This window comes from Catenulispora yoronensis, assembly GCF_039531695.1.
Classification (GTDB): domain Bacteria; phylum Actinomycetota; class Actinomycetes; order Streptomycetales; family Catenulisporaceae; genus Catenulispora; species Catenulispora yoronensis.
Window position 1 is genome coordinate 55677 of record NZ_BAAAQN010000039.1, and the last position, 56659, is coordinate 112335.

The following is a 56659-nucleotide window of genomic DNA, read 5'->3' on the forward strand; positions in this document are numbered from 1 at the left end:
GTGTGCCGCTGGGCTCGCTGCTGCTGGTCATCGCCGCGGGCGCCTCGTGGGCGCTGGGCTCCATCAGCAATCGTAAGGCCGGCGCGGCGAACGGCTTCGCGCTCATGGTGTGGGCCAGCCTCTACGCCGCTCCCCCGCTGGCGCTGGCCTCGCTGCTGATCGACGGCCCGCACCGGATCGGCGAGAGCCTGACCCACCTGCGGCTCGGCCCGGTGCTGAGCCTGCTGTACGTGGTCGGCCTGTCGACGTTCGTCGGGCTGGGCGCCTGGGTGGCCCTGATGAGCAAGTACCCCGCCTCCACGGTCGCGCCGTACACCCTCGGCGTCCCGCCGATCGGCATGGTGGCCGCCGCGGTCGTGAACGGCGAGCGCATGAACGGCCTGGAGCTGGCCGGCGCCGCGGTGGTGCTGCTCGGCCTGGTGGCCATCGTCTGGCCGCGCCGTGCGCCCTCGCCGACGGCGTCGGCTCCCACCGCTAAAGTCGAGGAGAACATCGCAGCCGCTGTCTGAGCACCGTGAGGAGGTCGCCTTGGACTCGCCGACCGAGTCGTTCGTGCCTGGCCTCGCGGTCCTGGAAGGCGTCCTTGAGCGCATCACTTTCGCCAACGAGGAGACCGGCTACACCGTGGCCCGCGTCGACACCGGCCGCGGCTCCGGGGACTTGCTCACCGTGGTCGGCGCGCTGCTCGGCGCCCAGCCCGGCGAGTCGCTGCGCATGCGCGGCCGCTGGGGCTCGCACCCCCAGTACGGTCGCCAGTTCACGGTCGACAACTACACGACGGTACTGCCGGCGACCGTCGCCGGGATCCAGAAGTACCTCGGCTCCGGGCTCATCAAGGGCATCGGGCCGAAGATCGCCGAGAAGATCGTGGAGCACTTCGGCGTCGACACCCTGACCGTGATCGAGGAGTCCCCGGCCCGGCTGGTCGAGGTCCCGGGCCTGGGGCCCAAGCGCACCAAGCTCATCGGCGCGGCCTGGATCGAGCAGAAGGCCATCAAGGAGGTCATGGTCTTCCTGCAATCCGTCGGCGTGACCACCTCGATCTCGGTCCGCATCTACAAGGAGTACGGCGACGCGTCCATCGACGTCGTCAAGCAGGAGCCTTACAAGCTCGCCTCCGACGTCTGGGGCATCGGCTTCAAGACCGCCGACGCGATCGCCGTCGCGGTCGGCATCCCGCACGACTCCCCCGAGCGGGTCAAGGCCGGGATCCAGTACGCGCTGTCCCAGAGCTCTGATGCCGGCCACTGCTATCTGCCGCGCGAGAAGCTGATCGAGGAATCGGTCAAGATCCTCTCGGTCGCCCTGACCCTGGTCTCCGACTGCCTGGACGAACTCGTCGTCGCCGAGGGTGTCGTGGCCGAGGACCTGCCGAACCCGGACGGCTACGACCCGGACGAGCCGATCAAGGCCATCTATCTGGTGCCCTTCCACCGCGCCGAGGTCTCGCTGGCCGCGCAGCTGCGGCGGCTGCTGGAGGCGCCCGACGACCGGCTGGGCTCGTTCGCCGCCGTCGACTGGGACAAGGCGTTCGGCTGGCTGCGGGAGCGCACCGGCGTCGGTCTGGCCCCGGAGCAGATCGAGGCGGTGAAGCAGGCGCTGACCGCCAAAGTCAGTGTCCTGACCGGCGGTCCCGGCTGCGGCAAGTCGTTCACGGTGCGCTCGATCGTGGAGCTGGCCCAGGCCAAGCGGGCCCGCGTGGTGCTGGCCGCCCCGACCGGCAAGGCCGCGAAGCGCCTCACCGAGCTCACCGGCGCCGAGGCCATGACCGTGCACCGGCTGCTGGAGCTCAAGCCGGGCGGCGACGCGGCCTACGACCGGGAGCGGCCGCTGGAGGCCGACCTCGTCGTCGTCGACGAGGCCTCGATGCTGGACGTGCTGCTGGCGAACAAGCTCGTCAAGGCCGTGGCGCCCGGCGCGCACCTGCTCCTGGTCGGCGACGTCGACCAGCTGCCGTCGGTCGGCGCCGGCGAGGTGCTGCGCGACCTGCTCGCCGCGCCGAGGGTGCCGCGAGTCCGTCTGACCCAGGTCTTCCGGCAGGCGCAGCAGTCGGGGGTGGTCGTCAACGCGCACCGCATCAACTCCGGCAAACCGTTGGAGCTGGACGGGTTCACCGACTTCTTCCTCTTCGTGGAGGACGAGACCGAGGACGCGGCACGCGTCGCGGTCGAGCTCGCCACCACGCGGATCCCGCGCCGGTTCGGCTTCGACCCCCGCCGCGACATCCAGGTCCTGACGCCGATGCACCGGGGTCCGGCCGGCGCCGGCACGCTGAACGGAGCGCTCCAGGAAGCGCTGACGCCGTCCGAGCCGTCCCGTCCGGAGAAGCGGTTCGGCGGCCGCACGTTCCGCGTCGGCGACAAGGTCACGCAGATCCGCAACAACTATGACAAGGGCAAGAACGGCGTCTTCAACGGCACCGGCGGGGTCATCACGGCGATGCTGCCGGAGGAGCAGACGCTCACGGTGCGCACCGACGAGGACGAGGAGGTGTCCTACGACTTCGCCGAACTCGACGAGCTCCAGCACGCCTACGCCATGACCGTGCACCGCTCGCAGGGCTCCGAGTACCCGGTGGTCGTGGTGCCGGTGACGATGAGCGCGTGGATGATGCTGCAACGGAACCTGCTCTACACCGCCGTCACCCGCGCGAAGAAGCTGGTCGTCCTCGTCGGCTCCAAACGGGCGCTGGCCCAGGCGATCCGCACGATGTCGGCCGGCAAGCGCTGCACCGGATTGGACCACCGTCTCCGATGACCACACCCGAACTGATCCTGCGCTTCGACAGCAACAAGCCGCGCAAGCTCAAGTACAACCTGGCTGCGGCCCGCGAGGAAGGCGCCTCGACCCTGCTCACCTTCGGCGGCGCCTACTCCAACCACATCCGCGCGGTCGCCGCGGCCGGAAAGACCGAGGGCTTCAAGACCATCGGCATCATCCGGGGCGAGGAGCACCTGCCGCTGAACGACTCGCTCGCGTTCGCGGTGTCGCAGGGCATGGATCTGCACTACATGGACCGGCAGACCTACCGCACCAAGCGGGCCGACGCGATGCGCCGCCACCTGGAAGACCTGTTCGGCAGCTTCTTCCTCATCCCGGAGGGCGGCAGCAATCCCCACGCGGTCCGGGGCTGTGCCGAGCTGCCCGGCGAGATCGCAGAGCCCTTCGACGTCATCTGCTGCCCGGTGGGCACCGGGGGCACCCTCGCCGGGATCGCCGCCGGGCTCGGGCCCGAGCAGCGGGCGATCGGTTTCGCGTCGATGCGGGGCGGCCACCTCCGGCACGAGGTCGCGACGCTCCAGAACCAGACCTACGGCAAGGTCTTCGACAACTGGCACGTCGAGAACGACTTCCATTGCGGCGGCTACGCGAAGGTCCCCAAGGAACTCGACGATTTCGCCGCGCAGTTCGGCGCGGACCATGGGTTCGACGTGGAGCGGATCTACGTCGCGAAGATGCTCTACGGCATCACCGCGATGAGCAAGGCCGGGAAGTTCGCTCCCGGCACCCGCATCGTCGCGGTGATCACCACCGGCTGAACCGGCCGAACCGGATGAGCCTGCTGATTCAGCCGGCCCAGCCGGTCCGGCCGACCCGGCCGACCAGGCCGACCCGGCGGCTCCAGAGGCTCAGCCGCTGGCACCGCCCGTGAAGTTCCATCCCGCCAGCCGCAACGCCGGCGCCATCGCCGACTGCACGCCGTACTTGGACGCGAACGCCGGCGCGTGACTGCCGATCCCCAGGACCCGCCCGGGCGCCAGCGCCTCCGGATAGGACTGCGTGAACCGCAGGTTCTTCACCGGCCGCGTGATCTCGCCGTTCTCGATCAGCCAGACCCCGTTGCGGGTCAGCCCGGTCATCACCAGACGCCGCGGGTCCAGGCACCGCGTATACCAGTGGTCTGTCACCAACAGCCCGCGCCGCACGCCCTCGACCAGCGCGAGCACCGAGGAGTCCGCCGCCGGGCCGTCGACCTCGGTCGGGGCCGCGCCCGCGCCGGGTTCGAGCCGCAGGTTGATCGGCTCGGCGCCGTGGACGGCGCTCCCGGCGTCGGCGTGCCCGGTGCTGGCGACGCCGGCCTCGCGCGCGGAGCGCCGGTCGTGCACGACGGCCCGCGTCACGCCGTCGCGCACCAGCGTCAGCGCGCCGCGCGGAGTGCCCTCGGCGTCGAACAGCGCCCCGGCGGCCGGGCCGGACAGCGGGTCGTCGACCAACGTCACCGCCAGGTCGAACTGCGCCTCGCCGAGCTGCACGAAGGAGGTGCCCTCGATGAACTCCTTGCCGTTGAACCCGTAGCCGCCGAGGACCCACAGCACGTCGCTGACGGCCGTCGGCTCCAGCACGACCTCGTACTCCCCCGGCTCGATCTCGATCGGGTCCTGCGACGCCAGCGCCTTGGCCGCGGCGCGGGCACCGAGCGCGGCGCCGTCCAGGTCGCCCATGAACCGGGACGCCTGCCGGGAGGCGCCGTCGGACGTCGGCGTCTTGGCGATGCCGTCGATCGCCGCCTCGACGACCGTGCCGCGCGCCGTCTGACCCTCGGAGTTCGCGTATTCGGTCACGACCATGCGGTTGCGGAAGAACCCGGCCGCGGTGAGCCCGCCGATCGCCTCGATATAGGCCTTCACGTGGTCGGCCCGCAGGTCCGGGTCCGCCTCGCCGGTCGCCAGGTCCGGGGCGGCCGCCTCGGGCAGCGGCGCCGGGCCCGCCAGGCCGGCCCAGCCCGGGTCGGCCGGGGACAGCCGCACCGCGGCGGCGGTGCGCTCGACCAGCGCCGTGAGTCCGGCGTCGTCGGTGACGGTGGTGGAGTTCACCGCCGTGCGGCCGTCGACGTGGATCCGCAGGGTCACGGTGTCGGTGTCGCTGGCGACGTTCTGGTGGATGTAGGAGTTGGCGAACCGGGTCAGCGCCTCGTGCTCGTGCACGACGTTGACGTCGACGTCGGCCGAACCGCCGACGGCTTCTCGGGCGGTCTGCAACACCCGCTCGGCGATGCTCATCCGCGCACCCCCACTCGCACGTTCTGGAACCGGGCCGGCGCCGCCGGGTGTCCGGTGTGGCCGACCTGCCCGGGCTGGCCCTTGCCGCAGTTGGGGGTGCCCCAGGCGACGATCTCGCTGGAGAGCATGTCCATGCTCTGCCAGAACGTCGGTCCGATGCCGGTGTAGGTGGGATTCTTCAGCATCCGGCCGAGTTTGCCGTTCTTGATCTCATAACCGACTTCACACCCGAATTGGAAATTCAGTCGCTTATCGTCGATGCTCCACGAGCGGTTCATATCCATGAACACGCCGTCGTCGGTCGCGGCGACGATCTCGTCGAGTGTGTGCGGGCCCGGCTCCAGGCCGACATTCGTCATCCGCACGATCGGCAGCCGCGACCAGTCCATCGAGCGGACGCTGCCCGCGTAGTCGAGCCCTGCGACCGCCGCGCACTCCCGGCCGGAGAGCACCCCGGTCCAGATGCCGTCGCGAACCGCGTCGTGCTTGCCGGCCTTGGTGCCCTCGTCGTCATAGCCGAAGGAGCCCAGGGCGCCGGGGTAGGTGGCGTCGATGACGATGTTCATCAGCTCACTGCCATAGCGGAGCCGGCCGAGTTCGGCGAGGTCCAGCCAGGAGGTGCCGGCGTAGGCGGCCTCCCAGCCCAGGATGCGGTCCAGCTCGATGGCGTGGCCGACCGATTCGTGGATCTGCAGCGCCAGCTGCTCGCCGCCGAGGATCAGCGTGGTCTCCCCGGACGGGCACTGCGGGGCCCGCAGCAGCGCCTGGGCCTCGTCCGCGACCCGCGCGGCGTGCGCGCCCAGGTCGAGCTCGTCGACCAGCTCCCAGCCCCGGGTGCCGTACTGGCCGCGCCGGGAGGGGTAGGAGCGGACCTGGGTCTCGCGCTCGCCCACGGCGATGGCCGAGATGCCGCCGCCGCACTCCCGGATGTGCTGGTCGATGCGGTGCCCCTCGGAGGAGACGAACCACTTGCGGGTGTCCCACACCTGGTAGAGGCCGGTGGCGATATCAGCGCCCTGCTTGCTCATCTCGGCGGTGGCGGCGGTGAGCAGGTCGCCCTTGTCCGACAGCGGCACCGCCAGCGGATCGACCTCGCACGCGCTGGCCCAGCTCCCGACCTCGGGCTCGGCCGGGATCATCGCCGCCGGGCCCGGCACCCGCGCCGAGGCCCGCGCGATCTCCGTCGCGCGGCGGCCTGCGGCCCGGGCCGAGACCGGGTCCAGATGCGGGGTGGCGAAGAAGCCCCAGCTGGAGCCGACCAGCGCCCGGACCCCCACCCCGACCGTCTCGCCCTGGTCCAGCGCCTCGATCGCGCCGTTGCGGGCGGACATGGACTCGGTGCGGCGGTGCATGACCCGGGCGTCGGCGTACCGGGCCCCCTGCGCGAGCGCGTGCTCCACGGCCGCGTCGGCCGCGTCGAGATAGCTGCTCATGGTCTTGACCCTATCCCGGCCGTTACGGCCGCGTCGCGGTGATCTGCTCCCAGTGGTCGATCAGCGTGTCGGTGGCGGCGCGGCCCCGGACCGCGACCCGCAGCCAGTCCGGGCCCAGGCCGGGGAAGGTGTCGCCGCGGCGCACCGCGATGCCCGCGGCCCGCAGCCGCTCGCGCAGCACGGCCGCGCCGGGGGTGTGGACCAGCACGAACGGGGCCCGGGAGGCGGCCGGGACGGTGACGCCGGGCAGCGCGGCCAGCCGGGCCAGCAGGTGGGCGCGGTCCCGGTCGGCCTGGTCGGCCAGGACCCCGGCCTCGGCGACGGCGGCCGGCTCGCAGACCGCCTGCACCGCGATCAGGCCGAGCGAGGACACCGACCACAGCGGCTGCGCCTGGCTCAGGGCCCTGATGAGCTCGGCCGGCCCCAGGACGTAGCCGACCCGCAGGCCGGCCAGGCCCCAGGTCTTGGTCAGGCTCCTGACGACCACGGCCTCCGGGTGCCCGGCCAGGCTCTCCGGCTCGCCGGGGACGGCGTCCATGAACGCCTCGTCGACCACGACCGTGCGGCCGGGCCGCAGCAGCCGGGCGAGGGCGGCGGCCGGGTGCAGGACCGAGGTCGGGTTGGTCGGGTTGCCGACGACGACCAGGTCGGCGTCGGCGGGCACGGCGTCCGGGTCGAGGACGAAGCCGCCGCCGAGCAGGTGCCGGTCGACGGGGTGGCCGGCGGCGAGCAGGGCGGCCTCGGGCTCGGTGAACTGGGGATGCACGACGACCGCGCGCCGCGGTCGCAGCACCCTGGCGAGCAGCACGAAGGCCTCGGCCGCGCCGGAGGTCAGCAGCACCTCGTCGGGCGCACGGCCGTGGCGGGCGGCGATTGTCGCGGTCGCGGCGCGGGCGTCGGGGTAGGCGGCGAGCCGGTCCAGGCCCGCGACCAGGCGGTCGCGCAGCCAGCGCGGGGGCTCGGAAACGCGGACGTTGACCGCGAAGTCGTGGCGGACCGGCACGGCGACGTCGCGCAGTTCGGCGTCGCCGTGGTGACGGAGGTCGGGTGGCGGCTCAGCCATGGGCGGGCGCGCGATCGGAATCGTGGCTGGAGCTGAGGGCTGGGTCAGGACCCTGGCCGGGGTCGGGGTCGTGGTTGGAGCCGGGGTCGTGGCTGTGGCTGGGACCGTGGTGCTCGCAGTGGTGGTGGTCGTGATCGTGGTCGGCGCCGTGATCGTGGTCGTGATCAGCACCGTGTCCGTTGCCGTGGCTGTGACCATGGTCGTGGCCGTGGCCGTCCTCATCAGGATGGTGGTGCGGCGCCTGCGCCGCTCCCACCTTGTCTTCGAACCCTGGCATGGCTATGCGGTAGACACAGGTGTCGCAGTTCATGCGGATGTCTCCGGCGACCGCTTCGGCGTAGCGTTCCAGCACCAGATCGGCGAGCTCGTCGCAGTCCCCGATGACCGGCGCGACGTCGTAACCGGCCGACTGCTCCACGATCCGGTCCGGCAGCACACCGCGGAACAGGAAGTACGGCAGCACCACGATGCGCTTCGCGCCCAGGCGCCGGCAGCGTTCCAGGCCCTCGGCGACCGACGGATGCGCGAGCGAGACGAACGCGGTCTCGACCATCCCGATCCCGCGGCCTTCCCACAGCAGCCGGGCGGCGCGGTAGACCTCCGCGTTCGCGTCCGGGTCGGTGGAGCCGCGGCCGACCAGCAGGACAGCGGCGTCGGCCCGCTCCGCACGCGGCAGCACGGCGTCCAGGCGCGCCTCCAGCAGCGCCAGGATCGTCGGGTGGACGCCGAGCGGACGGCCGTAGGAGAACGACAGCCCCGGGTGCCGGAGTCGCTCCCGGTTCAGCGAGCCCGGGATGTCGCCCTTGGCGTGGCCGGCCGCGACCAGCACCAGCGGCACCGCCGCCAGGCGCCGCTGTCCGGCCTCGACGAGCCGGGTCACGGCCTCACCGACGGGCGGCGCGGACAGCTCGATGAAGCCGCCGTCGACGGGATTCGGCGCGCGGCGAGCCACGCGCTCCACGAAGGCCCGGAAGTCGGCCGCGCCCTCCGGGTCGCGGGTGCCGTGGCCGACGATCAGCAGGGCGGTCATCGCGAATTGCCTTCCTTCACCGAAGCTTCGGACACCAGGTCCTCGTAAAGCAGAGCATTGAGCGCGGCCGCCGCGACCGCCGATCCGCCCTTGCCGGAGACGTTCGACACGGCCGGCAATCCGGACTCGCGCAGCGCCGCCTTCGACTCCGCGGCGCCGACGAAGCCCACCGGAAGGCCGATCACCAAAGCGGGCCGGACCTCGGCGGCGACGTCGATGAGCTCGAACAGCGCGGTCGGCGCGCAGCCGATGACGTAAACGGCGTCAGGTCCGGCCTGCTCGGCGGCGAGGACCAGCCCGGCGGCAGAGCGAGTGATACCGCGCTCGGCCGCCAACGCCGGCGCGGCCGGGTCCCTGATCCCGCAGAACGGCTTCCTGCGAGTGATGCCGGCGGCGACCATCTCGACGTCGGCCACGATCGGGGCACCGGCCGCCAGCGCGGCGGCAGCGCGGGCCAGTACTGCTTCGTCGGCGAGCACCAGATCGGAGGCGTAGTCGAAGTCGGCGCTGGCGTGGATGACGCGTTCGGTGACAGCCCTCGTATAAGGCGGAAGGCTCGCGGTGTCGTACTGGGAGCGCAGGATGCGGTAGGACTCGGCCTCGATGGGATGGACAGTGCGCGCGGTCATTCCGATTCCACCGGCTCTCCGAGGGTGATGGCGTCCACCGGGCACACCTCGACACACTCCCCGCAGCCGCTGCACCGATCGGCCCGGACCGACAGGGTGCCGCCGTGGGGACGGATGGCATGCTCGGGACAGGTCAACAGGCACGCGCCACAGCCCTGGCAGGCGCCGATCTCGGCGATCAGAGTGCTCATGAAGTCTGGCTCCAGGTGTAGCCGCGCGGAGTGACCATGCGGCTGGCCGCGATGCGGGTGTGCGAGCTGCCCACCAGGACCACCGTGTACATGTCGACCTCGGCCGGGTCGAACTCGCTCAGGGTACTGATCCATGCCTGCTGGCCGGGACGGGACGCGTCGCGGACGCAGCCGACGGGAGTGGTCAACGGCCGGTGCCGCTTGAGGATGTCCAGCGCGTGCCCGAGCTGCCAGTCCCGGCCCCGGCTGCGCGGGTTGTAGAAGACGGTGACGAAGTCGCCCTCGGCGGCGGCCGCGACCCGGCGCTCGATGGCCGGCCAGGGCGTGTGCAGGTCGGACAGGGAGATGATCGCGTGATCGTGGCCGAGCGGCGCGCCGAGGATATTGGCGGCGGCCAGCGAGGCGGTGATGCCTGGCACGCCGACGACGTCGACGTCGTCGAGCTCTGCAAAGAGATCCAGGGCCGGACTGGCCATGGCGTAGACCCCGGCGTCGCCCGAGCCGATCAGCGCGACGGCCCGACCGGTGCGGGCGGTCTCGACGGCGTCCTTGGCCCGCGCCTCCTCGCTGCCCAGGCCGGTGGCGCGGACCTCGGTGCCGGGGCGAAGGAGGTCGCGGATCTGGTCCAGGTATTGGTCGAGTCCGATGACCACCGACGCGCGCCGCAGTTCGGCGACGGCCCGCGGCGGGAGCAGGTCGCGGGCTCCGGGGCCGAGGCCGATCAGGGCCAGGCGGCCGCGCGGGGCGAGGCGGGCGACGGCGGCGGTCGCCATCGGTGCCCGGTCGTCGTCCGGCGCGCTCTTGGTCTTGGGCACGATCAGGTCGGCGAGCGGCCGGTTCGGGCCGTCGTGGCGGGCGGCGGCTTCGGCGACCGAGGGCGTGCCGACCCCGGCGAGTACGACAGGGCTCGGATTCGGGACGTCGACCGCGGCGAGTTCGGCGGCCGGGTGGAAGACCACGGGCCAGCCCCGGCGCCGGGCGGCTTCGAGGATTCCGGCTTCGTCGGCCTTGGCGTCGACCGATGCCAGGCGGGTCACCGAGGCGGCGGACAGTCCTCCGGCGGCGAGCGCTCGGTCGACGGCGTTCAGGACCTCGTCGGCGGTGACGCCGCGGGAGGCTCCGACGCCGACCACCAATGACGGCGGTCGGTAGACGAGAGTTTCGGTCTCGGCGGCTTCAGTAGTAGCGGCAACGTCAGTGACCGTGATCCGGGCCTCGGCCGGGCCCTGATGGCCGTCACCGACGTGCAGCGCGGGCAGCGGCCACTCCTCGGCACCGCTGAGGTCGACGGACGCGCCCGACAGCAGCTTCGCGCCGACCGGCGCCAGCAGCTCGGGATTCTCGATCCGGAAGCCGAGGTCGGCGCCGTAGCCGTCGAGCGCCTGCGCGCCGGCCGCGTCGGAGGCGGTCGTGATCACCGGGGTGCAGCCGAGGACCGCCGAGACCCGCTCGGCCAGGTCGTTGGCGCCGTGATGGCCGCCGAGGACCGCGACCGCGTGCCGCAGGGCCTCGTCGACGCAGACCACGGCGGCGTCAGTGTTCTTATGGCCGAGGACGGGCGCCAGCGATCGCACGGCCGCGCCGACCGCCAGGAAGGCCACCACGGCGTCGCAGTCCTCGAACGCCGTGCGCAGCTCCCCCGCGCCGCCGTAGAGCCGTGCCTGCTCCGGCCACGCCGCGGCCAGCACGGCGGCGGCGTGGCGCCCGGCGGCGGTCGCGGCGACCACGCCGATCTTCTGGTTCACGGTCGTTCTCCCCACAGCAGGAACACGGGATTGGCGGCGGCGAAGCGGTGGGTGTCACCGGGCAGCGCGGACAGGCGGGAGGACTGGAGCAGCACGCCGTCGACGGCGCGGCCGGACTTCATCAGCAGGTTGATCGTCTCCGGGACGCGTTCGATCGCGGCCAGCGCGACGACGACCGTCGCGGCCGGGGTCTCGGCGCAGGCGGCGATCACGTCGGAGCCGCCGCCGCCGACGAACACCGCGTCCGGGCGTGGCAGCCGGTCCAGGGCGCCCAGCGCGTCTTCGACGACGACGTCGACGGCCACGGCGTGCGCGGCGGCGTTGGCCCGGATCCGTTCGCCGGACTCGGCGTCGCGTTCGACGGCCACCACCGCGGCGCCGAAGCGCGCGCATTCGATGCCGACCGACCCGGAGCCGGCGCCGATGTCCCACACCAGCCGGCCGGGGCGCGGTCCGAGCCGGGCCAGGGCCTGGGCCCGCACCTCGGCCTTGGTGATCATCGAGTCGCGGTGGGCGAACGCGGTCTCGGCCAGCGCCCACGGGCCCGGCACGCCCTGGAACCCGGCGAGCCAGCCGCGCTCGGAGGACAGGCGCGATTCGTCCAGGCACAGCAGCACGTAGGGGTCCTCGAACTCGGAGTGCACGGCGGCGTGCGAGCTTAGGATCTCAATACTCTGATCGGCGTGGCCGAGCCGCTGGGCGACCACGAACGTCCGGTCCGGGAGTTCGGCGCCCAGTTCGCGGGCTCCGGCGCCGGGGCCGGTCAGCACCGCCACCTTGGGGAAGGCTCGGCAGACATGGGCGACCGGGCGCAGGTCGCGGCCGTGCGCGCTGACCACCATCGCGTCGTCCCAGGCCATGCCGATCGCGGCGAAGGCGGCGGCGACCGAGGACGCCGCCGGGACGACGTCGAGGTCGAGGCCGCGTTCCCGCAGCGCCCGGACGATCCCGAAGAATCCGGGGTCGCCGCTGGCCAGGACGCAGACGCGGTCGTGGCCGGGAATCCGGTCGAACATCTCGTCCAGGCGGACGAGATGGTGGCGTCGCGCGGTAGGCGGGACGCCGACCTCATCCAGGAGGCGCGCGGTGCCGACGACCAGATCGGCGCCGTCGACGGCGGCGCGGGCGCGTTCGGGCAGCGGGGTGCCGTCGTAGCCGATGACGGTGATCACGACCGGGCCACCACTTCCTTGCCGCTGAAGTCGACCATGACCACCTCGGCGCTGATCGCCCCGCCGCATTCGGCGAGAGCGAAGCGTTCCAGCACGGAGGCGACACGGCGGCACAGCTCGCTTCCAGCGACGTCGAGTAGTCCGGCGGCGTCCCAGAGCTCGTATCCATGGCGTGCGGTATTGGCCGCGCCGACCTCGGCCGCGAGGTCCGCGGAGCCGCCGACGGCGAGGGTGATGTCGCCGAGCAGCGAGCAGTCGACCTTCGAGCGGGTGTAGTGCGTCATCAGGACTCCGGCGCCGAGCTTGGTGAGCTTGCCGGCCATGCCGACGAACGCCACGCGCCGCACGCCGTGCTCGACGCAGCGCCGGAGCGCGGCGCCGGTGAAGTCGCCGACCTCGACGAAGCTCACCTCCGGCAGCTCCGGATACAGCGCCATCGCGCCCTTCTCGGTGCGCCCGCCGGTGCAGAGCACCAGGACAGGGTCCTGCGACGCTCCGGCGGCCTGGGCTGCGAGCACCGACACCGCCTGTTCGACGCTGGCCCGCCACGCGGCCGTGGAGAACGGCCGGACGATGCCGGTGGTGCCGAGGATGGAGATCCCGCCGAGGATGCCCAGGCGCGCGTTGGTGGTCTTGCGGGCCATGACCTCGCCTTCGGGCACTGAGATGACCACGCTGAGCCCGCGCGCGCCGGCGTCCGGGGCCAGGGCGAGCGCCTCGGCCACCGACGCCTCGATCATGCCGCGCGGCACCGGGTTGATGGCCGGGCCACCGACCTCCAGGCCGAGGCCGGGCTTGGTGACGACGCCGACACCGACGCCGCCGTCGAGCCGCAGGCCGGTGCCGGGCGCGAGCCAGGAGACGGTGGCGGTGAGGTGCGCGCCGTGGGTGACGTCGGGGTCGTCGCCGGCGTCTTTGACCACGACCGCCTCCGCGCGGCCGGGTCGAGGCAGCTCGCAGCGCTCGGTGGCGAAGGTGACGCGGCGGCCGGAGGGCAGCGCGATCTCGGTCCAGGTCTGGGGTTCTCCGGTGACCAGCGCGACGGTCGCGGCCTTCGCGGCGGCCGCGGCGCAGGCGCCGGTGGTCCAGCCGGGGCGCAGGGCCTTCGGCCGGACTTTCATGGTGCGGGGCAGATCGGGTTCCCGGAGGTCGGGTTCCCGATGGCCCGGGGCGCTCGGATCAGACATCTGCGACGGGCTCCGCGATCTGCGACGCGGTGGCCGAGGTGGCCTGCGACGCGGCGGCGGTGACGGCGGCCGTGGCGGTGGTGCCTGCTTTAGCTGTGGTGGCCGCTGTAGCTGTGGTGGCATCGGCGGCGAGCAGCACCTTCCGCGCGGCCTTGTCCGCGCGGCGGAAGCCGTGGAAATGGCCCGGGTGGTAGAGGTGCGAGCGGGTGCCGTGCGCGGCGAGCGCCGGGCCGACGAGGAAGAGGGTGTGCTTCCAGAGCTTGCGCGCCTTCACCGTCTCTTCGAGGTCTGCGATGGTGCAGTAGGCGAGTTCCTCGTCCTCCCAGGTGGCGCGGTAGGCGACGACGACCGGCGTGTCGGCGTCGTAGCCGCCTTCCAGCAGCTCGGCCACGAGCTGACCGGAGCGCGCGGCGGAGAGGAACACCGCCATGGTGGTGCCGTGCCGGGCGAACTCGCGGATGGATTCCTTCTCGGGCATGGGCGTCTTGCCGCCGCCGAGCCTGGTGAGGATCACCGATTGGGCGACCTCGGGGATCGTCAGCTCGCGCTGCGCGATGGCCGCGACCGCCGAGAAGGCCGAGACGCCGGGGACGATCTCGGTGACCAGGCCGAGCTCGCGGCAGCGGTCCAGCTGTTCCTGGACCGCGCCCCACAGCGACGGGTCGCCGGAGTGGATCCGCGCGATCCGTAAGTCCTCGGCGAGCGCGCGTTCGTAGATCGCGACGACGCCTTCCATCGGCAGGGCCGCGGAGTCCACGATCTCGGCGTCGGGCCGCGCGTGCTCCAGAACGGCTTCCTGCACCAGGCTGGAGGCCCAGATCACGACGTCCGCCTCGGCGATCGCCCGCGCCCCGCGCAGCGTGATCAGGTCGGCGGCGCCGGGCCCGGCTCCGATGAAGGTCACTTTCGCGGTCACAGCGCTCCCCCTCGTTCGCGCCGCCGCGCGGTGGTGATGACAGTGGACAGATACGGTGCTTCCGCGACGGTCTCCGGGGTCAGGTCCCCGACCGCGCCGACGACTTCCTCCGGCAGGCCCAGGGCGGCGCCGAAGACGGTCTGACCGGTGCGGTCGGCCTTGTCGACGGCCGCGAGCATCTCCGGCAGGAACCGGCCGCCCTTGTAGGCGACGACGGTGTCGAAGGAGGCCAGCGCCTGCTCGTAGGCGTCGAGCCCGGCGGTCATCGGGAACAGGGCCAGCACTTCGCGGCCCTCGGCGAGCACGGTTCCGGAGCGGGCGGCGAGGTCCTGCATCGCGGTGATCCCCGGGACGGTCTCCACGTCGACCGACGGCATCAGAGCTCGAACTGTCTGAGCGAGATAGCTGAAGGTCGAGTAGATGTTCGGGTCGCCGATGGTGGCGAACGCGATGCGGGCGGCACCGTCTTCGAAGGCTGCGACCACCGCTTGGGCGGCCTCGTCCCACGCGCTCAGCCGCTCCGCGGTGCGGCCGCCCCGGTCGGAAAGGGCGAAGCGCACCGCGCGGATCGTGGCGCCGTCGAGGTGGGCCCGCACGGTGGCCTCGGCGCGCCCGGGGCCCTCGGGCCCGTCGGCGAGTACGGGCACGAACACGACGTCGGCCTCGCGCAGCACGCGCACGGCCTTGACCGTCACCAGCTCCGGATCGCCCGGGCCGACGCCGACCCCGGTCAGCAGCCTCACCGCAGCACCCCGCAGCTCTCGACCAGGCGCCGGGCCACCGACGGTGTGCCGGCCCAGTGCAGGTGCAGGTAGGAGGCGTGGATCCGGGACCCGGCGAAGCCCTCGGTGACCGGGCCGTTGTCCCGCCGCCAGTGCCAGGCCGGGGGCGAGCCGGCCGACGGGCTGACGGCGGTGCGGTGGAATTCGTGCCCTGACACCCGCGTACCGGCGGCGGCCAGCACCGACTCGGCGGCGGCCACGGCGTGCCGGTAGCCGAGGGTGAGCCGGTCGGTCATCACCGCCTCGGCGTCGACGATCCCGCACATCGGCAGCCCGTCCAGGCTCTTGCCGAGGTAGAGCAGCCCGGCGCACTCGGCGGCGATGGCGCCGCCGTAGCGGGCGAACTGGAACACCGCCTCGCGCAGCGCCTCGTTCGCGGCCAGCTCGGGGGCATGGACCTCGGGGAAGCCGCCGCCGATGACGACGCCGCCGACGCGCTCGGGGAGCCGCTCGTCGCGCAGCGGATCGAACGGCAGCAGCTCGGCGCCGGCGGCGGTGAGCAGCTCGGCGTTCTCCGCGTAGGAGAAGGTGAAAGCGGGCCCGGACGCGATCGCGATCCGGGCCTTGGCACCGCGCCGGGGACCGACTTCGGCGGCTGGATCCCACGGCGCGACGCGCAGCGCGGGCGCGGTGCGGGCCAGGGCGTAAACCTGGTCCAGGCGCACGCCGGCGTCGACGAGCGCGCCGAGCGCGGCGACCGCGTCCAGCGCCTCGGCACGGCGCTCGGCCACTGGGACCAGGCCGAGGTGGCGGGAGGGCGCGGCCACCTTGGCGTCGCGGACGAGCGCGCCGAGCACCGGCACGCCGAGGTCGTCCAGCGCCTCGGTCAGGATCCTGAGATGGGTCTCGGAGCCGACCCGGTTCAGGATGACGCCGGCCAGCCGGACCGCGGGGTCGAAGGACCGGAAGCCGTGCACCAGCGCGGCCACCGAGCGGCCCTGCGCGGCGGCGTCGACGACGAACACCACCGGGGCGTCGAGCAGCTTGGCGACCTGCGCGGTGGAGGCGAACTCGCCTTCGCCGGTGGCGCCGTCGTACAGACCCATGACGCCCTCGACGACCGCCAGATCGGCGCCTGCCGCGCCGTGGGCGAACAGCGGCGCGACGCGGTCGGTGCCGACCAGGTAGGGATCGAGGTTGCGGCCGGTGCGGCCGGCGGCCAGGGCGTGGTAGCCGGGGTCGATGTAGTCGGGGCCGACCTTGAAGGGGGCCACGGTGAAGCCGCGGTCGGTCAGGGCTTTGACGATGCCGGTGGCGACGGTCGTTTTGCCGTGGCCGGAGGCGGGGGCCGCGATGACGATGCGGGGAATGGTGAGGGAGAGCGGCTGGGACGGTGTCGAGGTGGTGGGGGCGGGAGTCGGCGGGGAGGACGCGCCGATCGCCGGCGGGCCGGGCGGTGCGGCTGTGCCGGACCTGGCGGGTGTCGGGGCGGTGGCGGGCGTCGCGACCGCCACAGTCGCCGCAGCCGTCGCGGCCGAGGAGTTGGGGGTCGCGGAGTTCGAGGTCGCGGAGTTGGGGGTCGCGGAGTTGGGGGTCGCGGAGTTGGGGGTCGCGGAGTTGGGGGTCGAAGAGTTCGAGGCCGGAGATTTCGGGGGCTGAGAGTTCGGGTTCGAGGCGTTCGGTTTCGCGGAGTTCGGGTTCGAGGCGTTCGCGGCGGCCGGAATGCCGTGCGGAGCGCCGCTCACCACTCGATACCCTTCTGGCCCTTCTGGGCCGCGTCCATCGGATGCTTCACCTTGGTCATCTCCGTGACCAGGTCGGCGGCCTCGAGCAGCTGCGGGGCGGCGTCGCGGCCGGTGATGACGACGTGCTGGGTCCCGGGCCGGTCGGCCAGGGTCTTCACGACCTCGTCGACGTCGACCCAGCCCCACTTCATCGGGTAGGTGAACTCGTCGAGGATGTAGAGGCGGTAGGTCTCGGCCGCCAGGTCCTGCTTGATGCGCTCCCAGCCGGCGCGGGCGTTGTCGGCCTGGAGCTCCGGGTCGGAGTGCAGGTCCCGCTGGATCCAGGACCAGCCCTCGCCCATCTTGTGCCAGTCGACCGGGCCGCCCTGGCCGGTGGCGCGGTGCAGGTCGCCGAGCGCCTTCAGCGCGTTCTCCTCGCCGATGCGCCACTTCGCCGACTTCACGAACTGGAACACCCCGACCGGCCAGCCCTGGTTCCAGCCGCGCAGCGCCAGCCCGAAGGCGGCTGTCGACTTTCCTTTGCCGGGACCGGTGTGCACGATCGTCAGCGGCCGGTTGCGGCGCTGGCGGGTGGTGAGGCCGTCGTCGGGGATGTGAGCGGGTTGGCCCTGAGGCATCAGGCAGCCCTCCGGTCGGGTCGGGGACGGTTGGTCCGGACAGCGGCGGTGAGGGTGGCGGCGGCGAGATCGGCAAGCTGGAGGCCGGCGGCCCCGAGATCGCCGGCGAGGCGGGCGGCCAGGCCGAGACGGACCGGGCCGGATTCGCAGTCCACGACGATGGCGGTGCCGTCGACGGCGGCGATAGTGGCGGCGAGGTGGACGGCGGCGCGGCGGGAGTCGGCGAGAGAGGCCTGGGTGCGGGAGGCCTGGGTGCGCGAGACCTGGGTGCGGGAAGCCGACGACTTCGGAGCGGCTTTCGCAGGGCCCGAAGACCGCGACGGCTCGGTCGCCCGGCCGTCGGTCACCACGACCACCAGCGGCCGCCGCTGCGGATCCCGCATGCGCTCGACCCGCAGGACGTCGGCGGCCTGGAGGAGTCCGGCCGCCAGCGGCGTGCGGCCGCCGGTGGGAAGCGTGGTGAGCCGGGCGGCGCCGGCCTCGACCGACCAGGTCGGCGGCAGCGCGACCTCGGCGTCGCGGCCGCGGAAGGTCACGAGGCCGACTTTGTCACGGCGCTGATACGCGTCGAGCAGCAGCGAGAGGATCGCGCCCTTGACGGCGGACATGCGCTGACGAGCGGCCATGGAGCCGGAGGCGTCGACGACGAAGAGGACCAGGTTGCCCTCGCGGCCTTCGCGGAGCGGCTCCCGCAGATCCGTCGACCGCAGACGCAGCGCGCCTTCGGTACGGCCGCGCGAGACCTGTTCGGGCGCGGCGGCCCGGACAGTCGCGACGAGGTGGAGACCGTGAGTCCCCGGACGGGCGCCGATCGCGCGCCCGGTGCTGGTGCGCGCGCGGGAACGGCGGCCCTCGGCCCCGCCGCCCACGCCCTCGACCTGGAACAGCCGGGCCTTGAACGGCTCGCCGGGTGTCGCAGAGCCCTGTTCGCGCTGGGCGCCGCCGCGAGCGGATCGGTCGTCGGACTCGGTGTCGCGGTCCCGATCGCGGTCCTGGTCCCGACCGGCTTTCGGCTCCAGTCGGCCGTTGGCCTCCTGGTCGCGATCCGCCTCGCCGACCAGTTCGGGCTCGGGCGCCACGCCTGATCCGCCGGGTGGTTCGGGCCGGGCGTCGGCGTTCGCCGACGTGTTGGGGTCCGACCGGTCGTGGTCAGCGCCGGCGTCGGGGCCGTCGGGGCCTCCGGAACCGGGGCCCGAGCCGCCCGGACCCGGATCAGGGTCCTCATCCCCGTCCTGCATCGCCTCGTCGAGCTGGTTCTCGTCCAGTCCGGGCGCGTCGAACGGATGCCGCCGCCGGCGGTGCGGGAGCGCCAGCGTGGCCGCCCGGCGCACGTCCTCGGCGATCACGACGGTCCGGCCCGCCCAGGCGGCGAGCGCCGTCGCCGCGCGGGCCGTGACGAGGTCCGCGCGCATGCCGTCGACCTCGAAGGCCGCGCAGATGCGGGTGATGCGGAGCAGTTCGGCGTCCGGCAGCGTCACGGAGGGCAGGAGCGCGCGGGCGGCGGCGATGCGGGCGGCGGTGTCCTTGTCGGCGGCTTCCCAGGCGGCGGCGAAGGCCTCGGGGTCGGCTTCGTAGGCGAGGCGGCGACGGACGACTTCGGCGCGTTCGGCCGGGTCGCGGCTGGCGCGGACCTCGACGGTCAGTCCGAAGCGGTCCAGGAGCTGGGGGCGCAGTTCGCCCTCTTCGGGGTTCATCGTGCCGACGAGCAGGAAGCGGGCGGAGTGCCGCACGGAGACGCCTTCGCGCTCGACATGCGCGACGCCCATGGCGGCGGCGTCCAGGAGGAGGTCGACGAGGTGGTCGTGCAGGAGGTTGACCTCGTCGACGTAGAGCAGGCCGCGGTGCGCGGCGGCGAGCAGGCCGGGCTCGTAGGCGGCGACGCCGGAGGCCAGCACCTTCTCCAGGTCCAGGGAGCCGACCAGCCGGTCCTCGGTGGCGCCGACCGGCAGCTCGACGAGGCGCGCGGGGCGGGAGTCGGCGACGGCGAGGCTGCTGGCGCGGTTCGGACCGTCGGAGTGCGGCCCGTCGGGGTGCGAACTGACGGAGCGGGAACTGTCGGAGTGCGGTCCGTCGGGACATTCGGCGTCCGGGACCCGCGGGTCGCAGGAGAAGCGGCAGCCCGGAACGACGTCGAGCGCGGGGAGCACAGCGGCCAGCGCCCGCACGATCGTGGACTTGGCGGTGCCCTTCTCGCCGCGGACCAGGACGCCGCCGACGGCCGGCGAGACGGCGTTGAGCAGGAGGGCCAACCGCAGGTCGTCGAGTCCGACCACGGCGGCGAAGGGGTACGGCGGCACGCCGAATCAGCTCCTCACGGGTGTCCACGCCCGACAGGTCCAATAGCACAGACACGCCGCGGGGGCGGCGTGCCGGAGGCGGTCGGAGTCTCCTGACTCTCAGATCGCAGCACCTTTTCCTGCCTTCCCAGAACTTCGCGGTTCCAGTGGCTGGGGCTGCCGTTCGGCGCGGCCGTGAGGCGTTGCCGGGCGGCATCCTCGTGGGGAGGTGCTCCCTGATCACAGTGGCGGGACCGTTCCGGATTCGCACCGGGATTCCTGCCGACCGTCCTGCGTGCAGCATCCCGCAGCGATCAACGGGCGTCAAACCGCCGGGCCTGAGGAGGACCGTGGGGTGCCGGGGGCAGGTGCGGCGCCAGGGGTGGCGCTGAGGCGTGGTGGAGTGGCGCCCGGTGGCGGTATGGGCTGATGTGTCGGTCAATGGGAGGGTGAGCAAGCGACGGCGCGGGGCGCCGGTTTTGGGCGAGTACGAGTTGGAAGGCGGGGCTTTCGGTCCGGCCGGGAGGGCCGAGCGGAGTGACCGACGTGACACTCGTGGCGGGTGGAGTGGAGCGGCGGCGCGTGGTGCGGATGTGATGAATGTGACGAATACAACGGGACTGGCGAACGTACCGAACGTACCGAACGTGACGAACGTCGGCAGCGGACGCACCCTGAGCCGGCCCGGGTCGCTGTGGAAGGCCGTATTGCGGCGGATCCGTACTAGGTGAGTTCGGCTCCGAGGTCGCCCTTTTTACGAGACAGAGTGTCTTGCAGCGACACATGGTGTCTTTATTAGAGACAGAGCGTCTCACAAAGTCGCACCTACTCAGGCGAGCTTTTAGAGGCGGACTTACAGCGGCGGGCCGTCGCCCGGATCCTCTTGATACGAGTAGCGCTGCTCCCGCCACGGGTCGCCGATGTTGTGGTAGCCGCGCTCCTCCCAGAAGCCGCGGCGGTCCTCGGTGAGGTACTCGATCCCGCGGACCCACTTCGGGCCCTTCCAGGCGTAGAGGTGGGGGACGATCAGGCGCAGCGGGAAGCCGTGCTCCGGGGTGAGGGGTTCGCCGGCGTGGTGCGTCGCGAACAGGGTCTTCTCGTGGAGGAGGTCCTCCATGCGGAGGTTGGCGCTGTAGCCGTACTCGGCCCAGACGGTGACGTGGGTGACGTCGGGCGCGGGCGGGGCCAGGTCGAGGATGGTCTGGGCGGCCACGCCGCGCCACGGGGCGTCGAACATCGTGAACTTGGTGACGCAGTGGAAGTCGGCCACGACGTCGACGGCGGGCAGGGCCGTGAACTCCTCGTGGAACCAGATCGCCTCCTCGCCGTCGGCGGTGGCGCCGGTGACGCGGAAGTCCCAGGTGGCGGGCTTGAAGCGGGGAACAGGGCCGTAGTGCAGGACCGGCCACTCGCCGCGCTGCATGCGCTGGCCGGGCGGGAGCCGGTCCGCCGTCCGCGCGTCGGCTTCGATGTCCACCCCTGATCCCGGCTGCCCCATGGGTCCATCGTCCCAGATGTGGCGGACCGCACGTGCGCCGGGGACTTGGCGGTGGGGCTTTTGTAGCTTAGGCTCGCCTAAGTCATCATTGATCAGGTGCGTCCGCACCGATTGATAAGCCCCGGAGCCTCGCTTGTACGCCTGCATATGCCACGCGGTGACCACCGCCGAGATCGACGCAGCGGTCGCGCTGGGTGCGAAGTCCGTCAAGCAGGTCCGCAAGGCCACCGGGGCCGGCTCCGCCTGCGGGACCTGCGTGAAGCGCCTGAGCTGCCTGCTGGCCGCCGCCCGCGTCGCGGACTCGGCGCCGGCGGAGGGCATGCCGGCGGCGGAGCTGCTGCCGGCCGAGGCGCCGCTGCGCGCGCCGATCGAGACGTCGGTCATGGCGTCGGGCATGGCGTCGGTATCGGCGTCAGCGCCGGTCACCGCCTCGGCCACCGCACCGGTCACCGCGCACGCCCCGCACTGCCCGGCCGCGCTGCCCGCCCTGGGCTGAATCCGCACGTCAACCGTTAGCTCCTTCGGCGCAATCCGCCACCGCGGCGTTACCCTCCGCCCAAACGACTCTGGCAGGATCTGGCGGCATGCAGGGTGACAAGGACATCATCGCGTTCCTGAACGAGCAGCTCACCGCCGAACTGACGGCCATCAATCAGTACTGGCTGCACTACAAGCTCCAGGAGAACCGCGGCTGGAAGAAGCTCGCGGAGTACACCCGCCACGAGTCCATCGACGAGATGAAGCACGCCGACAAGCTGGCCGAGCGCATCATCTTCCTCGAAGGCCTGCCGAACTTCCAGAAGCTGCTGCCGCTGGAGATCGGGCAGAGCGTCACCGAGATGTTCCAGGCCGACATGAAGGTCGAGCTCGCGGCCGTGGACCGGCTGCGACGCGGCATCGCGCTGATGCGGGAACGCGGCGACGTCACCTCCGCGAACCTCTTCGAGGAGATCCTCGCCGACGAGGAACACCACATCGACTACCTGGAGACCCAGCTGGACCTCATCGGCCAGCTCGGCGAGCCGCTGTACATCGCGCAGCTGGTGGAGCAGCCGGAGTCGTAGCCACGAAGACATCCGCCGCGCGGTCCCGTCCGAGCTCACTGAGCCGGGGACCGCGCGGTTTTGCGTTGGAGTACGGCCGAATCAGCGGCTCATCGACCTCGACAGCTCGCTGCCGGCGGCCACGAGTCGGGAATCCCAGGTCGGATCCGCCACGCCGGTACGGTCGGCCAACGCGATGATCGTCGCCAAGAAGCCGTCGCTCAGGGCGGCCAACACGGGGTGACGGCTCCGAGCCCGCCAGAGCAGGAGGGCATCGGCAAAGGCTCGAAGTTCCGCGGGCGCGATCCGGGCTTCGTCCGATTCCATCGGGCCGATGCCGGAAGGCTGGGCGACGATGTCCTCGAACGCGGCGACCTGGCGCAGGAAAAGCTGCGACACGCCCTGCGCAGGGTTCCAGACCGTCTCGTCGCCCACGACGTAGTACTGACTCACCCCGGCACCCTAAGTGTCAGATACGCGAACGAGAACAGGTGGTACGCCTCGCAAGCGCCGCACCACCGCACCACCGCAGCACACCGCGCAGCGCACCACATCACCACAGCACCACCACCGCAGCCCACATGCAGCGCGCCACCCCGCAGCCACCGCCCCACCCCACCCCACCCACAGCAACGCCCGGCCGCACCAACGGCCGGGCGTCACATATCAGTACTCGAACAATCAGGCCCGCAGGCCCTCAGACCCGCAGACCGACCCTACTTCGCAGCCCTCGCCCGCGTCGCCGGCTTCTTGCCGTCGTCATCGTCGTCGTCATCGTTCTTCCGGTCCTCGACCTGGTCGGCGGGCACGAACTCGGCCGCCGGGCCGGTGCCGGTCTTGTGGAAGCGCAGTGCCTCCCACAGGGGGCCGGGGATGACGTGGATGCCGTAGTGGGCGCGGTGGTGGTTGGCGCAGAGCACTTCGAGGTTGCCCGGGGACTCGGCCCACTTCTGGAAGTCCTCGTCGGTCTCGAAGTGCAGGCCGAGGGCCTGCTCGATCTTCTTCTCGTCGACCTGGTTGATCTGGGAGAACTCGACGTGGGTGTGGTGCAGCTCCGGGTCGCCTTCGCAGAGGTCGTCGTTGATGATGCACTTCCACATGCCCTGGCGCTTCAGGCGGGCCTTGGCCTGCTCGAAGAGGTGGTAGTGCGGGTCGTCCTCGCGCGGGGCGTGTTCGGGCACGTGGGTCAGGATGTGGACCGTCAGCATCTGGTCGTGGGCCAGGGTGTTGCCGGTCGCCGCCGACTTCGTCGGGTGCAGGGGGGAGCTGGTGCGCTTGGGCTCGTCGTCGTCGTCGGAGTGCGAGTGCGAGGAGCGGGTCTGGGCGGGGACCGCCTTCTTCGCCGCGGTCTTCTTCGCGGGCGCGCGGTGGTGCTCGTGCTCATCCCCCTCCGCGGCCTTCTTCGCTTCCAAGGTCCGGCGATGCTGCTCCTCCGGGCCTATCTCCTCCTCGGAACCGAACAGCTTGCTCATCCAGCCCATCGGGCTTCTCCCCACCATTGCTCGTTCAGACACCGGCTAAGCCGGGGCTGACCCTAGTCCCTCTCAGGGGATTGCATCAAGGCGGTGGAAACCACCTCCACGGCCGTGTCACAGTCCTGAGCGGACACGTCCAGATGCGTGACGATCCGCAGCAGTTTCGGGCCGAAGGCCGACACCCGCACACCCTGGGCGAAGCAGGCCGCGGCCACCGCCGGGGCGTCGTCGACGTCGACCAGGACGATGTTGGTCTCCGGTTCGCGGACCGCGGCGCCGGCCGCCTTCAGAGCCGCCGCGATCCGGCGGGCGTTCTCATGGTCCTGCGACAGTCGGTCCAGGTTGTGCGCCAGGCCGTAGAGGGCGCCGGCGGCCAGGATGCCGGACTGGCGCATGGAGCCGCCGAGGCGGCGGCGCAGGGCGCGGGCCTGCTCGGCGCGGCCGGGCGGCAGCAGGACCAGGGAGCCGACCGGGGCGCCCAGCCCCTTGGACATGCAGACGGCCATGGTGGTCGCCACGGCGCCGTACTCGGCCAGCGGCACCCCGGTGGCGGCGTGCGCGTTCCAGATGCGGGCGCCGTCCAGGTGCAGGCCGATGCCGAAGGAGTCGGCCAGGGCCCGGATCTCGCGCAGGGTGTCGATCGGGTAGACGGACCCGCCGCCGCGGTTGTGCGTGTTCTCCACCTCGACCGCGCGGGTACCAACCGTATAGCGGTCGCCGACGCGGACCAGCGCCGCGAGCGAGGCCGGATCCATGAGCCCGCGCGCGGAGGGCAGGGTGCGGGTCTGGACGCCGGCATGGGCGGCCAGGCCGCCGTTCTCGTGCGCGACGATGTGCGCGTCGGCGTCGCACACGAGTTCCTCGCCGGGGCCGACCAGCATCCGGATGCCGATGTGGTTGGCCATGATCCCGGTCGGGGTGAAGACGGCGTCCTCGAATCCGAACAGCGCCGCCACCGACTCCTCCAGCCGGCGGACGGTGGGATCCTCGTCGTACTGGTCGTCGCCGACGTCGGCGGAGGCCATGGCCTCGCGCATGGCCGGGGACGGCTTGGTGACGGTGTCGCTGCGCAGATCGATCGGGGAGTCAGGGTAGGTCGCCATACCCGAGAAAGTATCGCTCCCGCCCCGGGAGGTCCGGGACGGGAGCGTGGGTCGGGCCCGGAGCCGCGCGCGGCGGCCCCGATCGGCTCAGCGCCTTAGCGCCTCAGCGCCTCAGCGCCTCAGCGATTACGGAGCATCTCCGCGACGAGGAACGCCAGGTCCAGCGACTGGCTGCGGTTCAGCCGGGGGTCGCACAGCGTCTCGTAGCGGTCGTGCAGGTCGTCGAAGGCGATCTCCTCGCCGCCGCCGACGCACTCGGTGACGTCCTCGCCGGTCAGCTCGACGTGGATGCCGCCGGGGTGCGAGCCCAGCGCGTGGTGCACCTCGAAGAAGCCCTTGACCTCGTCCAGCACGTCGTCGAAGCGGCGGGTCTTGTGCCCGGACGGCGCCTCGAAGGTGTTGCCGTGCATCGGGTCGCAGATCCAGGCCACCTCGTGGCCCTCGCCGCGGACCTTCTCCACCAGCGCCGGCAGCTTGTCCCGGACCACGCCGGCGCCCATCCGCACGATGAACGACAGCCGCCCGGGCTCCCGCTCGGGGTCCAGGCGCGCCAGGTAGGCCAGGGCGTCGTCGGGCGAGGTCGAGGGACCCAGCTTGATCCCGATCGGGTTGCGGATCCGGCGGAAGTACTCGACGTGGGCGCCGTCCAGGTCCCGGGTGCGCTCGCCGATCCAGATGTAGTGGCCGCTGGTGGCGTAGGGCTGGCCGGTGCGGGAGTCGACGCGGGTCAGCGCCGACTCGTAGGGCAGCACCAGGCCCTCGTGCGCGGCGTAGAACTCGACGGTGCGGAACTCCTCGGGATCGGTGCCGCAGGCGCGCATGAAGCGCAGCGCCCGGTCGATCTCCTTGGCCAGCAGCTCGTAGCGCTCGCCGGAGGGTGAACCGGCCACGAAGTCCTGGTTCCAGGCGTGCACCTGCCGCAGGTCGGCGTAGCCGCCGGTGGTGAAGGCGCGCACCAGGTTCAGCGTGGAGGCGCTGGCCTGGTACATGCGCAGCAGCCGGCGCGGGTCCGGGATGCGGGCCTCGGGCGTGAAGTCGAACCCGTTGACCGAGTCGCCCCGGTAGGCCGGAAGCGTCACCCCGTCGCGGGTCTCCGTCCCCTTGGAGCGGGGCTTCGAGTACTGGCCGGCGATCCGCCCGACCTTGACGACCGGCACCGAGGCCGCGTAGGTGAGGACGACGGCCATCTGGAGCAGGGTCTTGAGCTTGCCGCGGATCGCGTCGGCGGTGACGCCCGCGAAGGTCTCGGCGCAGTCGCCGCCGGTGAGCAGGAAGGCCTTGCCCCGGGCCACGTCGGCGATCCGGTCCTTGAGCAGGTCCGCCTCGCCGGCGAAGACCAGCGGCGGATAGGAGCGGAGCTCGGAGACGGCGGCGGCCAACGCGTCGGCGTCCGGCCATTCCGGCTGCTGGCCCGCCGGCAGCGCGGACCAAGTGTCCTCGACGGATCCGGTCCCGGCCGGATTCCTGACAACTTCGCTCATTGAGCCAGGGTACGCGAACCTTTGGGGGCTTCCGGGAACGCGTCCAGAGCGTGGGACCGGGACGTCCGAGCCGCAGGACCGGGGCGGATGAGCAGCCGGAACGCGGGGCGGGCAGTGCGCGAGACCGCTGGTCCTGGTGGTGCGGCTGGTGGTGATGGAACAGGTGATGCCGCGAGCCGCCGTGACGAACTACTCAGTCCAGCCCGGTCCCGCTCAGTCCCTCCCGGTCCCGCTCAGTCCAGCCAGCCCGGCCGCGCCAGCCCCGACTCGTACGCCAGCACCACCAGCTGCGCCCGGTCCCGCACCCCGAGCTTCACCATGCTCCGGCTGACGTGCGTCTTGGCGGTCAGCGGGCTCAGCACCAGCCGGTCGGCGATCTCCTCGTTGCTCAGCCCGGCCGCGACCAGGGCCAGCACCTCGCGCTCGCGGTCGGTCAGGGCCTTGATCTGCTCGGCGGCCGGGTTCGGGCCGGTGCGCTTGCTGCGGACCGCGAACTCCTCGATCAGGCGGCGGGTCACGCTCGGCGCCAGCAGCGCCTCGCCGGCCGCGACCGCGCGCAGGCCGCGCAGCAGGTCGGCCGGCTCGGTGTCCTTGAGCAGGAAGCCGCTGGCGCCGGAGCGGATCGCCTCGAAGACGTACTCGTCGAGCTCGAAGGTGGTCAGGATGAGGATCCGGACGCCGGACAGCCGCGGATCGGCGGTGATCTTGCGGGTGGCCTCCAGGCCGTCGGTGCCGGGCATCCGGATGTCCATCAGGATCACGTCCGGCCGCAGCTCGGCGGCCAGGCGCCAGGCCTGCTCGCCGTCGGCGGCCTCACCGGCCACCTCGATGCCGTCCTGCACCTCCAGCAGCGCGCGGAAGCCGGCGCGGACCAGGGCCTGGTCGTCGGCCAGCAGGACTCTGATCACGGGGTCGCCGCCGGGACCGGCTGGACCGCTCGTGCCATAAGCACCACCCGCACCACCCGCACCGCTCGCACCACCCGCACCACCCGCACCGTTCATGCCGTGGCCGTTCATGCCGTCGTCTCCTCCGGGTAGGGGATGAACGCGTCGATCCGGAAGCCGCCGCCCGGTACCGTGCGCGCGGTGAGCGAGCCGCCCAGGGCCGTGGCGCGCTCGCGCATCCCGGGCAGGCCGTTGCCGGTCCCGGCGCCGTCGGTGCCGTCGGCGCAGGCCGCGCCGTCGAAGCCGAGCGGGGCGCCGCGGCCGTCGTCGGTGATCCGCAGCCGCAGGCCGGCCGCGCTCTCCACGAGGATCCAGGCCCGGGCCGCCCCGGCGTGCCGGACCACGTTGGTCAGCGACTCCTGCACGATCCGGTAGCCGGCCTGGCCCACCGCCAGCGGCACCGCGTCCAGGTCGCCGACCACGCTCAGCGCCACCTTCAGCCCGGCGGCCTCGGCCATCTCCACCAGGTGCGCCAGCCGCCCCAGGTCCGGCGCCGGGTCGCGCGGGGCGGCCTGGTCGCCGCGCAGCACGGTGAGCACCGAGCGCACCTCCCCCAGCGCCGACCGGCTGGCGTCCTTGATCGCCGACAGCGCGATCCGGGCCTGCTCCGGGCGCCGGTCCATGACCTCCAGGGCGACGTTGGCCTGCACCGCGATCAGCGAGATGGAGTGCGCCAGCACGTCGTGCAGCTCGCGGGCGATCTCCAGCCGCTCCTCGCTGGCCTGCCGCCGCGCCTCCTGCTCGCGGGCCCGGATCCCCTGCTCCCGCGCCCGCGCCGACTCCAGCGCGCGCTGGCGCAGCACCCGGAACAGCTCGGCCAGGATCAGCAGCGCCAGCAGCCAGCCGATGGTGGACAGCACGTCGACCAGGTCGGTGCGGGTCTGGTGCGGCTTGTTGTGCGCCGGCACCCACAGCATCCCGATCGCGAACAGCACCGAGCTGGTCCACACCTCGCGCCGGTAGCCGACTCCGCCGATCACCACCACCGCGACCAGGGCATTCAGGAAGATCGGGCCGTAGGCGTAGCCCATGAGCAGGTACAGCAGGGTGGCGGACAGGCAGATGGCCAGCGCCACCCGCGGCACCCGCCGCCGGTGGTGCAGCGCGACCGGGCCGGCGGCGATCAGGACCCAGGCGATCCAGTCCAGCGGACGCACGTCGACGGTGTTGAGGGTGCCGTGCCACTTGCCGTAGGCGCCGAGGGTCCCCAGGACGTCGAAGACCAAAAGCGCCATCGGCAGCCCGATAGTGGAACGCTCCATCCACAGCCAGGCCAGCCAGGGCCGGGAGGGCCGCGCGGCGGGCTGCTGCTCATCGGTCATGCCAGAACGCTAGATCAGATCGCGGCCTGCGGGTATCCGTCCGGCGGAGGCTGTGCCGGGCCTGCGGGTACTCCGGCGGGAGTAGCGATCACCGTGGTGGCGGCGCCGGGGCCGGACTCCCGCTCCAGCACCCGGAGGTGGCGCCAGACCGGGATCAGCGGCAGCACCCCGAACACGCCGAAGGACATGTCGACGACCGACCACCAGAACGGGATGCCGCGGATCGGTCCGCAGATCAGGGCCAGCGGGACGACGCCGGCGCAGGCGATCATGCCGAACTGGATCACCCACTTGTTGCGCACCGGGTCGCGCCAGGGGCCGTAGAAAGCGACGGCGATGGTGAGGTGGCCGAAGGCGAGCCAGTCGGTGCCGTAGGCGAGGAAGGGGTAGGCGGCGTTGGTGCGGTGCAGCGCCTCGTGGCAGCGGTCGATCCAGGCGACCAGGGCCGAGGGGGCCGGGAGGTGGTGCAGCCAGGTGCTGAGCCAGCCGGTCTCGGTCTCCAGGGGGAACGCGGTCACGCCGCTGAGGACGAGGCCGATGACGAAGAGGGCCAGCCAGCGGCGGAGGAGCTGGAGGCGTCGGGCACTGTCCACGCGGCGAGAGTATGGCAGGCCGGGCGGCCGGTGCCGGGCACCGGGTTGGCGATCACCCGATCTTCACGCCCTTCACTGTGCCGTCCCGGTTTCGAGCTCCACCACGGCGATGGCGCGCTCGGTGAGGCTCCCGAAGTACAGCGTGTCGCCCCGTCGCCGGACCGAGGTCACCATGTGGTAGTCCACGCCCCAGGCACGCAGGTCGTGCACCACGGTGCCCGCGCTGTTCACCGCGACCGCCCAGGCCACGTCCTTCTCGCCCGGCTGCAACCGCTCGGGTGTGGCCCACACCGAGTGGCGCAGGCGCGGGTTGCGGGGCAGCAGCCAGTCCAGCAGCGGATCGCGGGGGCTCGCCATGGCGATCCAGATCAGGCCGTGGGTGTCCGCGGTGAGGTTGTCGGGGAAGCCGGCGAGCGGGGCGCCGAAGGGGGTCCTGGCCCCGGCGTCGGGCCCGGACAGCGCGACCTGGGTCAGGGCGTAACCGCCGGTCTCGGCCACCACGGCCGCCGCGCCGTCGTCGATCAGCACCAGGCCGTTGGCGAAGGCGAAGCCGTCGGCGACGACCTCGGCCGCGCCGTCCGCGCCGAGCCGCAGCAGCCGTCCGGTCGCGGAGTGCTCCAGCAGGTCGCCGCGATACTCGTCGAGGTTGTAGCGGCGCGAGGACTGGGTGAAGTAGACGGCGTCGTCCGGGCCGACCGCGACGTTGCTGCAGAACGTCAGCGGCTCGCCGTCGACCTTCGCGGCCAGTACTCCGACGGTTCCCTTGGACAGCTGTACCTCCAGCAGCCCGCGCAGGGCGTCGCAGACCAGCAGCCGGTCCTCGCCGTGCAGCTCCAGCCCCAGCGGACGGCCGCCAGTGTTGGTGACGGTGCGCACCTCGCCCTCGGGCGTCACCCGCACGATCCGGCCGTCGGCCAGTCCGGTGTAGAGCGTCCCCCAGGCGTCGACCGCCATGTGCTCCGGCCCGGCGCCCGGCAGCTCGATCCGCCGCAGCTCGGGCAGCGTCCGCACGTCCCCGCGGCGGCGCACCGGCGCGGGGTTCGGCGGCGGCGTCCACCGGAGCGCGGCCATCTTCGTGCGCTGAGCCATCCCAACCCCCTCGGGTCCCCACGGACCGGAGAGGTCCGGTCCGTGGGTGAGGAGATTAGTCCTCGGCCTGGCCGAAGAACACCTTGGTCCGGCCGAAGAACACCATGGTCCGGCCGGGGAGCACGCCGGCTCTAGCCGAAGAAGACCTTGGCCTCCTCGTACATCGCCATCGGCACGGTCTTCAGCGTCGTCGTGGCGTCGGCCAGCGGCACCCGCACGATGTCGGTCCCGCGCAGGGCGACCATCTTGCCCCAGTCCTGGTCGTGGACCGCGTCGATGGCGTGCAGGCCGAAGCGGGTGGCCAGCCAGCGGTCGAAGGGCGACGGGGTGCCGCCGCGCTGGGTGTGGCCCAGGACCGTGGTGCGGGCCTCCTTCTTGGTGCGGCGCTCGATCTCGGCCGCGAGGCGCTCGCCGATGCCGCCGAGGCGGACGTGGCCGAAGGCGTCGAGCTCGCCGGAGGCGGTCTCCATCTGGCCGTCCTTGGGGTGCGCGCCCTCGGCGACCACCACGATCGGGGCGTAGCCGCGGGCGAAGCGGGACTCGATCCAGCCGCAGACCTCCTCGATGTCGAAGGTGACCTCGGGGATCAGGATCACGTTGGCGCCGCCGGCCAGGCCGGAGTGCAGCGCGATCCAGCCCGCGTGGCGGCCCATGACCTCGACGATCAGCGCCCGCGAGTGGGACTCGGCGGTGGTGTGCAGACGGTCGATGGCCTCGGTGGCCACGTGCACCGCGGTGTCGAAGCCGAAGGTGTAGTCGGTGGCGTTCAGGTCGTTGTCGATGGTCTTCGGCACGCCGACGACGCGCACGCCGTGGCCGCCCAGCGCGGTCGCCACGCCCAGGGTGTCCTCGCCGCCGATCGCGATCAGCGCGTCCACGCCCTCGGCGGCCAGGTTCTCCTTGATCCGCTCGATGCCGCCGTCCACCTTCAGCGGGTTGGTCCGCGAGGACCCGAGGATGGTGCCGCCGCGAGGCAGGATCCCGCGCACCGCCTCGACGTCCAGGTGCTTGGTCATCCGGTCCAACGGCCCTTTCCAGCCGTCCCGGAACCCCACGAATTCGAAACCGTAGTACTGCACGCCCTTGCGGACGGCCGCGCGGATCACCGCGTTCAGTCCTGGGCAGTCGCCGCCGCCGGTCAGCACTCCGATACGCATGGCCACACTCCTGATGGTCGCCGATGGTCGTTTGTGATCTCCGTCACTCACGGACTCCGATCACCGTAGCCGGTCCGGGGCGGTAACCAGAAGACGTCGATCACCTGCCGAGACGTGGCGATCACCTGAAGTGATCTTCATCCTTCGAGGTCGCCGCCGGTGCTGTCGCCCCCGGGCGTAGTCCCCGGGGCGGACACCGGCGGCGACATTGCCATCAGTGGCCTGATGTGAGCCCTGTGACGCCTGTGAAACGTTCGGGACATGACAGGCATGACGACCGGGAACCCGTTCCCCACCACCCCGTCCGGACTCTCCCGCCGCAATCTGCTCGGCGCCGCGCTTGCGGCCGGCGCGGCCGTGCCGAATCGCCTCGCCGGGCCGGCGGCCGCAGCCGGAGCCGGAGCCGGAGCCGGAGCCGGGCCCGCGTCCGGGCCCGAGACCGGGTCCGCGGCGCCCGGCGCTCCGGCCGCGTCCGGCTCTCCGACGACGCTCACCTTCCCGCGCCCCACCGGCCCGCACCGGGTCGGCGTCGTGGACCTGCGCCTCGTCGACAAGACCCGTCCGGACCCGACGGCCGGGCCCGGCGCGTTCCGCGAGCTGATGGTCAGCGTCTGGTACCCGGCCCGGGACACCGCGCGCTACCAGCTCGCACCGTGGATGCCCGCCGCCGTCTTCACCCCCTACGCCATCGACGCGGGCTTCGACCCCAGCGCCTTCGCGGTCCCGCTCACCGCCGGCCGCACCGGCGCGCCGGTACTGCGCGCGGAGCGCCGCCTGCCGGTCGTCGTGTACTCCCACGGCGCCCACAGCCACCGCGCCGACAACACCAACGCGGTGCAGGAGCTCGCGAGCCACGGCTTCGCCGTGGTCACCATCGCCCACACCTACGACACCTGGGTGCAGTTCCCCGACGGCCGGATCCTCTCGCCCTCGCACATCCCGATGGGCCCGCCGGACTTCGCCGCCGACGCCCGCTCGGTCCTGGACGCGATCGACGCGCTGGCCGCCGGCCGCAACCCGGACGCCGACGGCAAGCAGCTCCCCGCCGGCCTGGCCGGCAGCCTGGACGCGCGGCGCGTCGGCATGTTCGGCTGGTCCAAGGGCGGCACCGCCACCGTCGACACGATGCTCGCCGACCACCGGGTCCGCGCCGGCCTGAGCTTCGACGGCCCGATGGCTCCGGAGATCACCACCGACCTGGACCGGCCGGTCCTGATGATGACCGCCGAGAACACCCGCGCCGACAACCCCGACGTCGCCGAGGCCTGGAGCCACCTGAAGGGCTGGCGGCTCAACGTCTACGCCGACGGCGCGGCCCACAGCAGCTACAGCGATGTCGAATCGCTGATACCGCAGCTGGCGAAGATCCTCGGGATGAGCCAGGCCGACCTGGAGAGCTGGATCGGGACCCTGAACCCGGCCGAGGGCGCGCACATGCAGCAGGCCTACCCGTCGGCCTTCTTCGATCTGCACCTGCGGGGCCGGCGCAGCCGCCTGATGGAGGCGGCGTCACCGGCCTTCCCGGACCTGAAGTACCTGCCCTGAGAAACCGACCCCGGGATGTGGGCCCTGGAATTCGGGCTCTGGAATGTGGGCCCTGGAATGTGGACTCTGATACCGAAACTCTGACAAAGCGGCGGTGAGCGGCGTCAGGGCACCAGCGACGCCGCGACGATCCGCTCCCCCGCCTCCCGGTCCCCGCTCCACTCCAGCCCCGCGGCGTCGGCGCCGAGCCGGTGCCACAACCGCAGCGCCAGGTCCGAGGCGGTCCCGCAGAGCTCGGCGACCGGCTCCCCGGGGCCGTAGACCCACGTCCGCCCGACGTCGGTGGCACGCAGCGCCAGCGCCACCGACGGTTCGGCGGCCACGCCGCGTCGCACCATCCGCGGCGCGAACAGCTCGAAGACCTCGTCCACCGCGTCGGCCGCCGGCTCCGGCGCGAACGGCTCCGGGTCCCCCAGCGCGCTCTGCGCGTCCCACCGGTGCATCCGCGTCTCCTGCGCCCGCCGCCGCTGCCAGAACCCGACGGTGCGCGGCTGTTGGCTGGTGAAGGTCCACGCCTCGGTGTCCGGATGCACGTCCAGCGCCGCGACGATCTCCTCGACCGTGCTCTCGAACCAGGTGTGCAGCGACGCCGGGTCGTGCGGCGCGGTCCGCTCCTGGTCGTTCCGGCCGTGCCGCTCCCGCACCGCCGTGGTCACCCACAGGTTGCCGTTGCCGAGATGGTCGGTCAGCTCGTACACGGTCCACGGCGCGCAGGACGGCACCTGCCGCCCCAGGTCCGCCGCGGCCAGGCCGGCGAGCAGCCGGGCGTAGGCGTCCAGCTCGGAGCGCAGCAGGGCGAGGAAATCGATGGCAGCCATGCTCCGGACGCTACCCCGGCGCCGCCGGCCGTCACAGGCGCTACCGGCCGCCGGCGCCGGCGCTCACCCGAAGGGACGGCTCAGCCCTCGTCGTCCTCGTCCAGGCCCTGCGCGATCGCGTACCGCACCAGCTCCACGCGGTTGTGCAGCTGGAGCTTGTTGAGCGTGTTCTGGACGTGGTTCTGCACCGTGCGGTGCGACAGCACCAGCCGATCGGCGATCTGCTTGTAGGACAAGCCCTTCGCCACCAGGCGCAGCACCTCGGTCTCCCGCTCGGTGAGCCGCGGCGTGTCGCCCGCGGCCTCGGCGCCTGCGGCGCCCGGCGGCAGCATCGAGAGCTTGCGGAACTCGCCGAGCACCAGACCGGCCAGCCCCGGGGTGAACACCGGGTCGCCGACCGCGATCCGCTCCACGGCCGCGAGCAGCTCCTCGCGGCTGGCGGACTTCACCAGGTAGCCGATGGCGCCCGCCTTCACCGCCTGGAGCACGTCCTGCTGCTCCCCGGAGGCGGACAGCACCAGCACCTTGACCTCGGGGTCGGCGGCCACCAGCCGGGCCGTCACCTCCGCCCCGGACAGCCGCGGCATCTGCATGTCGAGCACCACGACCTGCGGCCGGGACGCCGTCCCGCGCCGCACCGCTTCCTCGCCGTCCCCCGCCGTGGCCACCACGTCGTACCCGGCCTCGGCGAGGTCGCGGGCCACCGCGTCCCGCCACATCGGGTGGTCGTCGGCGACCATGACCCGGACCTGAGTGTTCACGGGACTCGACTCTACAAAGCCGCGCCCACTCATCGCACTTTCCGTTCCGCCTGGTGACCCTCGCTGCTGACCCTCGCCCCGCATCGCAGCGCTCGACCCCCGTCCCGGCGCCCGTCCCTCATCGCAGCGCTCGCCGCACCGCGGAGACCGACGCCGCGCCGCCCCCGGACCGCCGGGGCCGCGGCACGCGCATCTCCACCTCAGCGCCCTGACCCGGGACGGAGACCACTTCGACACTGCCTCCGACGTCGCGCAGCCGGCCCTCGATGGAGTGCGCGACACCGAGCCGGCCGGCCTCCCGGGCCTGCGCCAGACGGCCCTCGGGGATGCCGGGGCCGTCGTCGCGGACCGTGACCACGACCCCGTCCGCCTCGTCCTCGACCAGGATCCAGGCCCGGGCCCCGAGGCCGTCGGCGCCCGGGCCGCCGTGCGCCCGGACGTTGTCCAGGGCCGCCGCCACCGCCGCGGCCACCTCGCGGGCCACCGGACCGGGCAGCGTGACCGGCTCGCCGGGCCCGGACAGCGTCACCCGCGGCCCGGCGAGCCGGCCCAGCAGGGCCGACAGGTCCAGGTCCACCGGATCGCCGTCCCCGGTGTCGACCTCGTGCCAGGAGTTGACCAGCGAGCGCAGGGCCCGCTCCTGCTCGCCGGCCATCAGGCCCAGGTCCGCGCCGGCGCCGCCGATCTCCGCGCCGCGCCGCTGCACCATGGCCAGGACCTGGAGCACCCCGTCGTGGATGTCCCGGGCCAGCCGCTGGCGCTCCCGGGTGGCGGCCTCCAGCCGCTGCGCCCGCACCAGCGTGAGCTCGGCGTTGCGGCCCAGCTCGGTGACGTAGCCGATGGCGGTGCCGAGCAGGCCCATCAGGACGATGTTGTGGATCGCGTCCTGGGTCAGGGCGCCGCGCTCGGCGAGGTCGGCGGCGCCGATCGCGGCCGCGCCGGCCAGCCCGCCGCGCCAGCCCAGCGCGATCGCGGCGGCGATCACCGGGGCCGCGGACCACACGGTCGGCAGCGTCATCGCGCCGCGGTGTACGCGCTCGGGCGTGTCGACCAGGACCGTGCTCAGCACGCTGGCCGCCCCGATCGCCAGATCGGTGACGACGAAGGCGAGCAGCGCGGGGCGGGTGGTGCTGGTGCGGTGGTAGACGATGCCCGTCCACCCGGTCCAGGCGGCCATCGAGATCAGGACGGCCAGGGCCGCGCCGATGTGCGCGTAGCGGTCGTAGGAGGCCGCGAAACGGGCCACGGCGTAGCCGAGGGCCAGGGCCCGGAAGACGCCCAGCGCGCGCCACATGGCGCTGGTGACGGCGATCTGCTCGGACGCCGGCGCCGGAACCGCCCCCCGCGCCGCCGGACCCCCCGATCCGGTCATCGCCGCCGGGCGTCCTCGTCCGATTCCTGCTGCCGCTTCTCCTCGATCTCGGCGCGGCGCTCCTCGGCGGCGGTGCGCTTGGCCTCGGCGCGCTGCGCGGCGCGCTCGGCGGCCTTCTCGGCGTTGATGAGCTTCTTGGCGTCGGTGGCGTACATGTCGACGTACTCCTGGCCGGACAGGTCCATCAGCGCGTACATGATCTCGTCGGTGATCGAGCGGAGGATGTAGCGGTCGTCGGCGGCGCCGGGCAGCTCGCGGTACCGGGAGAAGTCCAGGGGCTCGCCGAACCGCACGCCGACCCGCTTGATCTTGGGCACGACCTGGCCGGAGGGCTGGATCTCGAAGGTGCCGACCATCGCGCAGGGCACCACCGGGACGCCGGACTCCAGGGCGATGCGCGCGATGCCGGTGCGGCCCTTGTACAGGCGGCCGTCGGCCGAGCGGGTGCCCTCCGGGTACAGGCCCAGCGCCTTGCCCTCGTTCAGGATGCGCAGCGCGGTCCGCAGCGCCGGGTCGGCGGCCTGGCCGCTGGAGCGGTCGATCGGGACCGAGCGCACGCCGCGGAAGAAGGCCGCGGTGAGCCGGCCCTTGATCCCCTTGCCGGTGAAGTAGTCGGACTTGGCCAGGAAGTAGACCGGGCGGGGGACCATCAGCGGCATGAAGAACGAGTCGGAGAACGACAGGTGGTTGCTGGCCAGGATCACCGGCCCCTCGGCCGGGATGTGCTCCAGGCCCTTGGCCCAGGGGCGGAACAGCACGCGGAGCAGCGGTCCCAGGAAGACGACCTTGAGCAAGCCGTAGAACAACCGTCTGCCTCTCCGTGAGGGTCTGTGCACGCGCGGTGGCTTCGCTCGGCGAACGCACGGCGTTACCTTCGGGTTTCCGGAGCGAACATTACTGCGTGCGGCGTCGCTGTACTCCCCCCGTCCGCCGTGGAACGATGGTGACCATGACCGCGCCCGTGCTCCCCGGTGCCGAGCCCTTCTCCCATGACACGACCGCCGTCGGGCCAGGTGGCGGCGTCGACAGCGGTCCGGAACCGGCCGCCGGCGGCGCCGCGGCCGGTACGGTCGGCGTACTGCTTTGCCACGGATTCACCGGTTCGCCGCAGTCGCTGCGGCCCTGGGCCGAGCACCTGGCCGCGGCCGGCTTCGGCGTCCGGCTGCCGCGGCTGCCCGGCCACGGCACGAACTGGCGGGACATGCAGGTCACCACCTGGGACGACTGGTACGCCGAGGTGGACCGGGCGTTCCACGAGCTCAAAGCCGGCTACCGGCGGGTGTTCGTGGTGGGCCTGTCGATGGGCGGCACGCTGGCCCTGCGGCTGGCCGAGCGGCACGGCGCCGACGTCGCCGGGATCGTGCTGGTGAACGCCTCGGTGAAGCCGGACAAGGCGGTGATCAGGCTGCTGCCGGTGCTCAAGCACCTGGTGCCCAGCGTGCCCGGGATCGGCAACGCGATCAACAAGAAGGGCGTCAGCGAGCTGGCGTACGACCGGGTGCCGCTCAAGGCCCTGCACTCCTTCGCCGGCGGCTGGCACACGGTGCAGGCCGACCTGCCGAAGGTGACGCAGCCGACGCTGCTGTACCACTCGGTGACCGATCCGGTGGTGCACCCTTCGAACAGTGCCCTGATCCTCAGCCGGATCTCGTCGACCGATGTCACGGAACGAGTGCTCGAAAAGAGCTCGCATGTGGCTACGCTGGATCATGACGCGGAGCAGATCCACGCCGGATCGGTGGAATTCATCCGGCGGGTCGCGGGGTTGGGGAATTGATGTGAGCACCGCCAATGAACAGCCGGGGTCGGGCCTGCCCGAGGAGCCGGGCGAGCCCGGTGAACTGGACGAGCTGCGCGAGCCGGCCGGTTTCGAGGAGCCGGCTGGTTTCGAGGAGCCGGCCGACGCCGAGCGTGCCGAGCGTGCCGGGAGCGGCGCGGATCCGGTCGACGCGACCGACGCGACCGACACGACCGACACGACCGATGCGACCGATGCGCCGACCGAGGGCGCGGTCGCGGAGAGCACGGCCGTCGACAGCGGCATCACGGACAGCTCGGTCGTTGAGAGCACAGCCGCCGACAGCACGCTCGCGGAGAGCGTCGTCGCGGAGGGCGCCGTGGTGGAGAGCACCCTCGCGGAGAGCACCGTGGTGGAGAGCACTCTCGCTGAGAGCGCGCACGCCGGGAGCACCGTGGCCGGAAGCGCCGTCGCCGAGACCGAGGAAGAACGGATCGCCCGCGAGCAGATCGAGTTCGACAAGCTGGTGGCGGCGTTCCACGGCGAGTCGGCGCCCGATCCGCAGCCCCGGCGGCCCGGTCCGGGCACCGCCGGCGGCACCGGGACCGGCTCGGCCGGCCGCCCGCACAAGATCATCCGCTACCCGGTCCTGGACCCGCGTCCGGAGTGGGAGGGCGCCATCGTCGAGCCCACCGACGAGACCACCTCCGACCCGCTGGACTACATCGAGCACTACGAGCCGCCGGACCCGGAGCTGCCGCAGGCCAGCGCCGCGACGCTGGCGTCGTGGACGATGCTGCTCGGCGGCGTGGCCTTCCTGGTGCTGCACGCCCTGCTGGGGTGGCAGACCTCGGAGTACCTGAGCTGGCTGGCCATCGTCGGCGTGTTCGGCGGGATCATCTCGCTGGTGGCGCGGATGAAGCCGGACCGGGACGAGTACGACGACCCGGACAACGGAGCTGTCGTATAACCGCCACTGTCCGATAACCACCATCGCCTGACCGCCGCCACCTGAACGCCGCCGTCGAAAAAGCTCGGCCGCCGTCGTGCCGAGCGCTCAGACCGTCAGTACCGCCAGCACCGGCCGGTGGTCACTGGCGACCGCCATGTCGGCCTGCGCGACCAGGTCGGTCGGCACCCCGGCCCGCACCACCTCGACGTCGTCGGACACGAACACCGCGTCCAGGCGCTGATACGGGTCGCGGGCCGTGGAGGTGTACTCCTCGCCCGCCGGCGCCACCTGCCAGGCGTCCGCCATCCGCGCGGTCAGCGCACCCCACTCCACGCTGTCCGGGTGGCTGTTGAAGTCCCCGCACAGCACCCGGGCCGGGGCCTGCTCGCGCTCGGCGAAGTCCTGGAGCCGTCCGAGCACCTCCTCGGCCTGGTCCTGCCGCTGGGCGCCGTCCAGGCTCAAGTGGGTGGAGGCGACGGTGAAGCGGCTGCGGCCGACGGTCAGCGCGGCCAACGCCATCCCGCGCAGATGCAGCCCTCTGCGATGGCGCAGGTAAAGGGTCTCCTTCGCGGCCACCCGCACCCGCTCGGCGGCCAGCAGCAGGTTCCCGGAGGCGTCGGCGCCGCCGATCACCACGCTGAGGCCGAACTCCGCGGCCATCGCCCGAGCCGCCCGGCGCCAGCCGAAGAACCGGGGGGACTCCTGGACGCACACCACGTCCGGCTCGCACCCGCGCACCACGCGCGCGAGGGCCGCGCGGTCGTCCCGCAGGGACCGCACGTTGTAACTGAGGACTCGCACTGTCTCCGCCATGGCGATCACCACGGTATGCGGTGATCGCCTCGGCGGAAAGCCGCCGGACCCGTCGGGGCGTCCGGCGGCGGGCCGTCAGGCCGGGCAGCCAGGCCGAGCAGCCAGGCCAGGCAGCCAGGGCCGGGCGGTCGGAGCCCGCCGGTCAGAGCCGGGCGAGGTCGGCGGCGCCGATCAGCCCCGCGTCCGGGCCCAGGGTGGCGGTGAGCACCTGGGCGTAGGGGCGGTGGCCGGCGCCGGCCAGCTTGCGGCGGTAGGCCTCGGCGGCGGGGGCGCGCAGCAGGTCCCCGGCCTCGCTGACGCCGCCGGCCAGCACGAAGGCGCTGGGGTCAAGCAGCGCGGCCATGTCCGACATGCCCTGGCCGAGCCAGTCGGCGATCTCGTTGAAGGCCGCCAGGGCGATGGTGTCGCCGCCCCGCGCCGCCTCGGTGATGTGCGAGCCCTGGATGCCCTCGACGGTGCCGTCGCCGAGCGCGAGCAGGTCCTTGGCCTTGCCGATGGCCGCGGCGGCGCGCTCCCGGGCGGCGCGCACCAGCGCGTTGCCGGAGGCGTACTGCTCGAAGCAGCCGCGGTTGCCGCAGCCGCAGGGCCGGCCGTCGGGCACCACGCGGTAGTGGCCCGGCTCGCCGCCGATCCCGAACCGGCCGCGGTAGAGCGCGCCGTTGAGGATCAGGCCGCCGCCGATGCCGGTGCCGACGGTCAGCACGACCACGTCGTCGTGGCCGGCCGCGGCGCCGAACTTGGCCTCGCCCCAGGCCGCGGCGTTGGCGTCGTTCTCGACCACCACCGGCAGGCCCACGCGCTCCTCGATGCGGGTCTTCAGCGGCTCGTTCACCCAGGACACGTTGGGCGCGAACAGCACGGTGGCGCGGTCGGCGTCGATGAAGCCGGCGGCGCCCAGGCCCACCGCGCCGATCTCGTGGTCCCCGCGGACCTTGCGGATCGCCTCGGCGATGGCGTCGGCGGTCTGGTCGGAGTCCTCGGGGGTGGAGACCTTGACCGAGTCGAGGATCTTCCCCTTCTCGTCGACCACGCCGGCCAGGATCTTGGTGCCGCCGATGTCTACGCCGATGGTGAGAGTCATTATTCCCTGTTCTTCTTTTCGGACGGATCGATCCGGTCCACCCGTTCGACGGTGATCTTCTCCTGCTGCCGTGCCCCGTCGGGCCCGGCGGATCCCCCGTCGCGCCAGTTCTGCTCCGAACCGCGCACGGCCGACCGGAACGCCTTGGCGACCTCCCGGCCCGCCGCGCCCAGATGGCGCGCCACCTCAGGGTACGACTCGATCGCGGGCGCCACGACGCGCGCCTCGATGGTCGCCCAGAGCTTGCGCGCCTCTTCGGCGAGCGTCCCGAGATCCTCGCGCACGGTGGTGGGCCCTGTCGAGCCGGGGTCCGGGGGTGTCCGGTCCTTGGAAGGATCGGTACCGTCCGTGGTTCCGCCGTCCCCCGGGGTGGCCGAGGCGGCGGCCGGATCGTCCTCGAAGGGGATGTCCCGGTCCTCGGACCCGGATGCCTCGGACTCGGATGTCTGAGCCCCCGATGCCTCGGACTCGGATGCTCCGGACTCGGATGCCTGGGCCCTGGTGCTGCCTGAATCGCTCACGGCTTGCGTCCCTCCCGTCAACTGTCGCCGGTTTGTGCGTCTTCACTATGGTCCGTCAGGAAGCGCTCGGGCCACAGGTTCTCGTCGGGTTTGAAGCCGACGCGCAGCACGCCGTCGGCGATCCGGGCCGAGGCGATGCGGCAGCGGCGCAGCGCGGCGGGCAGCGGGAAGGCGCGGCGGTGCACGGTGACGCCGGGGACGTCGACGGTGACCACCAGCTCGTCGCCGGAGCGCACCAGGCCCAGCTGGTCCCGCTCCACGCCGGGCAGCGGGAGGTCGTAGCGGTAGCCGTCGCCGTCCGGGGCGACCGCGGGCTCCGGCGGGTCGGCGAGCCCGGGGACGGGGTCGCCGTCGGCGTACACGGCGGCGCCGAGGGCCGCCAGCGCGGCGACGCCGAGCGGTTCGGCGCCGGTCCTGGCGACGTCGGCGAGGGTGGTGAGGTCCGCGCGCAGGCCGTGCAGCGCCAGCAGCGTGGGCGTGGCCTGGAGCAGCGGCTGCGCGGCGGCCGACGGCGTCCCGACGATCCGCACCAGGCTGCCGGGGTGGGCCAGCGCGGTCCGGACCGCGGCGATCTCGGCGGAGGCGTTCTCGGTCCACTGCGTGACCATCACGAACGGGGAGGGCAGGCCGACCAGCCCGGCCAGCAGCGGACGCAGCGCGCGGGCCGCCTGGCCCTCGATCGGGCGCAGCCGGCGCAGCGCCGCCGAAGCGGTCTCCGGCCAGGCCAGCATCGACAGCGCGGCCTTCAGCGGCGGGCCGTCGACCACGACGGCGTCCCATTCGGCCGACGCGACCGCTTCGGCGATCTCGCGCAGCGCGAGGATGTCGGGCAGGCCGGGGACCGGGCCGAGCTCGGTGGCGTCGGGCGCGGACAGCCCGGCCGCGGCCAGCGGGCCGGAGAGCAGGCGGGCCAGGCCGACCAGGGCGTTCTCGGTGGCGGCCGCCGGGTCGAAGCGGCGGACGGTGAGGTTGGCCAGGGCGGCGGCGAGCGCCTTGTCCGGGCCGTCCGGGCCGTCCGAGCCGTCCCGGTCGTCCCGGTCGTGCAGCCCGTCCAACCCGTCGTCCGGGTCGTCGATATCCAGCACGTTGCCGTCCCCGGACACCCCGGAGGCGCCGAGCACGGCGGCCAGTTCCCCGGCGTCGGCCACGCCGAGCAGCAGCACGCGGTGGCCGGAGGCGGCCGCGCGCAGCGCCGTGGCGGCGGCCAGGGTGGTGGTGCCCGCGCCGCCGGGGCCGGTCAGGAATAGCAGACGCGTCACGAAGAGATCGCCTCGACGCGCTTCTTCAGACCGGACAGGGCCCGGTCGATGATCAGCTTCTCGACCTTGCGCTTGAGCAGCCCCACCATCGGCAGCTTCACGTCCACCGTGAGCTGGTAGGTGACGTGGCTGCCGGTCGCGGTCGGCTCCACGACGTAGGAGCCGTCCAGCGCGCGCATCATGTTGGAGGAGACCAGGGTCCAGTGGACCTCGGTCTCGGACGGGTACTCGTACGCCAGAGTGTGCTCGTCGCGCAGGGCGCCGGCGTCCATCCGGAACCAGACCCGGAGCGCCCGGCCGGCGTCGTCGCGCTCCTCGATGCGGGCGTCCTTCACCTCGCCGGTCCACTGGGGATAGGCCGCGAAGTCGGTGATCACCCGGAGCACGGCCTCGGGCGGGGCCGTGATGTCGATGCTGGACTTCGTGCGCTCGGACATGGCCCGCCTCCTCGTCGTCGGTGGTTGCGGCCAAGGTTATCGCGTAGCGGGCGGCCAACGGCCGGTCGCGCCTTCCGGCAAGGCATTATGGTGTCCAGGCCTCTTCCCATAACGAGAAGTCGAGCAGGTTACAAAACAGCATCAAGTACTACCTACTGGTTGGTAATAAGCAGTAGCGTCAGGGCGTCCCGACCCGGTGGCGAGGAGGTCGCCGCGTCGTCCGGCCTCGAAGACGAGGAGTCAAGACCAACGTGCGTGAGTTCAGCGTCCCGCCGCTTTACGAAGTCGGTGCCGCCGGAAACCTGACCGACGTGATCCATGACGCGGCCGAGAAGACTCCCCAGGCGCCGCTGCTGGGCCGCAAGACCGGGGGCACCTGGCACGACGTGACCGCGCAGGCCTTCCTGGCCGAGGTGCGCACGCTGGCCAAGGGCATCGCCGCGGCCGGCGTCGCGCCCGGCGACCGGGTCGCCCTGATGTCCCGCACCCGCTACGAGTGGACGCTGCTGGACTTCGCGCTGTTCGAGGCCGGCGCGGTCGTGGTGCCGGTCTACGAGACCTCCTCGGCCGAGCAGGTCGAGTGGATCCTGTCCGACTCCGGCGCGATCGCGGTGTTCGCCGAGACCTCGGTGAACGCCGCCACCGTGCAGACCGCGCGCACCGGCGCCACCAACTCCGGGCTCGGCGGCGCCCCGGCGGTGCGCGAGGTGTGGATCATCGAGCCGGACTCCGGCACCGGCGCGGTGGAGCTGCTCGGCGCGCGCGCCGGGGAGATCACCGACGAGGAGCTCGACCGGCGGCGCGGCCTGGCCGCCCCCGAGGACCTGGCCTCGATCATCTACACCTCGGGCACCACCGGCCGTCCCAAGGGCTGCGTGCTGACCCACGGCCAGTTCCTGAGCGAGAGCCACAACGTGACGCGCATGGCGCAGGCCGCGTTCAACAGCTCCGGCTCCACCCTGCTGTTCCTGCCGCTGGCGCACGTGCTGGCCCGGGTCATCCAGGTCGCGGCGCTGACCGCGCGGGTCAAGCTCGGGCACTGCTCGGACACCAAGAAGATCGTCGAGGAGCTGGGCTCCTTCAAGCCGACCTTCATCCTGTCGGTGCCGCGGGTGTTCGAGAAGGTCTACAACGGCGCGTCGCAGAAGGCGCACGCCGACGGCAAGGGCGCGATCTTCGACAAGGCCGCGGCCACCGCGATCGCCTGGTCCCGCGCCGACTACGCGGGCAAGGTGCCGCTCGGCCTGAAGCTGCGGCACGCGGTGTTCGACAAGCTGGTCTACGGCAAGCTGCGCGCGGCCCTGGGCGGCAACGCCACGCTGGCGGTCTCCGGCGGCGCGCCGCTGGGCACCCGGCTGGTGCACTTCTTCCACGGCATCGGCCTGGCGGTGCAGGAGGGCTACGGCCTGACCGAGACCTGCGCGGCGATCACCCTGAACCCGATCGGCGCCGCCCGCCCCGGCACGGTCGGCGTCCCGCTGCCCGGCGCCTCGGTGCGGATCGCCGAGGACGGCGAGATCCTGGTCAAGGGCCCGATGGTGTTCTCCGGGTACTACAACAACGACAAGGCCACCGCCGAGGCCGTCCAGGACGGCTGGTTCGCCACCGGCGACCTGGGCTCGCTGGACAACGACGGCTACCTGTCGATCACCGGCCGCAAGAAGGAGATCCTGGTCACCGCGGGCGGCAAGAACGTGGCCCCGGCGGTGCTGGAGGACCGGATCAACGCCCACCCGCTGGTGAACCTGTCGATGGTGGTCGGCGACCAGCAGCCGTTCATCGCCGCCCTGGTCACCCTGGACCCCGAGGCCCTGCCCACCTGGGCCGCGGCCCACGGCAAGCCGGCCGGCTGGACCATCGCCGAGGCGGCCGAGGACCCGGAGGTCCGCGCCGAGGTGCAGAAGGCGGTCGACGACGCCAACCGCGCGGTCAGCCACGCCGAGGCGATCAAGAAGTTCACGGTGCTGGGCGTGGAGTGGAGCGTCGAGGGCGGGCAGGTGACGCCGTCGATGAAGCTGAAGCGGAACGTGGTGATGCTGGAGAACGCCGACGACGTGGCCGCGCTGTACGCGGGCGTGGCGTCGACGACCAGGAGCTAGGAGCCGGGGGTCCGCGGCCGGCCGAGGCGGATCGGAGAAGTCGGAGAAGCCAGGCCGGCCGAATCAGACCAGGCAGTTCAGACCAGGCGGTTCAGACCAGCCAGTTCAGACCAGGCAGTTCAGACCAGCCAGAGAAGGGCGTTCCCCCTCGAACGCCCTTCTTCTTGCTTTCCCCGCCGCGCCGGTTTCTCCGGTGGCTCCGGTGGCTCCGGTTCTTCGCGCGGATGCGGCGTCGGCTCAGCCCATCTGCCGCGGCGTCATCAGCCGGATGTGGTTCCCGGACGGGTCGCGGAACGAGGAGTCCCGGCCGTAGGGCTCGTCGGTCGGCTTCTCGACGAAATCCACGCCCTTGGCGGAGAGCTCGGCGTAGGCGGCGTCGACGTCGTCGGTGGTGAAGAAGAGGAAGCCGGCGTGGCCCTTGCCCATCAGCTCCTCGACCTTGGCGTGCGTCGCCTCGTCCATGATCGGCTCGCCGGGGATCTTCATGAGCACGATGGCGATGTCCGGCTGATGCTCGGGCCCGACGGTGAGCCACCGGAAGTTGTTCATCTCCGGCATGGTGACGTCGACCCGGACCACCATGCCGAGGACGCGGGTGTAGAAGTCAAGGGCGACGTCCTGGTCGTGGACCCAGACCTGAGTGCTGTTGAAGGAGATCATGTCGTCACGCTAAGCCGCCCGCTTCTGCGGCGTCTTCTCGAAACGTCCGGTTCCGCGGCCGTCCGTACTCGCGCAGCGCGCAGGCGGGCACCAGCACGAAGTCCGACGCCGGCGGATACGCCGCCCGGTAGGCGGCCGGCGAGCGCCCGTAGACCCGCGTGAAGCTGGTCGTGAACGACCCGACGCTGGTCAGCCCGACCGCGCAGCAGATGTCGGCCACGGCGTAGTCGGTGTGCCGCAGCAGCGCGGCGGCCCGCTCCAGGCGGCGGGTGAGCAGGTAGGCGTGCGGCGACTCGCCGAAGGCCCGCCGGAACTCCCGCGAGAAGTGCGCCCGCGACAGGCTCGCCGCCGCGGCCAGGTCGGCCACGGTCAACGGCTCGGCGTAGCGGGCGTCGGCGAGGTCCTTGGCGCGCTGCAAGTGGCGGGCGGGCGGTACTGGAGCCACGCAGGCGAGCGTACTAGCCTCGGTGGCGTGAGCAGAATCTTCACCACGAGCGTCTCCTCGGTGTATCCGCACTACCAGGCGAAGCTGGAGCGGAAGGGCCGGACCAAGGCCGAGCTCGACGAGGCGATCGAGTGGCTGACCGGATTCGACGACGAGGCGCTGGAGCGGCACCTGGAGGCGGGCACGACGTTCGAGGAGTTCTTCGAGCAGGCCACGCTCAATCCGAACGCCACGCTGATCACCGGACTGGTGTGCGGGGTGCGGGTCGAGGAGGTCGAGGATCCGCTGATGCGGAAGATCCGCTATCTCGACAAGCTGGTGGACGAGCTGGCCAGGGGCAAGGCGATGGAGAAGGTGCTGCGGGGGTAGCGCTGGGGCTGCTGCGGAGCATACGAACCGCTGGCGACCGGTAGGCACTGCTGCGGCGTCGGCGCAGGTCGCGGTGTAGGCGCAGGTCGCGGTGTAGGCGCAGGTCGCGGCGTCCGCGAATAGCCGACCCGCGCCGCCGCGAGCCGCCGATGTGCGCCGCCCTTCCGGCCCGGCTACCGTTTCCCCATGGTCGACAAGGGTCCTGAGCTGCGCCGATCTTCCGCTGCCCAGGCTCTGCCGCCGTCCGAAGCCGGGCCGCAGGCACCGCCGGCCTCCGCCCACGACCCGATGATCCGCGTCCACGACGCCACCGAGCACAACCTCCGCCACGTCGACCTCGCCGTCCCCCGCGACCGCGTCGTGGCCTTCACCGGCGTCTCCGGCTCCGGCAAGTCCTCGCTGGCCTTCGCCACCATCTACGCCGAGGCCCAGCGCCGCTACCTCGAATCGGTCGCGCCCTACGCCCGGCGCCTCATCGACCAGGCCGGCGCGCCGCGCGTCGACAGCATCACCGGCCTGCCGCCGGCGGTCGCGCTGCGGCAGCACCACGGCGGCGGCAGCGCGCGGTCGAGCGTCGGGACCGTGAGCCGGGTGTCGAACGTCCTGCGCATGCTCTACTCGCGGGCCGGCACCTATCCCGACGGCGCCGAGACCGTCGACTCCGACTGGTTCTCGCCGAACACCGCGGTCGGCGCCTGCCCCACCTGCCACGGCCTCGGGCGCCGCTACACCGTGGCGGAGGACCGGCTCGTCGGCGACGACCACCTGAGCATCCGCGAGGGAGCGGTCGCCGCCTGGCCCGGCGCGTGGCAGGGGAAGAACTACCGCGACATCCTCGGCGAGCTCGGAATCGACGTCGACGCCCCGTTCCACACCCTCCCGGCCGAGCGCCGGCACTGGCTGCTGACGACGGAGGAGCAGCCGGTGGTGACCGTCCATCCGGTGCGCGAGGCGCATCGCATCACGCGGCCTTACCAGGGCACTTACATGTCGCCCCGGAGCTGGGTGCTGCACACGTACGCGACGACCAAGAGCGCCTCGCTGCGCGCCAAGGCCGCGTCCTTCCTCTCCGAGGAGCCGTGTCCGACCTGCCAGGGGCGGCGGCTCAACCCGTTCGCGCTGAGCGTCACCGTCGCGGGCGTCGACATCTCCCGGGCCGCGGCGCTGCCGCTGGTCGACCTGGCCGATCTGCTGCGGCGGGCCCGGGTCCATCCGGACACCGCCGCCCTGTCGCCCGCTCGCCAGCAGGCCGCCGAGGCGCTGATCGGGAATCTGGAGGAGCACCTCAGGACCCTGACCGAGCTGGGCCTGGGCTACCTGAGCACCGACCGCGCGACCACGACCCTGTCCGGTGGCGAGTTCCAGCGGCTGCACCTGGCGACGCAGCTGGGCAGCGGGCTGTTCGGGGTCTTGTACGTGCTCGACGAACCCTCGGCCGGGCTGCATCCGGCGGACACCGAGCTGCTGCTCAATGCCCTGCGACGGCTGCGGGCCGCCGGGAACTCGGTGTTCGTCGTCGAGCACAACCCGGAGGTGATCGCGGACGCCGACTGGCTCGTCGACCTCGGGCCGGGGGCCGGGCGGCATGGCGGGCGGGTGCTGTACAGCGGGCCGTCCGGGGGGCCGTCCGGCGGGCTGTCCAGTGGGCATCCCGGCGGGCCGGCGCAGGGGCTGGCCGAGATCGCGGAGTCGGCGACGGCACGGTACTTGTTCGGCCGGGCACCCGATGTCCGGCCCGAAACCGTGCGGGAAGCGGCTTCGTGGCTGACCCTCTACGAAGTCACGCGCCACAACCTCGACCGGGTCACGGCGCGTTTCCCGCTCGGGACGCTGACCGCGGTGACCGGGGTTTCCGGGTCGGGCAAGTCGACGCTGGTCGGGCAGGTGCTGGCGGCGACGGTGCGCGAACATCTCGGGACGTCCGGGGAGGCGGACGAGCGGACCGACGGCGCAGAAGACGAGAGTGCCACGCTCGACGACGACCGCATCATCGCGATCCCCAAGGCCGACGGCCTGGACGCCGTGCACCGGCTGGTGCAGGTGGATCAGAAGCCGATCGGCCGGACGCCGCGCTCGAACCTGGCGACGTACACAGGACTCTTCGACGCGGTCCGCAAACTCTTCGCCGCGCAGCCCTTGGCGAAGGAACGCCGCTACACCGCCAGCCGCTTCAGCTTCAACCTCCCCGACGGCCGCTGCCCGAACTGCCAGGGCGAGGGGGAGGTGAGTGTGGAGCTCCTGTTCCTGCCGACCGAATCAGCACCCTGTCCGGTCTGCTCCGGCGCGCGGTACAACCCTGAGACGCTGGAAGTGCTGGTCGAGGGCAAGTCGATCGCCGATGTCCTCGCACTCAGCGTCGAGGACGCCATCGTCTTCTTCGGCGGGCTGACCAGCGGCCTTCCGGTCGTGGAGCGCATCCTGCGGCTGCTCGACGACATCGGCCTGGGCTATCTCACCCTCGGCCAGAGCGCGACCACTCTGTCAGGCGGTGAGGCACAGCGCATCAAGCTGGTCAGCGAACTGCATCGGGCACGCCGGGGACACACGCTCTACCTGCTCGACGAGCCGACCAGCGGCCTGCATCCGGCCGACGCCGATCTGCTGCTGGCCCGGCTCCAGGAGTTGGTGGACCAGGGCAACACGGTGGTGGTCGTCGAGCACGACCTGCGGGTGGTGGCCGCCGCCGACTGGCTGATCGACCTGGGGCCCGGCGCCGGAACGGCCGGAGGCCGGATCGTCGCGGAGGGGACGCCGGCCGAAGTATCCGGTGGCGACGCCGGACGCACTGCGCGATTCTTGGCGAGGTACGTCTCATAGAATGGATGCAGTCCTTTGCGATATATCCGACTTGGCAATACCGGCACCAAAGTCTCCCGCATCTGCCTGGGCATGATGAGCTATGGCAGCCCCGAATCCCCCGCCTGGATCCTCCCCGAGGACCAGGCGCTGCCGTTGGTGGCCCGGGCCGCCGAGGCCGGCATCAACTATTTCGACACCGCCGACATGTACTCGCAGGGTGCGAGCGAGGAGGTGACCGGCCGCATACTCCGGCGGCTGTTCACCGACCGCGAGGAGTACGTGCTGGCGACGAAGGTGTTCTTCCCGACCGGTCCGGGTCCGAACGACTCCGGCCTGTCCCGCAAGCACATCCTGTCCGGCGTCGACGCCTCGCTACGGCGGCTCGGGACCGACTACATCGACCTGTACCAGATCCACCGATGGGACTACGAGACGCCGATCGAGGAGACCATGGAGGCGCTCCACGACGTGGTGCGCTCGGGGAAGGTCCGCTACATCGGCGCGTCGAGCATGTTCGCCTGGCAGTTCGCGAAGGCGCAGTACACCGCGGACCTGCGCGGCTGGACGCGGTTCGTGGCGATGCAGAACCACTACAACCTGGTCTACCGCGAGGAAGAGACGGAGATGATTCCGTTCTGCGCCGATCAGAAGGTCGCCGTCCTGCCGTGGAGCCCACTGGCGCGAGGCCTGCTGGCCGGAGCCCGGAGCCGCGACGGCGAGGCCACCACGACGCGTTCGACCAACGACCCATACGCCTCGTCGTTGTACGACGACAACGACTTCGAGGTCGTCGAAGCCGTCCGAGGCGTGGCCAAGGCCCGAGGCGTGTCGATGGCCCAGGTGTCCCTGGCCTGGCTGCTGAGCAAGCCGGCCGTGACCGCACCGATCTTCGGCGCGACGAAGCTGCACCACGTCGACGACGCGATCGCCGCCGAGGAGTTGGAGCTGACCGCAGAGGAAGTGACCACGCTGGAGGCGCCTTACCGGCCGCATCCGGTACGCGGGCACGACGACTGACCGTGGGTCAGCGCGGCGGCCTCGGAGTCCGGGGCCGCCGGCTCAGACTCTATGAGTGCTGCCAGGATCGACCGTATGTCCTCTGACTTCCGGATCGCCGTCATCAGCGAACCGCCGCCCGCGCCGGGCGCCGGGCGCCGGGACCAGGACAACTACCCCTCGCCCATCCCGAAGAAATCATGAATCGACCGCACCTCAACAGCGACGACGTGGAAGTCCAGCACCCGTTCGGCGATCTCCCGCGCCCGGTCCGCGTCGGCGCACTCCAGTACGTAGTAAGCCGTCACATGCTCCCCCGACGCCGGTTCGACCGCCGGACCCGCCTCCGCCGTCGGGTCCGCGTCGGCCTGCCAGCGCAGGGTGGTGGTGTCCGACGGGAACGCCAGTCCGGCGCCGTTGAGCAGCTCGCCGGTGCCCTCCAGGTCCTTGTGCAGCGCCTCGTGCCGGGCGAACACGGCCGCGCGTTCCTCGGCGGTCATGGCCGCCGTCTTCGCCGGGTCGGCGTACATCAGCACCATGAATTTCACGCGGTCACCTTGACCGCCGGGTCCAACAGGCCTCGCAGCGTCTGGGCGATCGAGTCCCACTGCCACTTCTCCTCGACCCAGGCCCGGCCGCGCTCGCCCATGGCCTTGGCCTTCACCGGGTCGGTGAGCAGTTCCACGCAGCGGGCCGCGCAGCGTTCGACCGAGTCGCCCGGCACCACGTAGCCGGTCTCGCCCTCCAGCACGGCTTCCGGCGCGCCGCCGCTGTCGCCGGCGATCACCGGCAGGCCGACGGCGGAGGCCTCCAGGTAGACGATGCCGAGGCCTTCGACGTCGAGGCCGAAGCGGCGGGTCCGGCACGGCATCGCGAACACGTCGCCGACCGCGAACAGCACCGGCAGGCGCTCCCACGGCACGGAGCCGGTGAACACCACGTCGTCGGCCACGCCCTCGGCTTCGGCGAGTTTGCGCAGGTCGTCGGCGTACGGGCCGCCGCTGCCGATCAGCAGGGCCGCGTCGGGGACGCTGCGGCGGATCAGCGGCAGGGCCTTGATGAGCGTGTCCTGGCCCTTGCGCGGCACCAGGCGGGACACGCACGCCACCACCGGGCGGTCGGCCAGGCCGAGGGAGGCGCGCAGCTCGGCGGCGCCGGCGGGGTCGGGGTGGAACATGCCGACGTCGACGCCGGGGGTCAGCTGCACCATCCGCGCGGCGGCGGCCGGGGTCAGGGCGGTCGCGATCCGGGCGCGGTGGTACTCGTTGAGGTAGGTGACGCAGTCCACCTCGTTGGCGATGCGGCGCAGCAGGTCGCGCGCGCCGGGCAGCTTGGCCCAGCCCGACTCGTGGCCGTGGGTGGTGGCCACCAGCCGCTGGACGCCGGCCTTGCGCAGCGCGGGCGCCATCAGGCCGAGGGGCGCGGCGGCGCCGAACCAGACCGACTCGGCGCCGATCTCCTTGGCGATCGCCACGGCGCGGCGGGTGCGGTCCGGGGTCGGCAGCAGCATGCCGGTCTTCTCGCGGATCACGCGGTGCGGCTGCGCCTCGTCGAACTCGCGGCAGCGCTCGGGGTCGCCGTGCCAGCTGGAGGCGTAGACCACGGTCTGCTCCGGCGGGAGCCGCTCGACCATGTTCTGCACGAACTGCTGGATCCCGCCGGGCCGGGGCGGATAGTCGTTGGTGACCACGAGAATCGACAAATGTCCGGCCTTCCGTCCCAGGTCACGCAGCGTTGGCCCGCTACTCACCGAAGTTTAGTGGGTGTGCCGTACGAGCCTTGACCCGCCAGGCGGGGACGCGGGCGCGCCGCCGGGGCCGACGCCGGGGCCGGTGCCGGTCCGGGCGCCGAGGGTGGCGCCGGGGCCGGGCGATCCCCGGAGCGGGTCACTAGGATGGCAGCCACCATGAAGATCGCCCGCCGCCAGCATGTCGTGCCCTGGTATGTCCTGACCCGGCTGGTCCTGCTGCTCCTGGCCCTGAACACGCTGCCGTACTTCAACCGCGGCGCGGTCACCGGCGACGTGCAGCTCTACCACCAGTGGATCACCGGCTCCTTCGACCACGGCGAGTACCCCCTGGACGACCAGCGGTGGCAGTACCCTCCGGGGGCCGCCGTACCGCTGCTGCTGCCGCACCTGCTGCCGGGCAGCTACTACGTGCTGTTCTTCCTGATGTGCCTGGCTGCGGACGTCGCGGTGTTCGTGCTCCTGCTGCGCACCGCGCGCCGGACCGATCCGAACCCGAGCCCGGCCGGGCCGTGGCTGTGGACGCTCGGCATCGCGGCGATCGGTCCGATGGTCTACGGCCGCTACGACCTGGTCGTCACCGCGCTGGCGGTGGCGGCGCTGACGGTGACGGTGCGCTCCAAGCGCTCGACCGCGGTCGTGCGCGGCGTGCTGATCGGGGTCGGCGCCTTCGTGAAGCTGTGGCCGGCGGCGTTCCTGTTCGCCGCGCCGAAGCGGCGCAACGGCCGCGTGCTGGTGGGCGTCGCGGCGGCCACGGCGGCCGTCCCGACGCTGGTGCTCCAGCTGTTCTTCCCGGGCGTGCTGTCGTTCCTGACGAACCAGAAAAGCCGCGGCATCCAGATCGAGTCGGTGTTCGCCACGCCGTTCCTGGCGGGCAAGTGGTTCGGCTGGTCCGGGACGGTCAAGAACACCGAGTTCGGCGCGTTCGAGTATCTGGGGCCGGGCGTCACGGTGGCGGCGAAGGCGGCGCTGGCGGCCACGGCGGCCGGGTTCGCGGTGCTGCTGCTGATCCGGCGGCGCGCGGCGGTGCGGGGCGGGTTCCCGTTCCCGGGGATGATGGCGGACGTGTCGTTCGCCGCCGTACTGGTGGCGGTGGTGACCAGCCGGGTGCTGTCGCCGCAGTACCTGGTGTGGCTGCTGGGGGTGGCGGCGGTGTGCCTGACGCGGCGCGCGACGCTGATGCGGACGCCGGCGTGGCTGGTCCTGGGCGCGGTGTCGGTGACGCAGCTGATCTTCCCGCTGTTCTACCACTCGCTGCGCGGCGGCCAGGTCTACTCCGGGCTGATCCTGCTCGGCCGGAACGCGGTGCTGGTGGCGGCGGCAGTCCTGGCGCTGCGCGCGCTCTGGCGTGCCACCGGCGCCGACTCAGGACTTCTTCTTGAGCAGAGTCTCGACGGCAGCAGCCTTGGCCAGGACAGCAGCCCGCCACTTGACGGTGAAGTCCTTGGTCGTGGTGCCGAGCACGGTCCGGAACGCGTCGCCGACCGGGTCCGCCGTCCCCTCCGGCGCGCTGCCGACGGCCTGGTAGAAGGCGACTAGCTTCGCCTGGCCGTACTTCTCGGCGAGGTAGGCGCAGGCCAGGTGGCTGATCTGGTAGGTCCGCGAGACGGCGTCGCCGGAGCCGTGGAAGTCGTCGGTGGTCGGCAGGTCCTGCGGCTTCCAGCCGCCGGCGACGGCGTTCGCCAGCTCCAGGAACTTGCGGTCGCCGGTGATGGTCGAGTTCAGGTAGCCGGTGTAGTCGGCCGCGCCCTCGGACAGCCACAGCGGCATCGCCGGGGTGGTCCAGGCACGGGTGGCGACGTGCGTGAGCTCGTGGTCCAGGAAGAACTGCCAGGCGTCCGGGGCCTCGGCGTTGAAGGCGTCCGGGTTGATCAGCACCCGGCTGGCCGGGGCGCCGGTCAGCGGCTTGCCGCCCTCGCCGGCGGTGACCGCGACGACGCCCTGCAAGCTCCCGGCGGTGGCATTGAGCAGGTCCTCGACCTGGCCCTGGGTGGACGGCACCAGCACCACGACGTCACCGCTCCAGCCGGCCGCGCCCCACACCTTCGCGGCCTTGTCGGCGGCGTGGTCGGCCAGGTCCGCGAACGGCTTCAGGCGCTGGTCGCCGCCCATGCCGATGACCAGCGAGCGGGCGCCCCGCACCACCGAGACCGGGCCCTGGTCCCAGATCTCGGTGTCGGCGTGCAGCCCGGCGGCGGCACCGTCCGCGTCGGAGGACAGCAGCCACTTGCCGCCCTTCTGGACGAAGGTCAGGTAGCGGGTGACGGTGACCGGCTGGTAGTCGACGCCGGAGAGCTGGTACGTCTCGGTGACCTGGTAGACGTGCCGGGCGGCGGCCCGGGCCAGGGCCGCGGGCTGGGCGTCGGCCAGCTGCATGCTCCACTCGGCCAGCGGCAGCGCGCCCAGGTTGTCGAAGCGCCGGCCGTCGGCGTCCCGGAACGCCCCGGGCGCGTCGGTGGCCAGGTAGGCGGCCTTGTCGTGGTCGGTGACGGCGACCGCGCGGGCGGCCAGCGTGGCGGCGGCGCCGGCCCGCACGTCCTGCTCGCTCGGCGCGGCGGAGGCCGTCGAGGAGGCGACACAGCGCGCGGCGAGCAGCGCGACCGCCACGGCCAGCACCGCGGCGCCCGCGCGCACCGGCCCCTTGTCGAGCCGCAGGGAGCCGGGAAGCCCCTGCCCCAGCCGCGCTATCGGTGTCACAGGCGACCATGCTAGAGGTTCGAGTCGAACATTCGGCCACAACTCGGCCGCGGCCGTTCGGCCGGCGGCTCGGCGCCGCTACCTGGGGGTGTGACGGAGGGTTTCCTTGGTTTCCTTGGTTCGCGGGGTTCCTCGTTTTGTGAGCTTCCTCGATTCGCCGGGCTCCTTAGTTTTCGTTGACGGGCGGGGCCGTCCGGCCCGCGGAGTCCCGCACGCCGGACGCCCCCGCCCGCGGCTACCCCGCGCTCACCGGCAGCCGTTCCAGCCCCCGCAGGTTGATCCGTCCGTTCCACACCGGTGCGCCGGCCAGCGCCAGCCCGGGGAACCGGGCCGCCAGCCGTTCCACCGCCACCCGCGCCTCCAGGCGGGCCAGCGCCGCGCCGAGGCAGTGGTGCGGCCCGCCGCCGAACGAGACGTGGTTGCGGGCGTTCGGGCGGTCCACGCGCAGCTCGGAGGCGTCCGGGCCGAACGCGGCCTCGTCGCGGTTGGCCGAGGCCAGCGCGACGATCACGAACGCACCTCGCGGGATGACCTTGCCGCCGACCTCGTACGGCGCCAGCGTGATCCGGCGTGACTGCTGCACCGGGGCGTCGTACCGGAGCAGCTCCTCGACCGCGTGCCCGGCCAGCTCCGGGGCGTCGTGCAGCTTCTTCAGCTCGCCGGGGGCGCGCAGCAGGGCCAGGGTGCCGTTGCCGATCAGGTTCACAGTGGTCTCGTGGCCGGCGACGTAGAGCAGGATCACCTGCGCCACCAGCTCCTCGTCGGTGAGCCGGTCGCCGTCGGACTCGGCGGCGATCAGCGCGGTCAGCAGGTCGTCGCCGGGATGCGCGCGCTTGGCGTCGATCAGGCCCCGCACGATCTCCTGCATCGCCAGGCGCGCACGGTTGATGCGGACCAGCAGCTCCGGATCGCCAACCGGCTCCAGGGTGCGGACCAGCAGCCCGCTCAGCTGCCTGATCCGGTCGTGGTCGGCGTCGGGGATGCCGAGCATGCGGGAGATGACGGCGAACGGGATCGGGAAGGCCAGGGTGCTGATCAGGTCGGCGCCGCTTCCGCCGGCCCCGCCGCCTCCTGCCCCGCCGCCTCCGTCGCCGCCCGCGCCGCACTCCTCGGCCAGCCGGTCCAGCGCGTCGTCGACGAGCTCGGTGACGAACGGCTCCAACGCCGCCACCGACCGCGGCGTGAAGACCTTCGAGACCAGGCCGCGCAGCCGGGTGTGGTCCGGCGGATCGCGGTCGAGCATGGACAGGCCGTAGGTGTCGATGCTCTCGGCGAACTCGGGGTCGGCCTGGAGCATGGCGTCGGCCTGGAGGCGCGCGACGCTGTTCTCCTCGGTGTTGCGGTAATCGACGGAGTGGCCGGAGCGCAGCAGCGCCGAGACGTCCTCATGGCGGGACAGGATCCAGAAGCCGAAGGGGTGCTCCTGCACCGGGTCCTCTTCGCGCAGGCGGCGATAGGCCGGATACGGGTCGTCGGTGAACCCCGGAGCGAAGGGGTCGAAGAAGCCATCGGCGTCAGCCATCACAGACTCACCTGCTCTGCGTCGGAAACATACTCTGTGTATGTTCGTATACTCGTAGCATGTCCCGCGTCAAGAGCAGGCGAGAGCAATACTCCGAAGCGACCCGTGCGGCGCTGCTGGAGGCCGCCGCCCGCCGGTTCGCCGAGCACGGCTTCGCGGGCACCGCGCTGGAGGACGTCGCGGCGGACATCCAGGCCACGCGCGGCGCGGTGTATCACCACTTCGCCAACAAGACGGCGCTGTTCCGCGCGGTGTACGAGGACGTCGAGACCACGATGCTTACGCGGGTGAAGGAAGCCGCCGCCGCGCACCCGGACGACGTCGGGGCGGCCGCCGACGCCGCGCTGGCGATGTTCCTGGAGTGCTGCTGCGAGCCGGTCTACGGCCGGCTGGTCTGGCAAGAGGCGCCGGTCGCGCTGGGCTGGCAGGAGTGGAAGGCCAGCGAGGAGCGCTACGCCTTCGGGATGATCGAGGCCACGGTCCGGACCCTGATCGAGGTCGGCAAGCTGCCGCCGCTGCCGGTGATCACGTTCGCCCGCACCGTGTTCCACCTGCTCGGCTCGGCCGGCATCGACCTGGCGCTGACGGCGGAGC

52 protein-coding genes, 1 pseudogene and 1 riboswitch (2 of these 54 only partly in view) are annotated in these 56659 nt (G+C 72.4%); of the genes and pseudogenes, 15 read left to right on the forward strand and 38 right to left on the reverse strand.

All coding sequences use genetic code 11. The features are described from left to right. The 3 genes in view from ABD481_RS28010 to ABD481_RS28020 are tightly spaced (at most 43 nt apart) and all read left to right on the forward strand, a layout consistent with a single transcriptional unit that may run on beyond the window. Positions 1-509, forward strand: partial view of an EamA family transporter gene (locus tag ABD481_RS28010; protein ID WP_344668763.1) — the 3' portion only. Its footprint begins 412 nt before the window's first position; 509 of the gene's 921 nt are visible here — the last part of the coding sequence; the start codon falls outside the window, past its left edge; it ends in the stop codon at positions 507-509. A gap of 43 nt (positions 510-552) precedes the next feature. Beyond that, positions 553-2757, forward strand: a complete 2205-nt coding sequence (recD2, locus tag ABD481_RS28015; protein ID WP_344668822.1) for an SF1B family DNA helicase RecD2 — start codon at positions 553-555, stop codon at positions 2755-2757. Then, positions 2754-3539: a 1-aminocyclopropane-1-carboxylate deaminase/D-cysteine desulfhydrase gene (locus tag ABD481_RS28020; protein ID WP_344668764.1), complete on the forward strand. Its 786-nt coding sequence runs from the start codon at positions 2754-2756 to the stop codon at positions 3537-3539. Before recD2 ends, ABD481_RS28020 begins: the two co-directional genes overlap by 4 nt. A gap of 90 nt (positions 3540-3629) precedes the next feature. Here the strand turns inward: ABD481_RS28020 and ABD481_RS28025 are convergent, their stop codons facing one another. From ABD481_RS28025 to ABD481_RS28080, 12 genes and pseudogenes are all read right to left on the reverse strand, one after another. Further along, positions 3630-5000: a TldD/PmbA family protein gene (locus ABD481_RS28025; protein WP_344668765.1), complete on the reverse strand. Its 1371-nt coding sequence runs from the start codon at positions 4998-5000 to the stop codon at positions 3630-3632. Beyond that, on the reverse strand, positions 4997-6433 hold the full coding sequence (locus ABD481_RS28030) for a TldD/PmbA family protein (RefSeq protein ID WP_344668766.1): 1437 nt from the start codon (positions 6431-6433) through the stop codon (positions 4997-4999). Before ABD481_RS28030 ends, ABD481_RS28025 begins: the two co-directional genes overlap by 4 nt. 22 nt (positions 6434-6455) lie before the next feature. After that, the gene (gene cobC / locus ABD481_RS28035; protein ID WP_344668767.1) at positions 6456-7496 is read right to left on the reverse strand and encodes an Rv2231c family histidinol phosphate aminotransferase CobC; all 1041 of its coding nucleotides are present in this window, start codon (positions 7494-7496) and stop codon (positions 6456-6458) included. 148 nt (positions 7497-7644) lie between these two features. Then, positions 7645-8526: pseudogene (locus ABD481_RS28040) on the reverse strand (sirohydrochlorin chelatase); the annotation flags it as partial. Then, positions 8523-9155 (reverse strand): precorrin-8X methylmutase, encoded by a 633-nt coding sequence (locus tag ABD481_RS28045; RefSeq protein WP_344668768.1) that lies wholly within the window; start codon positions 9153-9155, stop codon positions 8523-8525. The gene ABD481_RS28045 and the pseudogene ABD481_RS28040, both read right to left, overlap by 4 nt. After that, on the reverse strand, positions 9152-9346 hold the full coding sequence (locus tag ABD481_RS28050; protein WP_344668769.1) for a 4Fe-4S binding protein: 195 nt from the start codon (positions 9344-9346) through the stop codon (positions 9152-9154). The genes ABD481_RS28045 and ABD481_RS28050 overlap by 4 nt, the downstream gene beginning before the upstream one ends. After that, positions 9343-11091: a precorrin-3B C(17)-methyltransferase gene (gene cobJ / locus ABD481_RS28055; protein WP_344668770.1), complete on the reverse strand. Its 1749-nt coding sequence runs from the start codon at positions 11089-11091 to the stop codon at positions 9343-9345. Before cobJ ends, ABD481_RS28050 begins: the two co-directional genes overlap by 4 nt. Further along, positions 11088-12263 (reverse strand): precorrin-6y C5,15-methyltransferase (decarboxylating) subunit CbiE, encoded by a 1176-nt coding sequence (cbiE, locus tag ABD481_RS28060; RefSeq protein WP_344668771.1) that lies wholly within the window; start codon positions 12261-12263, stop codon positions 11088-11090. The genes cobJ and cbiE overlap by 4 nt, the downstream gene beginning before the upstream one ends. Further along, positions 12260-13450, reverse strand: a complete 1191-nt coding sequence (locus ABD481_RS28065) for a cobalt-precorrin-5B (C(1))-methyltransferase (protein ID WP_344668772.1) — start codon at positions 13448-13450, stop codon at positions 12260-12262. The genes cbiE and ABD481_RS28065 overlap by 4 nt, the downstream gene beginning before the upstream one ends. Continuing rightward, the gene (gene cobM, locus ABD481_RS28070) at positions 13443-14366 is read right to left on the reverse strand and encodes a precorrin-4 C(11)-methyltransferase (RefSeq protein ID WP_344668773.1); all 924 of its coding nucleotides are present in this window, start codon (positions 14364-14366) and stop codon (positions 13443-13445) included. Before cobM ends, ABD481_RS28065 begins: the two co-directional genes overlap by 8 nt. Beyond that, positions 14363-15109, reverse strand: a complete 747-nt coding sequence (cobI, locus tag ABD481_RS28075; protein WP_344668774.1) for a precorrin-2 C(20)-methyltransferase — start codon at positions 15107-15109, stop codon at positions 14363-14365. The genes cobM and cobI overlap by 4 nt, the downstream gene beginning before the upstream one ends. Then, entirely contained in the window at positions 15106-16458 is a 1353-nt protein-coding gene (locus tag ABD481_RS28080) for a cobyrinic acid a,c-diamide synthase CobB (protein ID WP_344668823.1), read from the reverse strand. The genes cobI and ABD481_RS28080 overlap by 4 nt, the downstream gene beginning before the upstream one ends. On the opposite strand from ABD481_RS28080, the gene ABD481_RS28085 reads away from it, so the two are divergent. Continuing rightward, positions 16457-16747 carry a hypothetical protein gene (locus ABD481_RS28085; RefSeq protein ID WP_344668826.1) on the forward strand — a complete coding sequence of 97 codons (291 nt, stop codon included), beginning with the start codon at positions 16457-16459 and terminating at the stop codon, positions 16745-16747. The genes ABD481_RS28080 and ABD481_RS28085 overlap by 2 nt on opposite strands. An 82-nt stretch (positions 16748-16829) precedes the next feature. Here ABD481_RS28085 and cobO read toward each other — a convergent pair whose 3' ends face one another. From cobO to ABD481_RS28100, 3 genes are all read right to left on the reverse strand, one after another. After that, positions 16830-17450, reverse strand: a complete 621-nt coding sequence (gene cobO / locus ABD481_RS28090) for a cob(I)yrinic acid a,c-diamide adenosyltransferase (RefSeq protein ID WP_344668775.1) — start codon at positions 17448-17450, stop codon at positions 16830-16832. After that, complete coding sequence (locus tag ABD481_RS28095; protein WP_344668776.1) at positions 17450-19747, reverse strand: VWA domain-containing protein; 2298 nt, start codon at positions 19745-19747, stop codon at positions 17450-17452. Before ABD481_RS28095 ends, cobO begins: the two co-directional genes overlap by 1 nt. Before the next feature lie 86 nt (positions 19748-19833). Continuing rightward, a riboswitch (cobalamin riboswitch) is annotated at positions 19834-20007 on the reverse strand. A gap of 572 nt (positions 20008-20579) precedes the next feature. Continuing rightward, positions 20580-21224, reverse strand: coding sequence for a sulfite oxidase-like oxidoreductase (locus tag ABD481_RS28100; RefSeq protein ID WP_344668777.1), 645 nt, complete (start codon positions 21222-21224; stop codon positions 20580-20582). A gap of 133 nt (positions 21225-21357) precedes the next feature. Between ABD481_RS28100 and ABD481_RS28105 the strand changes: the two genes are divergently transcribed. Together ABD481_RS28105 and bfr are read left to right on the forward strand one after the other, a co-directional pair. Continuing rightward, entirely contained in the window at positions 21358-21720 is a 363-nt protein-coding gene (locus tag ABD481_RS28105; protein ID WP_344668778.1) for a (2Fe-2S)-binding protein, read from the forward strand. 88 nt (positions 21721-21808) lie between these two features. Next, entirely contained in the window at positions 21809-22288 is a 480-nt protein-coding gene (bfr, locus tag ABD481_RS28110) for a bacterioferritin (protein WP_344668779.1), read from the forward strand. 81 nt (positions 22289-22369) lie between these two features. Here bfr and ABD481_RS28115 read toward each other — a convergent pair whose 3' ends face one another. The 9 genes from ABD481_RS28115 to ABD481_RS28155 form a co-directional block, all read right to left on the reverse strand. Further along, the gene (locus tag ABD481_RS28115; protein ID WP_344668780.1) at positions 22370-22720 is read right to left on the reverse strand and encodes a DUF6086 family protein; all 351 of its coding nucleotides are present in this window, start codon (positions 22718-22720) and stop codon (positions 22370-22372) included. Positions 22721-22983: 263 nt separating this feature from the next. Then, complete coding sequence (locus ABD481_RS28120; RefSeq protein ID WP_344668781.1) at positions 22984-23739, reverse strand: hypothetical protein; 756 nt, start codon at positions 23737-23739, stop codon at positions 22984-22986. Positions 23740-23801: 62 nt separating this feature from the next. Next, entirely contained in the window at positions 23802-24845 is a 1044-nt protein-coding gene (locus ABD481_RS28125) for a threonine aldolase family protein (RefSeq protein WP_344668782.1), read from the reverse strand. Positions 24846-24964: 119 nt separating this feature from the next. Continuing rightward, positions 24965-26326 carry a class II 3-deoxy-7-phosphoheptulonate synthase gene (locus ABD481_RS28130; RefSeq protein ID WP_344668783.1) on the reverse strand — a complete coding sequence of 454 codons (1362 nt, stop codon included), beginning with the start codon at positions 26324-26326 and terminating at the stop codon, positions 24965-24967. Positions 26327-26559: 233 nt separating this feature from the next. After that, the gene (locus tag ABD481_RS28135; RefSeq protein ID WP_344668824.1) at positions 26560-27234 is read right to left on the reverse strand and encodes a response regulator; all 675 of its coding nucleotides are present in this window, start codon (positions 27232-27234) and stop codon (positions 26560-26562) included. A 107-nt stretch (positions 27235-27341) separates the two neighbouring features. Continuing rightward, positions 27342-28595: a sensor histidine kinase gene (locus ABD481_RS28140; RefSeq protein WP_344668784.1), complete on the reverse strand. Its 1254-nt coding sequence runs from the start codon at positions 28593-28595 to the stop codon at positions 27342-27344. Between the two features lie 14 nt (positions 28596-28609). Further along, positions 28610-29188: a hypothetical protein gene (locus ABD481_RS28145; protein ID WP_344668785.1), complete on the reverse strand. Its 579-nt coding sequence runs from the start codon at positions 29186-29188 to the stop codon at positions 28610-28612. Between the two features lie 72 nt (positions 29189-29260). Continuing rightward, on the reverse strand, positions 29261-30277 hold the full coding sequence (locus ABD481_RS28150; RefSeq protein ID WP_344668786.1) for an SMP-30/gluconolactonase/LRE family protein: 1017 nt from the start codon (positions 30275-30277) through the stop codon (positions 29261-29263). Between the two features lie 131 nt (positions 30278-30408). Then, entirely contained in the window at positions 30409-31434 is a 1026-nt protein-coding gene (locus ABD481_RS28155) for a 6-phosphofructokinase (RefSeq protein ID WP_344668787.1), read from the reverse strand. Positions 31435-31704: 270 nt separating this feature from the next. Between ABD481_RS28155 and ABD481_RS28160 the strand changes: the two genes are divergently transcribed. Continuing rightward, complete coding sequence (locus ABD481_RS28160; RefSeq protein WP_425559307.1) at positions 31705-32979, forward strand: alpha/beta hydrolase family protein; 1275 nt, start codon at positions 31705-31707, stop codon at positions 32977-32979. A gap of 104 nt (positions 32980-33083) precedes the next feature. On the opposite strand, the gene ABD481_RS28165 is transcribed toward ABD481_RS28160, so the two are convergent. The 4 genes from ABD481_RS28165 to ABD481_RS28180 form a co-directional block, all read right to left on the reverse strand. Beyond that, positions 33084-33797, reverse strand: coding sequence for a maleylpyruvate isomerase family mycothiol-dependent enzyme (locus ABD481_RS28165; protein ID WP_344668789.1), 714 nt, complete (start codon positions 33795-33797; stop codon positions 33084-33086). Between the two features lie 80 nt (positions 33798-33877). After that, positions 33878-34537 carry a response regulator gene (locus tag ABD481_RS28170; RefSeq protein WP_425559308.1) on the reverse strand — a complete coding sequence of 220 codons (660 nt, stop codon included), beginning with the start codon at positions 34535-34537 and terminating at the stop codon, positions 33878-33880. Positions 34538-34676: 139 nt separating this feature from the next. Continuing rightward, positions 34677-35930 carry a MacS family sensor histidine kinase gene (gene macS / locus ABD481_RS28175; protein ID WP_344668791.1) on the reverse strand — a complete coding sequence of 418 codons (1254 nt, stop codon included), beginning with the start codon at positions 35928-35930 and terminating at the stop codon, positions 34677-34679. Next, positions 35927-36736 (reverse strand): lysophospholipid acyltransferase family protein, encoded by an 810-nt coding sequence (locus ABD481_RS28180; RefSeq protein WP_344668792.1) that lies wholly within the window; start codon positions 36734-36736, stop codon positions 35927-35929. The genes macS and ABD481_RS28180 overlap by 4 nt, the downstream gene beginning before the upstream one ends. A 143-nt stretch (positions 36737-36879) precedes the next feature. Between ABD481_RS28180 and ABD481_RS28185 the strand changes: the two genes are divergently transcribed. Both ABD481_RS28185 and ABD481_RS28190 read left to right on the forward strand, forming a co-directional pair. Further along, a complete protein-coding gene (locus ABD481_RS28185) occupies positions 36880-37707 on the forward strand; it encodes an alpha/beta hydrolase (RefSeq protein ID WP_344668793.1) in 828 nt (275 codons plus the stop codon). Position 37708: 1 nt separating this feature from the next. Continuing rightward, positions 37709-38638 carry a hypothetical protein gene (locus ABD481_RS28190; protein WP_344668794.1) on the forward strand — a complete coding sequence of 310 codons (930 nt, stop codon included), beginning with the start codon at positions 37709-37711 and terminating at the stop codon, positions 38636-38638. Between the two features lie 87 nt (positions 38639-38725). Here the strand turns inward: ABD481_RS28190 and ABD481_RS28195 are convergent, their stop codons facing one another. From ABD481_RS28195 to ABD481_RS28215, 5 genes are all read right to left on the reverse strand, one after another. Further along, positions 38726-39433 carry an endonuclease/exonuclease/phosphatase family protein gene (locus ABD481_RS28195; RefSeq protein ID WP_344668795.1) on the reverse strand — a complete coding sequence of 236 codons (708 nt, stop codon included), beginning with the start codon at positions 39431-39433 and terminating at the stop codon, positions 38726-38728. A 142-nt stretch (positions 39434-39575) separates the two neighbouring features. Continuing rightward, positions 39576-40514: an ROK family glucokinase gene (locus tag ABD481_RS28200; protein WP_344668796.1), complete on the reverse strand. Its 939-nt coding sequence runs from the start codon at positions 40512-40514 to the stop codon at positions 39576-39578. Then, entirely contained in the window at positions 40514-41035 is a 522-nt protein-coding gene (locus ABD481_RS28205) for a DUF5304 family protein (protein WP_344668797.1), read from the reverse strand. The genes ABD481_RS28200 and ABD481_RS28205 overlap by 1 nt, the downstream gene beginning before the upstream one ends. Positions 41036-41052: 17 nt before the next feature. Further along, on the reverse strand, positions 41053-42294 hold the full coding sequence (locus tag ABD481_RS28210) for an ArsA family ATPase (protein ID WP_344668798.1): 1242 nt from the start codon (positions 42292-42294) through the stop codon (positions 41053-41055). Further along, positions 42291-42731: an SRPBCC family protein gene (locus ABD481_RS28215; RefSeq protein ID WP_344668799.1), complete on the reverse strand. Its 441-nt coding sequence runs from the start codon at positions 42729-42731 to the stop codon at positions 42291-42293. The genes ABD481_RS28210 and ABD481_RS28215 overlap by 4 nt, the downstream gene beginning before the upstream one ends. Positions 42732-42982: 251 nt before the next feature. Here ABD481_RS28215 and ABD481_RS28220 point away from each other — a divergent pair, with 251 nt between their 5' ends. Then, on the forward strand, positions 42983-44830 hold the full coding sequence (locus ABD481_RS28220) for an AMP-dependent synthetase/ligase (protein WP_344668800.1): 1848 nt from the start codon (positions 42983-42985) through the stop codon (positions 44828-44830). Positions 44831-45067: 237 nt separating this feature from the next. On the opposite strand, the gene ABD481_RS28225 is transcribed toward ABD481_RS28220, so the two are convergent. Together ABD481_RS28225 and ABD481_RS28230 are read right to left on the reverse strand one after the other, a co-directional pair. Then, entirely contained in the window at positions 45068-45490 is a 423-nt protein-coding gene (locus ABD481_RS28225; RefSeq protein ID WP_344668801.1) for a VOC family protein, read from the reverse strand. A 4-nt stretch (positions 45491-45494) separates the two neighbouring features. After that, positions 45495-45935 carry a helix-turn-helix transcriptional regulator gene (locus tag ABD481_RS28230; RefSeq protein WP_344668802.1) on the reverse strand — a complete coding sequence of 147 codons (441 nt, stop codon included), beginning with the start codon at positions 45933-45935 and terminating at the stop codon, positions 45495-45497. A gap of 27 nt (positions 45936-45962) precedes the next feature. Between ABD481_RS28230 and ABD481_RS28235 the strand changes: the two genes are divergently transcribed. From ABD481_RS28235 to ABD481_RS28245, 3 genes are all read left to right on the forward strand, one after another. Then, positions 45963-46304: a DUF2200 domain-containing protein gene (locus ABD481_RS28235; protein ID WP_344668803.1), complete on the forward strand. Its 342-nt coding sequence runs from the start codon at positions 45963-45965 to the stop codon at positions 46302-46304. 186 nt (positions 46305-46490) lie between these two features. Beyond that, positions 46491-49121 (forward strand): excinuclease ABC subunit UvrA, encoded by a 2631-nt coding sequence (locus tag ABD481_RS28240; protein WP_425559304.1) that lies wholly within the window; start codon positions 46491-46493, stop codon positions 49119-49121. A 15-nt stretch (positions 49122-49136) separates the two neighbouring features. After that, positions 49137-50120: an aldo/keto reductase gene (locus ABD481_RS28245; protein WP_344668804.1), complete on the forward strand. Its 984-nt coding sequence runs from the start codon at positions 49137-49139 to the stop codon at positions 50118-50120. Between the two features lie 152 nt (positions 50121-50272). Here ABD481_RS28245 and ABD481_RS28250 read toward each other — a convergent pair whose 3' ends face one another. Together ABD481_RS28250 and ABD481_RS28255 are read right to left on the reverse strand one after the other, a co-directional pair. Continuing rightward, complete coding sequence (locus ABD481_RS28250; RefSeq protein WP_344668805.1) at positions 50273-50647, reverse strand: YciI family protein; 375 nt, start codon at positions 50645-50647, stop codon at positions 50273-50275. Next, complete coding sequence (locus ABD481_RS28255; protein ID WP_425559309.1) at positions 50644-51732, reverse strand: glycosyltransferase family 4 protein; 1089 nt, start codon at positions 51730-51732, stop codon at positions 50644-50646. The genes ABD481_RS28250 and ABD481_RS28255 overlap by 4 nt, the downstream gene beginning before the upstream one ends. 273 nt (positions 51733-52005) lie before the next feature. Between ABD481_RS28255 and ABD481_RS28260 the strand changes: the two genes are divergently transcribed. Beyond that, positions 52006-53385 carry a glycosyltransferase 87 family protein gene (locus ABD481_RS28260; RefSeq protein ID WP_344668807.1) on the forward strand — a complete coding sequence of 460 codons (1380 nt, stop codon included), beginning with the start codon at positions 52006-52008 and terminating at the stop codon, positions 53383-53385. Positions 53386-54778: 1393 nt separating this feature from the next. On the opposite strand, the gene ABD481_RS28265 is transcribed toward ABD481_RS28260, so the two are convergent. Continuing rightward, positions 54779-56065, reverse strand: coding sequence for a cytochrome P450 (locus ABD481_RS28265; RefSeq protein WP_344668808.1), 1287 nt, complete (start codon positions 56063-56065; stop codon positions 54779-54781). Between the two features lie 59 nt (positions 56066-56124). On the opposite strand from ABD481_RS28265, the gene ABD481_RS28270 reads away from it, so the two are divergent. Continuing rightward, positions 56125-56659, forward strand: the 5' portion of a protein-coding gene (locus ABD481_RS28270; RefSeq protein WP_344668809.1) for a TetR/AcrR family transcriptional regulator. It continues 83 nt past the right edge of the window; only the first 535 of its 618 coding nucleotides appear in the window; its start codon is at positions 56125-56127; its stop codon lies beyond the right edge, outside the window.

Excerpts from the sequence above, each read along its gene's own strand:
- ABD481_RS28200 (WP_344668796.1), bottom strand. The coding sequence starts at position 40,514 with ATGACTCTCACCATCGGCGTAGACATCGGCGGCACCAAGATCCTGGCC.
- ABD481_RS28025 (WP_344668765.1), bottom strand. The coding sequence starts at position 5,000 with ATGAGCATCGCCGAGCGGGTGTTGCAGACCGCCCGAGAAGCCGTCGGC.
- ABD481_RS28140 (WP_344668784.1), bottom strand. The coding sequence starts at position 28,595 with ATGACCGATGAGCAGCAGCCCGCCGCGCGGCCCTCCCGGCCCTGGCTG.
- ABD481_RS28085 (WP_344668826.1), top strand. The coding sequence starts at position 16,457 with ATGGTGAGGGAGAGCGGCTGGGACGGTGTCGAGGTGGTGGGGGCGGGA.
- ABD481_RS28240 (WP_425559304.1), top strand. The coding sequence starts at position 46,491 with ATGGTCGACAAGGGTCCTGAGCTGCGCCGATCTTCCGCTGCCCAGGCT.
- ABD481_RS28030 (WP_344668766.1), bottom strand. The coding sequence starts at position 6,433 with ATGAGCAGCTATCTCGACGCGGCCGACGCGGCCGTGGAGCACGCGCTC.
- ABD481_RS28065 (WP_344668772.1), bottom strand. The coding sequence starts at position 13,450 with ATGTCTGATCCGAGCGCCCCGGGCCATCGGGAACCCGACCTCCGGGAA.
- ABD481_RS28155 (WP_344668787.1), bottom strand. The coding sequence starts at position 31,434 with ATGCGTATCGGAGTGCTGACCGGCGGCGGCGACTGCCCAGGACTGAAC.
- ABD481_RS28215 (WP_344668799.1), bottom strand. The coding sequence starts at position 42,731 with ATGTCCGAGCGCACGAAGTCCAGCATCGACATCACGGCCCCGCCCGAG.
- ABD481_RS28050 (WP_344668769.1), bottom strand. The coding sequence starts at position 9,346 with ATGAGCACTCTGATCGCCGAGATCGGCGCCTGCCAGGGCTGTGGCGCG.
- bfr (WP_344668779.1), top strand. The coding sequence starts at position 21,809 with ATGCAGGGTGACAAGGACATCATCGCGTTCCTGAACGAGCAGCTCACC.
- ABD481_RS28260 (WP_344668807.1), top strand. The coding sequence starts at position 52,006 with ATGAAGATCGCCCGCCGCCAGCATGTCGTGCCCTGGTATGTCCTGACC.
- ABD481_RS28120 (WP_344668781.1), bottom strand. The coding sequence starts at position 23,739 with ATGAGCAAGCTGTTCGGTTCCGAGGAGGAGATAGGCCCGGAGGAGCAG.
- ABD481_RS28150 (WP_344668786.1), bottom strand. The coding sequence starts at position 30,277 with ATGGCTCAGCGCACGAAGATGGCCGCGCTCCGGTGGACGCCGCCGCCG.
- cobO (WP_344668775.1), bottom strand. The coding sequence starts at position 17,450 with ATGCCTCAGGGCCAACCCGCTCACATCCCCGACGACGGCCTCACCACC.
- macS (WP_344668791.1), bottom strand. The coding sequence starts at position 35,930 with ATGACCGGATCGGGGGGTCCGGCGGCGCGGGGGGCGGTTCCGGCGCCG.
- ABD481_RS28265 (WP_344668808.1), bottom strand. The coding sequence starts at position 56,065 with ATGGCTGACGCCGATGGCTTCTTCGACCCCTTCGCTCCGGGGTTCACC.
- ABD481_RS28170 (WP_425559308.1), bottom strand. The coding sequence starts at position 34,537 with ATGGTCGCCGACGACCACCCGATGTGGCGGGACGCGGTGGCCCGCGAC.
- ABD481_RS28185 (WP_344668793.1), top strand. The coding sequence starts at position 36,880 with ATGACCGCGCCCGTGCTCCCCGGTGCCGAGCCCTTCTCCCATGACACG.
- ABD481_RS28255 (WP_425559309.1), bottom strand. The coding sequence starts at position 51,732 with ATGGTCGAGCGGCTCCCGCCGGAGCAGACCGTGGTCTACGCCTCCAGC.
- cobC (WP_344668767.1), bottom strand. The coding sequence starts at position 7,496 with ATGGCTGAGCCGCCACCCGACCTCCGTCACCACGGCGACGCCGAACTG.
- ABD481_RS28020 (WP_344668764.1), top strand. The coding sequence starts at position 2,754 with ATGACCACACCCGAACTGATCCTGCGCTTCGACAGCAACAAGCCGCGC.
- ABD481_RS28130 (WP_344668783.1), bottom strand. The coding sequence starts at position 26,326 with ATGAGCGAAGTTGTCAGGAATCCGGCCGGGACCGGATCCGTCGAGGAC.
- ABD481_RS28125 (WP_344668782.1), bottom strand. The coding sequence starts at position 24,845 with ATGGCGACCTACCCTGACTCCCCGATCGATCTGCGCAGCGACACCGTC.
- ABD481_RS28045 (WP_344668768.1), bottom strand. The coding sequence starts at position 9,155 with ATGACCGCGCGCACTGTCCATCCCATCGAGGCCGAGTCCTACCGCATC.
- ABD481_RS28160 (WP_425559307.1), top strand. The coding sequence starts at position 31,705 with ATGACGACCGGGAACCCGTTCCCCACCACCCCGTCCGGACTCTCCCGC.
- ABD481_RS28100 (WP_344668777.1), bottom strand. The coding sequence starts at position 21,224 with ATGGGGCAGCCGGGATCAGGGGTGGACATCGAAGCCGACGCGCGGACG.
- ABD481_RS28195 (WP_344668795.1), bottom strand. The coding sequence starts at position 39,433 with ATGGCGGAGACAGTGCGAGTCCTCAGTTACAACGTGCGGTCCCTGCGG.
- ABD481_RS28225 (WP_344668801.1), bottom strand. The coding sequence starts at position 45,490 with ATGATCTCCTTCAACAGCACTCAGGTCTGGGTCCACGACCAGGACGTC.
- ABD481_RS28165 (WP_344668789.1), bottom strand. The coding sequence starts at position 33,797 with ATGGCTGCCATCGATTTCCTCGCCCTGCTGCGCTCCGAGCTGGACGCC.